We start from the raw sequence: 57,671 nt of genomic DNA on the forward strand, positions 1-57,671 counted from the left end.
TTACCATTCCGAACAGGGAAGTTAAGCCCGTCTGCGCCGATGGTACTGCCACACCAGGTGGGAGAGTAGGCCGCCGCCTTCCTTGAAGCCCCCCGCAGCAATGCGGGGGGCTTTTTTTATGCCATCGTACCCTAAGGCATTGGGACGGCATGATCCTTTTTTGGTATTTTGAAGAAAAATTGAAATCAAGGTGGCGAGCTGTCTTCCATAATCCGGGAAAATGGTTGGAAGCTAATTCACTATTAGGAAGATGGGAATGACGAGCTCTATCATCTAAAATTAGATGATGGTGAGCGGTATAAATGATTTAAGGAAAATCCCGTTATTTCAGGACAAATGCGAACTAAGTTATTGGATGGGTTAGCAGATGTTGGTGCAAACATGCCAAGCCTGGATATTGAATATGATAGCATTCTTGCCAAAGAAACACATCAAATAATAGTCAATGAAAAATGGCCGAGCTTAGAACAAGCTAGAAAAGAAATGTTGTTGCCGTATTTTTCACCTGACGAAGATTGGTGGGGCAACGCTATTATCGATGACTGATGTTTACCATGGACTTTTAAAATTTCCAATTGTCCCTCCACCTAACGTAGAGGGACTTTCTTTAAATCTTTTTATTTATTATTCCACTGAAGTAACCCTAAACTTATAGGGCGAATTCCAATGCTCAGGTAGGTCTTGGTCATCATTTACAACGGTTGGCCTATTGCCACCAATATTAATTCTAATTATGTAAGTTCCTTCCTCGAGAGTTGAATCTGTTAGTGTATTATAAATCGAACCATTACTTGAAATCTCACCTGATATTTCTTCGTAGGAAGCAACAATTGCAGATTCATCTTGCTTTGCCAATTGTACGCTAACATTGATACTTGAAGGCACTTCGAGCATCTCAACTTTAATTCTACCAGGTTCCCTAAGCTGTACTTTATAAAAATCATAACTCTGCGGGTCTCCATAAATAACACTATTATTTATATAACCAGTGATTGCATAGGCTTCTATAATCTCGTTCTTGGGAATTGCCTTTGCTTCTGAAAATTCGTCGTTAGGCTCATAACAATCTACTATATCTGTATAGCTCCAAATAATTTCATAGGGAGTAGGGCTGGTGCCTGCGGGTACATGAGATGAGTAATGTGCTGCAATATCATAACTTACCCCTGGATAGACTAAAAAACTAGTTGTTCTGGTATTTTCGTCGCTCGTAGCCGCCGCCGTACTATTGGAGATAGCACCCGTGGTATCGTTAGATGATGTAACTTTTAGGCCTGGTACAACACCACTGTCATTAGTAAGGACAACTGTATAGTATCCACCACCAGGACTGGTTACCGCAGGTAAAAGACCTGTATATAAATCTGTTTCATTTATGGCATCCCAGAATTCGTTAATCGTATTCCCATCATTCATAGGTTCATATGGCATACAATCATTGAATTCTGCAAAATCGCGTACCCATTTTTGAATGTTGCCAGCTCCAGCTGCTGCAACCGAAATACGAAGCGTATCGTCGGTTCCAATTTCCATTTGAGCATTATAGTAGTTGTAGTCACTACCCAATTCAGAATAATCATAATTCTCTTCATCCCTGGATAGGATATCCTTCCACTTGATGTCATCTTTGTCAAAACCTGAGTCTTGTGCTAGGATTATGACTCCTTGTTCTTCAATCACTCTTACAAGCATTCCGTTATTTGATGGATTATTACCTGCAACCCTAAACCAGTCTCCTTGCAAGGCTTCAACATTATTGGTGGGTGTTTCAGGCTTGGGATTTTCATTTTTTGGATTTTCGGTATTCTGTTGCTCTTTTGGGATTTCAGGGGCATCCTCAGTAGTGCAAGCCATTGTAAATAATAATACGAATAGTGTTTTTACAATTGTTTTCATATGGAATGATTTTAATTAGTTATTGAAAATTTGTAAAATAATTTTTTCTCATCCGCTGCGGGCACCTCAGAAACTAGAATATAATTCCCCGGGGTAAGGTCTACTTCAAAATACCCGGTGGTGCCACCTGGCAGGTTGTTCATGCCTCCCAAAAAAGTAAATCCATTTGGGGCCGGGCTTCTCAATCCCATAGGGTTCATCCAGTTCAACCATTCCAATAAATCGGGTAATTCGGCAGAATCGTCATAGCGTACTAGATTGATGTCGTGTCCCAAAAAGTGTTCATATACAGTCTGGTCCTCAAACTGCACTTGAAAGATTTGCTTTCCAGAAGAAATGCTATCCTTCAGTGCGATGCCTTTTGTGCTTGAAATGTTGACATGGACAGTTGCTTTTGGAGGTTGTAATAATGTTTTGTTTTCGGTTACCATAATTTGCTTGTACATACCATGGCTGGTATGCCAAGTGCCGTCTATCATCTTCACATAACATTCCATTATATAGAGTCCAGGTTCAAGAAAGACGGTGCTTTTCGCGGTGTTTTTAGGAGAAATAAGCCCTGTACCACCCATGTACCTTACCTTTTGAAACCATTCTGGTAACTTGCCAAAAGCCAATACGGCATTGTCCATATCACCGTCCAGGATATTTTTCATGCCTTCCTCGAAAGGGGGAAGAATATCGTTTTTGGTATCCAATGCAGTTTTACCAGTTGGATATAGATCCAGTAATATAAAATGGACTTCTTTCGACTCATTTGAATAGGTCAACGTGTTCCAGCCAGAATTAAGCGTGTCTTTGGAGATAAACTCCATACCACGGGTTAGTATGTTGACCATGCCGGAAGTTTTATCAATGGTCCCCGATTCAAGTTTTGACTTTTCACTTTTAGGGTTTTCCTTGCACCCTAATAATCCCAGAAATAAACCGCTCCAAATGAACAGTTGTTTGAATTTAGCTTTCATTCGATGGATTTTATTTTTTATAAATGTTGAATGTTTTTATCACTTTATTGTTCTCCAATATTTTCAACTTGTATGTTCCTTTTTCCATATGATCAATAGGAACATAGATGCTACATCTATCTGTTTTGAACAATTTTAAATACATGTTTAAATTTTAGAACAGGGTAAATGTAGTATAGGAATTTGTATAGGGATTGTAGATATGTTCCAAAGGCTAAAACATATGTTACACCAAACGTAACTAGCTTATAAACAGATTGTTAAATCTTAAATGCTGTAGGGGTTTTACCAAAATGTTCTTTAAAACAGCGATTAAAGTATGACGGGGTGGAAAAACCTACTTGATAGGCAACCTCAGAAACAGATGCATCTGTATTGAGCAATAAATCACTTGCCAGTTTTAATCTTTGTGAACGTATGAATTCTGTGGTAGACATTCCTACGATAGCCGTAAGCTTACGGTGTAACTGTGTCCTGCTCATACCCATTTGCCTGCAAAAAAATTCGCTATTGAAATCTGGGTCCGAAATATGGGTATCCAAAACCTTTTTAAGTTGACTAAGGAACCTACTTTCTGTTGAAGTAATTGCAATATCTGGTGTGATGCTCAAATATTGACTGAAATGCTTTTGTAATTTGAGGCGTAGATCTATTAGTTTTTGAACAGTAATCACCAATTTTTCACGATTAAAGGGTTTGTTGATGTATGCATCGGCCCCGGTTCTTAGACCTTCAATCTCATGTTGCTCCCCGCTTTTGGCAGTTAAGAGAATAATGGGGATATGGCTGGTTCTAGTGTCAAATTTTAAAGTATTGCACATTTTGATACCATCCATAACCGGCATCATAACATCACTGATAATCAAATCAGGATTTAATTCAAATGATTTTTGTAAACCCTCTTCTCCATTTGTGGCTTCTTCAATCCTGTAATTGGTTTTAAATATGGATTTGATGTATTGTCTAATATCTGGGTCGTCTTCTACCAGTAAGAGCAATGGCTTTTGGCTGCTTCGCTCTAATTCAGTAGAATTATTCAATGCATAATCCACATTTGAATCAATCTTTTTTACCTCTTTTGACCTAGAAATTTCATTTGTTGCGAAGTATGAGGCTTCTGTAGGTATGTTAACGGTAAACTGCACTCTATTTGCATGGTCTAATTGGGCTATTACACTTCCGTGTAAACGAGTCGTTAACTCCTTAACCAGAGACAAACCTATTCCCGCTCCATTATTATTTTTATCTGTTTGATAAAACCTATCAAATATTCTGGAGAGGTCTTCTTGTGCAAGCGAATGCGAATCATTTATGACACTTACGATCAAGTGATGCTCTTGTTGTTGTGCATTAAATGTTATTTTTCCTTTGGACGAAGTGTATTTAATGGCATTGGAAAGTAAATTTGAAATTATTTTTTCTAAAGCATCGCGATCAAACCAGGCTAATTTTTGGACTTTAATCTGCTGCTCAAAATCAAGCCCTTTTACTTTTGCTTGAAATTCAAAGGAACTCAAAACTTCATTAAGAAATATTTTTAGATTATCCTCACTTACATTCAATTCCAACTTTCCAGATTCCAATTTGGAAAGGTCAAGCATTTGATTGACAAGGTTCAACAACCGGTCTGCACTTCTTTTGACTAAATTCAGTTCTTTTTTGTCCTGCTCATGAAGCCCTTTTTTTGCAAGTTGGTTTTCTACAGGTCCGGAAATAAGTGTCAACGGAGTCCTGATTTCGTGCGAAATATTAGTATAGAGGCGGTTTTTTAATTCATCCAGTTTTTGCAGACGCTCTTTTTCATCGTGCTCTTGGGCAAGTTCCATTTTCATTTGCCAACGCCATCTTAAATAATGATAGATGCCAAATAATATGAACAACAATGCCAATACATACCCAGCTTTGGCCAAATTGGTCCAATACCAAGGTTTTAAGATGGTAAATGAATATTTGGTAGGTTCTTTGTTCCAAATACCGTCGTAATTGCTAGAAAGTACCTGAAATTCGTATTTGTTCGGGGGCAGGTTGGTATAGTGTGCCACATTGTTATTGCCGGCACTGATCCATTCGGCATCGTTGTTTACCAGTCGGTATTTATATTGGTTCAATTCTGGTTGTGCAAATTGTAGGGAAGAAAAAGTGAACGATAGGGTATTTTCAGTGTGCCCAAGTTGTAATTCATTTGAAAAAGGAATTTCTTTATTGAATACTTCCAGTTTGGTCAATGCGGTTTTTGGAGGGACAGGATTTGTTTTGAGGTCCTTTGGGTTAAACCAATTAAGCCCTTTTATTCCTCCAAAATATAAAATGCCACTAAGATTTTTATGAAAGGCCCCAGCATTAAATTCGTACGACTGTAACCCAAAGTAATTGCTGTAATTTTCTATATCTGAAATGGAATCATTTTCAATTTTGAGTTTAGTAATTCCTTTGTTGGAACTTAACCATAGATTTCTTGAAGCGTCAGGTAAAATGCCATAAATAATATCATTGGGCAGACCTTCTTTTCTGGTGTAGGTTTTTATAGTATTTTCTTTAATGTTGTATGATTTTAAACCATTACCGTTTGTGCCAATCCAAAGCACGGAATTGTCATAGTGCAACGAATAAATCCTATCAGATATACCTTCAACTGGCAAAAATTTGTTCTCCAGTATGTCAAGACGGTATAGTCCGTCAAATTCCGTTCCTACCCAAAGGGTGTTTGTATCACCTTGCGCAATAGTATTAATATCCTGTTCAACGGTACTTATATAGTAGTTTGAAGCCAAGCTTGAATTTTCCGAAGTAAATTGTTTCGTTACACCTTGGTCTTCATCAAATTGCAAGAGACCATGGTTAGTACAAAGCCACATATTCCCCTTAACATCCTTAAAAATTTTTAAAACAGTAAATGGTGCTGTTTTTTTATAGGAAGTCATTTTACCATTGGCATCCAACTTTTGAAGTCCATTGTTCAAATGCCCAATCCATAAACTGCCTTCATCATAAAACAAGCTAACAATTCTATTTCCCAAAAGATCTGAATTCGCAGACGAATAAGTGATATAATTTTGGGCAACTAAATCTATCTTGGTCAATCCTTGGTCTTTAGTGCCAACCCATATGGTTTTGTCGTCACTGGTGGTAATGGCTCTTATACCATCTATATTAACATTTTGAGATACCTGATCATCTGTCAGTACATTGAATTTTTTTAAGTAAGCATCATAGTAACATACCCCGTTTCCTTGTGTTCCTATCCAAATGACGCCTGCATTGTCTTCAAGCATAAAAAACAAAGAATTGGAACTAAGCGCATACGGGTCGTTCTTGTCATAAATAAAGTTTTGAATGGTTTTTAAATTGAAATCCACCAAAAAGACACCAAGCCTTTCAGTGGTAATCCAAAGCCGATCTTGTTTGTCGACCAAAAGGTCTTTAACAATTAAATTTCCGGGAAGGGGATCGTTGTCAAATCCTGTAAATGATTTGAAGCCAGGATCGTTTTTAGACTTTAAGTAGAGTCCTTTCTCATAGCTCCCTAGAAATATGGTGCCTGTCTTGGATTTTGCGAACCGACTGAATATGGTTTCAGGAGCAAGCTCAATAAACTGGTAGTCATCATCTTTGATCTCAATGATGCCATCATCTGTAGTTGCAAGAATGGTCTTGTCATCTGTCTCCAAAAAACTGCATACTGCAAAATGTCTATCTTTTGGTTTTAGGATTTGAAGCGTATCCTTGGTTTGATGGTCTATTTTGAAAAGCCCTTCCCCATAAGTGCCAATGTAATAATTTTGGTTGGTATCTTGAGCGATTGTGATTACCTGTTCAAATTTAGGTACTTCATGAAAACTATCAGTTTCATGTTGGTATCGATTTAATTTTCCTGAATTGGCCACGACCCATAATATCCCAGCTCTATCAACAAATAATTCTCCGGATATATACTTTACTTCTCGTTTTGTCTCACCGGAGGTGACATTGTAGTGTGTAAATTCCCTACCATCGTATTTATTGAGGCCATCTTCGGTATTAAACCATATAAAACCGATTGTGTCTTGAGCAATACTTAAAACACTATTTTGAGAGAGTCCTTCGTTTACTGTTAAATTACTGAAGGAAAATTGCTTTTGTATTGAGGATTCTTTTTGACTATGTAAAATAGGACAACTGACCAAAAAAGATATGGTCAATATTAAAAAGTTTAATGTGAATGAACAATTGTTGAAAGGGAGCTTTTTTTTTCTAGAAATAGTTTGCAGCATCTCACAACATTTTAAACAAAGGCAGGGTGGGACATTAAATTAATTTTACATCCCAAAAGATAAGCATTTATTAAATGTCACAACATAAAAACAATTTTATACCCTAGGCAAATCACCTTCACCTTTCAATGGCAGTTGTGATTCCCCCATGAGGTACGTATCTACATGAAAAGCCGCTTGTCTGCCTTCCGCTATAGCCCAAACAATTAAAGATTGGCCCCTTCTCTGATCTCCTGCAACAAAGACACCGGGTACATTGGTCATATAATCATTCTCAGAGGCCTTAATGTTTGTTCTTGGATCGGCTTCCAAGGCCAATTGTTCGGCAATGGTCATTTCAGAACCTGTAAACCCAAGAGCCAAGAGCGCTAATTCACATTTCCATTCTTTTTCAGTGCCCGCTACTTCTTTGAGCATCGGCCGCTTGCCCGGTTCCTTGATCCATTCAACCTCAGTGGTTATTAATCCTTTAAGATTACCTTCTTTATCCCCGATAAATTTTTTGGTAGAAATACTGAAAAAACGTTCGGCCCCTTCTTTATGGGATGAGCTAGTTCGAAGCCGCATTGGCCAAAATGGCCATGGTTGATCTTCCGGTCGCTCTGTTGTGCCCATCGGCATAATTTCAAAGTTGGAAACCGACTTCGCACCATGTCTTATGGAAGTACCGATACAATCCGATCCCGTATCACCTCCACCAATAACGATGACATTTTTGCCAGTGGCCAGAATTTCCTCCCCTAAATCCCTGATCCCATCGACCCGTCGATTATTTTGGCCTAGAAAATCCATTGCCTGAACCACACCCTTAAGATCCGCTCCTTCTATGGGAAGGTTTCTTCTAACCGTTGCTCCCCCACATAATACCAAGGCATCAAAATCATTCTTTAGTTGGTCCGCTTTGATATCAACACCGATATGAACCCCACATTTGAATTCAATGCCTTCTTCTTTCAACACCTCCAACCTTCTATCGATGACTTTTTTTTCCATTTTAAAATCTGGAATACCGTAGCGAAGAAGTCCTCCTGGTTTTTCATCCCTTTCATAAACAGTAACCAAATGCCCCGCTCTATTCAATTGTTGTGCTGAGGCCAAACCTGAAGGTCCGGAACCTATAATCGCTATTTTCTTTCCTGTACGTTTTTTTGGGGGTTTGGGTTTTATCCATCCATTGCTGAAAGCAGTCTCAACGATATTTTTTTCAATGTTTTCAATGGTTACGGGATCTTCATTAATCCCAAGCACACAGGCTTCCTCACATGGGGCTGGACATAATCTACCCGTAAATTCCGGGAAATTATTGGTGGCATGCAGAATTTCAGCCGCCTTTTCCCATTTACCTTTATACACGGCATCGTTAAAATCTGGAATTAGGTTGCCCAAGGGACAACCACTATGGCAAAAAGGAATACCACAATCCATACAGCGGGCTCCTTGTTCTTTCAATTGTGATTCCTTCAGCGGAATTGTAAACTCCTTGTAGTTTTTTACGCGTTTGTCTACCGGAGCGTATTCCTCTATTTTTCTATCGAATTCCAAAAAACCTGTTATCTTTCCCATGCTTCGATTTATATTGTTTGTAATTTTTCCTTTTCTAACCGAATCAACGCTTGTTTGTATTCCTCAGGAAATACTTTAACGAAATCGGGAAGACATTTCTCCCAATGCTCTAAAATACGTTGTGCTAATGGACTCATCGTATAATTGTAGTGACTTTCAATAAGCTCCCTAAGCTCGTTTATATCCTGATCTTCCTCGACAGGTAATAGGTTTAAGGCCTCTATATTACAATTTTTTTCAAACGTCTTGTTTTTATCGTAGACATAGGCGATGCCACCACTCATTCCAGCTCCAAAATTACGCCCTACTTCTCCAAGAATAACAGCTACGCCCCCGGTCATATATTCACAACCATGGTCACCGATACCTTCAACTACGGTTTTTGCCCCTGAGTTACGAACACAAAAACGCTCTCCTGCCTTACCATTGATATAAGCTCTTCCTGCAGTAGCTCCATAAAGGGTTACATTCCCGGTAATGACATTTTCCTCAGGAATAAGGGTCGACCCTTCGGGCACCTTGATCACCAATTTTGCTCCGGAAAGTCCTTTGCCCAAATAATCATTGGTGTTGCCATTGACGGTCATGGTAAGTCCCCTGGTTGCAAAAGCTCCAAAACTTTGTCCTGCAGAGCCAGTGAAATTCAATTTAATGGTATTTATAGGTAGACCTTGTGCCCCATAAACCTTGGAAATTTCATTACTGATAATTGCTCCAATGGCCCTATCGGTATTTTTTATTGGAAAATCCAAAGAGATCTTTTCTTTTCTAAATAAAGCTGGATGTGCTTTTTCCAGGATTTCAAATTCTATTGATTTATGTACATCATGTACTTGTTTTTGTGTATTGTAGAATTTGGTGCCCTTAGGAACATCTATTTCATGAAGAATTGGCGTTAGATCTATTCCATTTGCCTTATAATGATCAATAGCTTTTTTTCGGTCTAATTTTTGGACTTGTCCCACCATTTCGTTTACGGTCCTAAACCCTAGTTGCGCCATGATTTCGCGAAGTTCTTGTGCAACGAAATACATATAATTGACTACATGTTCGGGCTTACCTTTGAATTTTTTACGTAATTCCGGGTTTTGGGTCGCAATACCCACAGGGCATGTATTAAGGTGGCATACGCGCATCATTATACACCCGGATGCTACTAAGGGTGCCGTTGCGAATCCGAATTCCTCTGCGCCCAAAAGACATGCTATAGCAACATCGCGGCCTGTTTTCAATTGTCCATCACATTCAAGGACAATTCTATTTCGCAGATCGTTCAGGACCAAGGTTTGTTGTGCTTCCGCGATTCCCAATTCCCAAGGAAGCCCCGCGTGTTTTAAAGAGGTCAAGGGGGAGGCCCCTGTACCGCCATCAAATCCAGAAATAAGAATCACATCCGCCTTTGCTTTGGAAACCCCTGCGGCAACAGTTCCAACACCGACTTCGGAAACCAATTTAACGTTGATACGTGCCTTCCGATTCGCCGATTTTAAATCAAAAATCAACTGGGATAAGTCTTCTATTGAATAAATATCATGATGTGGTGGTGGGGATATCAACCCCACATAAGGTGTTGAATTTCTAGTTTTCGCAATGGCCGGATTGACTTTAGGGCCAGGTAATTGTCCCCCTTCTCCGGGTTTTGCCCCCTGTGCCATTTTAATTTGGATTTCCTGGGCGTTCGTTAAATAGTTGGAAGTTACCCCAAACCTGCCGGATGCTACTTGTTTAATGGCACTGTTGCGCCAGTCGCCTGTCTGGTTTTTATAAAAGCGATCCGCATCCTCACCACCTTCGCCAGAATTACTCTTACCACCAATACGATTCATGGCAATGGCCAGGTTTTCATGCGCTTCTTTGCTTATCGATCCATAGGACATGGCCCCGGTCTTGAAGCGTTTTACAATTTGTGTCCATGGTTCAACCTCTTCCAATGGAATAGGATCGTAGTTGGAAAATTCGAACAATCCTCGAATGGTCATCAAGTTTTTTGATTGCTCATTCACCATCGCAGCAAACTCTTTATATGTTTCGGGTTCATTACCACGAACGGCTTTCTGGAGTTTGGCAACCGATAGGGGGTTGAACATATGCTTTTCGCCGTTTCTTCTCCATCGATATTCCCCACCGATTTCTAAATCAAGATTGGCCGCGACTTCTTTTTTGGCATAAGCCCTATGATGTCTTTTTGCGATTTCCTTCTCTATTTCATAAAGCCCTACACCTTGGATTCGGGTTGGCGTATTGGGGAAATACTTGTTTACTACTTTGGTATTGATCCCTATGCACTCGAACAGTTGGGAACCTCGATAGGAGTTCAAGGTGGAAATCCCGATTTTGTTCATGACCTTAAGAATGCCTTTTCCAATGGCCTTATTGTAATTATTTATCGCCTCTTCAAACGTGAAGTCAGTAATGTCGTTTTCTTCAATCTGTTCTGCAATGATTTCATTGACCAGGTACGGGTTTATGGCACTGGCACCGAAGCCGAACAATAAGGCGAAATGATGAACTTCGCGTGGCTCCGCAGATTCAATAATGATACTTAGCTTTGAACGATTCCCATTTTTTCGAAGACCACTATTTACATACGAACAGGCCAATAAGGCAGGGATAGGAGCCATTTCCTCATTAGTATTCCTATCTGAGAGTATTATTATATTTGTGTCCTCATCGATTGCTCTTGAGGCTTGCTGTAAAATGGATTCAAGCGCATCTTCCAAGCCATTGAGACCTTTTACTATCTCGTACAGCATTGGAATTGAGACTACCTTATAGTCCGGGCTGGCATCGTAATTCTTTATTTTGTCCAAATCTTCCTTAGAAATGACCGGATTTTGGATTTTTAATTTTCTACAATGCTTTTCGGTAATTTCAAAAAGGTTATAGTCACTTCCCAAGGTAAGACTAATATCGGTAATCAATTCCTCGCGAATCCCATCCAAAGGTGGGTTAGTGACCTGTGCGAACAATTGCTTAAAATAATTATAAATATGTTGTGGACGTTCGGACAGCACAGCAATTGGGGTGTCAGAACCCATGGATCCAATGGGCTCCTTGGCTGTTTTGCCCATGGGAAGGATTATGGTATTTATATCCTCCAGGGTATAACCAAAAACAGCCTTACGTTTTTCCAAGGAGGCTTCCCCAAGAAAAAGTGGACAATCATTATAAGGAATATCCCTTAAGTGCACTAAGTTATCATCCAACCATTTTTTATAGGGATGGCGCTTTGCAATCTCTTCCTTTATTTCTTCATCATTAATGATTCTACCTTCCTCCATGTTCACTAGGAACATTTTACCAGGCTCCAATCTTCCGTGAAATTCAACATTTTCCGGTTTAATTTCAATAACCCCGGTTTCAGAGGACATGATGACATATCCATTTTTGGTCACAGTATATCTGGAAGGTCGTAGCCCATTTCTATCTAAAAGTGCACCGATATAGTTCCCATCGGTAAAGGGTATTGAAGCGGGTCCGTCCCAAGGTTCCATGGTGCAGGAGTTGTACTCGTAGAAAGCACGTTTTGCCTCGGACATTTCGGTATTTTTTTCCCAGGCTTCAGGCACGAGCATCATCATCGCCTCCGGCAGTGAGCGGCCGGTCATTAGCAGCAGTTCAACGACCATATCCATGGTGGCGGAATCTGATTTTCCAGGTAGGATAATGGGCAGTATATTTTTAATGTCATCACCAAACCAATCACTTTCAAATAACTCTTCGCGCGATTTCATTCGCGATACATTCCCTCTTAAAGTGTTTATCTCCCCATTATGGCACATGTACCGGAAAGGTTGGGCAAGGTCCCAGGTGGGGAAGGTATTGGTAGAAAAGCGTTGATGTACCAAGGATAGTCTGGTAACAACCCTTGAGTCCATTAAATCTGTGTAATAAAGGCTAATATCCTTCGGCATTAATAGCCCCTTGAAAATGATGATCTTAGTAGAAAGGCTAGGGACGTAAAAGAACTTGCTTTCCGATAACTTGGAATTTAATATGGCATGTTCGGTCACTTTTCTTGCGATGAACAATTTCAAGTTAAACTGAAAATCATCCTGCTCCGGATTCCCTTTGGAAATAAAAACTTGTTTTACAAAAGGTTCGGTTTCCATGGCAATACGACCGGGTATCGACCGGTTTACTGGCACGTTACGCCAACCAAGTAATTGTAGGCCTTGGGATTTAATATTCTTTTCGAATTCTTCAATACAGAAAGCTCTTTGATTCTCCTTTTGTGGAAGAAAGACGTTCGCAACGGCATAAGCCCCTGCCGCCGGCAGTTCAAAATCGCAAACATCGGTAAAGAAATCATGGGGTATATCTATAAGTATTCCGGCCCCATCACCGGTTTTGCCATCAGCACTTACCGCACCACGGTGCTCAAGTTTATCCAAAATCTCCAACGCCTTATGGATAATGTCGTTCGACTTTATTCCTTTTAGGCTACATATAAAACCGGCGCCACAATTATCGTGTTCAAATTCCGGCAGGTATAACCCTTGTTTTATCAACTTCATAAATTATGGTATTTGTACAAAAATATTATATAATATGAATTATGTTCATCATTGGGCCGTTTTGTAACAAAAAAAATCAACGTTTTTAAATAAACACCTAAATAACCTAAATATCGGATTTTTAGGCAGGATTTATTGTGAAATCCGTAAATGGTAATGGTAAGTTAAACGGTGTTTTCGACTGAAGTTACAATAAATTAAATCTCGACAAAAGAACATTAACACCTTGCGACTTCACGTTCATTCAAATGAATCATCGCAAAGGCCATAAAAACAATCCAATGAGTTATTGCATCGCGTTTACTTCTAATTCCGTGTGATACTTCGTGAAATTACGATTTTCTGGATTTCTGAAGTGCCCTCATAAATCTGGGTAATCTTGGCATCACGCATTAAGCGCTCTACATGATAATCTTTGACAAAACCGTTACCCCCATGAATTTGGACGGCTTCTATTGCAGTGTCCATAGCCACTTGGGAAGCGTAAAGTTTGGCCATGGCACTGGACAGGTCATAGTTATTGCCTTGGTCTTTGTCCCACGCCGACTTATAGACCAAATATCTTGCAGCTTCGATTTGCGTGTGCATATCGGCCAACTTAAAGGCTATGGCTTGGTGGTTTGCTATTTCGGTGCCGAATGCTTTTCGTTCTTTGGAATACTTCAACGCCAATTCATAGGCGCCGGCAGCGATACCCAAAGCTTGGGCTGCGATACCAATTCTACCGCCAGACAAGGTTTTCATGGCAAATTTAAAACCAAAGCCGTCTTCGCCTATTCTATTTTCCTTTGGGATTTTTACATCATTGAAGTTCAAAGAATGGGTGTCACTACCACGTATTCCCAGTTTATTCTCCTTAGGGCCAATTTGAAAACCCTCCATACCTTTTTCTACAATCAAGGCGTTGATTCCCTTATGCCCTTTGTCCCTATCTGTCTGTGCAATTACCAAATAAATTTCTGCAGTACCACCATTGGTAATCCAGTTCTTTGTTCCATTTAAAATGTAATGGTCCCCTTTATCGATTGCCGTTGTCTTTTGTGAAGTGGCATCGCTTCCTGCCTCTGGTTCTGAAAGACAAAAAGCTCCTATTATTTCCCCTGTGGCTAAACGTGTGAGGTATTTTTGTTTTTGTTCTTCGTTGCCAAAAGCTTCCAACCCCCAGCATACCAATGAATTGTTCACTGATACCACAACCGATGAGGAAGCATCTATTTTTGACAATTCTTCCATAACCAGGGCATAGGAAACCGTGTCGAGACCACTACCTCCATATTTCGGGTCCACCATCATTCCAAGAAAACCCAATTCGCCCATTTTCTTTACTTGTTCAGTAGGAAATTTTTGGGCTTCATCACGTTCAATAACCCCAGGTAACAGCTCATTTTGAGCAAAATCACGGGCGGCTTCCTGAATCATTCGTTGTTCTTCGGATAAGGTGAAATCCATAGTCTTAGATATTGGTTATTCTAACAAATATACAGTAATGTTATAAATTTTCTTTGGCTTTGGGAAGTTGTTTTAAAGCGTAAAAATTTTGAGTTTAAAAGGTAGAAAGGCCTTTTTTTAATTTCTGTATTTTATATTTGTTCGATCGAATTCTTCAAATTGATATAAACCTAAGATTATCAGACATCACTATCCTAAAAAGGGGAAGAGGTGAAAGATTTTTTTGAGTATGGGGAGGAAATCAAAGTCAGGTCATCAGAACAATAATTCATGAAGAAACTTCTTCAAGCTTACGAGAATAAACCACCAGAAATAGTCTTTAACTGGAAAGATCCGGAGACTGAGGCCGAAGGATGGACAGTTATCAATTCACTTCGGGGTGGTGCAGCTGGTGGCGGTACTCGAATGCGGGAAGGCTTGGACCTAAACGAAGTGCTTTCCCTGGCCAAGACCATGGAAATAAAGTTTACTGTTTCTGGGCCTCCAATTGGTGGTGCCAAATCAGGAATCAACTTCAATCCCCATGATCCAAGGAAGAAAGGGGTTTTAGAAAGGTGGTACCATGCGGTAGCCCCATTATTGAAAAGTTATTACGGTACGGGTGGTGATTTAAACGTGGATGAAACGAAGGAAGTAATCCCTATTACGGAAGATGCAGGGGTATGGCATCCGCAAGAAGGGGTTTTCAATGGTCATTTTAAACCCACAGAGGCTGATAAGATAAATAGGATCGGTCAATTACGGTTAGGGGTTATAAAACCTCTAGAGACGACGAAATACTCACCTGATGTTCCTAGAAAATATACCGTGGCCGATATGATAACAGGTTATGGTGTAGCGGAAGCTGTTCGGCATTATTACGATATTTTTGGTGGCAATGTTATGGGCAAGCGAGCGGTTATTCAAGGTTTTGGGAATGTTGGTGGCGCTGCCGCTTTTTATCTGGCCCAAATGGGGGCCAAGATTGTCGGTGTTTTGGATAGAACCGGGGGAGTTATCAAAGAAGACGGATTTTCGTTTGAGGATATAAAAGAATTCTATTTAAATAAACAGGGCAATAATTTAATGGCCAGTGCGGATCAAATGATTCCCTTTGAGGAAATCAATGAAAGAATCTGGACGCTACGGACTGAGATATTCGCACCTTGTGCAGCTTCAAGACTTATTACGAAAGATCAGATTTCACAAATGATCGATACAGGTCTCGAAGTCATCTCATGTGGGGCCAACGTGCCTTTTGCAGACAAGGAAATTTTCTTTGGTCCTATTATGGAATATACCGATGGCAAGGTGAGCCTAATACCCGATTTTGTCTCAAATTGTGGCATGGCCAGGGTTTTTGCCTATTTTATGGAGAAAAGAGTGGGTATGGATGATGATTTAATATTTAAAGATACCTCGAATACCATTAGAAAAGCAATTTTGAATATCTTTAAACAAAATCATTCAAAATTGAATTTAAGTGCAACCGGATTTGAAATTGCGTTAAAGCAATTAGTTTAAATTAAACCAATAGTATATATGGAAACCATTATTATCATCGTTTTTTTAGCAGGTTATCTTGCTATTACCCTCGAGCACAATCTTAAAATCGACAAACTGATCCCTGCCCTTGCCATGATGGCCTTATTGTGGGCGATTATCGCATTGACACATATGGATGTTTTTGAGGTGAATGCGGAACTTAGGGAACTGGAACCTACACATCTGGATGAGATATTGCTCCATCATTTGGGAAAAACGGCAGAGATATTGTTTTTCTTGCTAGGTGCGATGACCATAGTTGAGATTATAGATTATTTCGACGGGTTTGCGACGATAAAGGGTTTTATTAAAACCAAGAGCAAAAGAAAATTACTTTGGTTGTTCTCCATATTGGCGTTTATTCTATCCGCGATAATCGATAACTTGACAGCGACAATTGTATTGGTCACCATCTTACAAAAGGTCATTAACGATAGAAATACCCGACTATGGTTCGCCGGTATGATTATCATTGCAGCCAATGCCGGAGGGGCGTGGTCGCCTATAGGTGATGTTACAACGACTATGTTATGGATAGCGAACAAAGTTACTGCCTTGCAATTGATAGAACATGTTTTGATTCCTTCAATCGTTTGTATGGTGGTACCTGTTCTCTTCGCCATTCAAAATAAGGCTTTTAAGGGAGAAATTGACGGCGATCTGGATGAGGAACCTCCAAAGTCTAAGTTTGGCTCCACGATGCTATACTTAGGATTGGGTTCCATCGTTTTTGTTCCTATATTCAAAACCGTGACCCATTTACCCCCATACGTTGGTATGATGCTTTCTTTAGCGGTAGTTGCAACATTCGCAGAAATATATAGTAGTTCAAAATTCAGTATATCAAATGTAGAGGGGGAAGATCATGATACTACAGGTCATCATAGCCCGGTACACGCCTCGTTATCTAAAATTGAATTACCAAGTATATTGTTCTTTTTGGGAATCTTATTAGCGGTGGCGGCATTGGAATCCCTCGGTATTTTATTCCATGCTGCAGCAAGCTTGAATGAGGCTATACCTAACACCGATATTGTGGTCATGCTCTTCGGTGTGGGTTCCGCTATCATAGACAATGTGCCCTTGGTTGCGGCCAGTATGGGTATGTTCTCTGAAAGCATAGACAACCCATTATGGCATTTTATCGCTTACTCCGCCGGAACCGGGGGCAGTATGTTGATAATTGGGTCAGCGGCCGGTGTAGTGGCCATGGGTATGGAGAAAATAGATTTCTTCTGGTACTTGAAGAAAATAGCATGGTTGGCATTGGTCGGTTTTCTGGCTGGTGCGGTAGCTTTTGTTTTAATGCGAGATTTTGTGTTAAACGCATAATTTAATCGATAAAACACCGTTATTAAGGCAAATTAAAGAAGAGAAACTATATGTCAATGTTACAAGATCTTGCACAAGACCCTGCAGTGGGTGAAATTCTATCCGAAGAAAAGACACTCTCGGTCATAGATTTGATTTTTAGTGGTGGTACGGGTAGTATCGTTATTATTTCCGTACTGTTTTTAATGCTTTTTGTTGCGCTGTACATTTACTTCGAGCGCATCTTTGCCATCAAGGCGGCTTCGACTATAGATAAGGATTTTATGAACCAGATTCGGGACCATGTCACTAATGGTAAATTGGAGGCCGCAAAATTATTATGTGCCCAAACCGATTCTCCAGTGGCCCGATTAACCGAAAAAGGGGTATCCCGTATTGGCAAACCTTTGGATGATATCAATACGGCCATAGAAAATGCAGGTACACTGGAAGTCTATAAATTGGAGCGGAATGTAAGTGTTTTGGCCACCGTTGCCGGTGCAGCTCCCATGATTGGTTTCTTAGGAACCGTTATTGGGATGATTTTGGCATTCCACGAAATGGCCTCCAGTGGGGGACAGGCTGAAATGGGCTCTTTGGCTTCCGGTATCTACACGGCCATGACCACTACGGTAGCCGGTTTGATTGTAGGGATTATTGCCTATATAGGGTATAACCATTTGGTAAATAGAACGGATAAGGTAGTACACAAAATGGAAGCCAATGCAGTTGAGTTCTTGGATCTTTTGAACGAACCACTTTAGGCCCGTAACATGAAATTAAAAGGAAGAAATAAAATAAGTCCAGACTTCAGTATGTCGTCTATGACAGATATTGTTTTTTTGTTGTTGATATTTTTTATGTTAACGGCAAATTCACCCAATGCCTTGGATTTGTTATTGCCTAAGGCTAAAGGGAAATCCACCAATACACAGAATGTTTCGGTCAGTATAAATTCGAACCTGGAGTATTTTGTGAACAATGAGAGAATTAACGGAGAATACATTGAAATTGAATTAAAAAAGGCACTGGAAGGACAAGAGAAACCCACAATTATCCTTAGGGCAGAAGAGAGCGTTGCCATTAGAGAAGCGGTAAACGTAATGGATATTGCCAATAGGAACAATTATAAGGTAATCTTGGCCGTGCGACCTAATTAATGCCTATTCAGCATTATAATAACGCATATCATTTGTTTCTTTTTCGCTCATATTTCTCCAAAAAAGATAACCGTAGCTCAGGCTATGCTGATATTTTTTGTATCATCTGAACAAAAAATAATTCAAATTAGTAATACGGTATTTTAAAAGTGAATTGGCATTATGTCGTTTTTAGATACGAGACACAAGAAAAAATCATTCACGCTCACAACCGCCTTGTTGAGTGTACTTGTACTATTGCTTTTTTATATTGGAATGACTTATTTGGATCCCCCCATCGAAAACGGGATTTCCGTGAATTTTGGTACCATGGATTTCGGTATGGGGGATAACCAACCCAAAGAAAAAATAAGGTCTGAACCATTGGACATTCCAGAGCCCCCTAACGTACAAGAAGAGCAAGTTCAAGAAGCCGTGCCCGAAGAGGTACAAGAAGAGGTGGTTGAGAAAGATCAGCCAACAGAAAAAGTGCTTACCCAAGAAAGTGAGGAGTCCATCAAAATAAAACAGCAACAAGAAGCGAAACGAAAAGCGGAGGATGCAGCTAAAAAAGCCAAGGCAGAAGCCGATAGGATCGCAAGGGAAAAGCGCGAAGCCGAAGAACAGAAAAGAAAAGAACAGGAAGCAAAAAAAGCGGAGTTGGACAAGCTTATGGGCGGACTCAATAAATCGGATGGTACGGCATCAGGTAGCGAAGGTGATGATAACAGACCCGGTGATAAGGGCCAACCCGACGGGGACCCTTATGCAACCAGCTATTATGGAGGACCAGGTTCTGGAAGTGAAGGTGTAGGTTATGGTTTAAGAGGCCGTGGAGCACCAACAAGAAAATTGTTTAAGCAAGATTGCAACGAATCTGGGACGGTTGTAGTTAGAATAGAAGTAGATAGAAATGGTATAGTAACAAAAGCAGAACCTGGAGTTAGGGGCACAATGAATAGTGCAGCTTGTTTATTAGAACCTGCAAAAAAAATTGCTTTATCACATAAATGGCCTCCAGATTCAAAAGCACCTCCAATACAAGTTGGATTTGTAGTCGTCAATTTTAAATTAGGGGAATAAGTGACCTATAAGGAAACCCTGGCTTGGATGTTCGCCAAACTTCCGGTCTATCAAGATAAAGGCAAATCTGCTTACAATGGGAAAATGGACAATATCCTATTGTTTTCTGCCTTTTTGAAACATCCCGAAACAAAATTCAAAAGTATACATGTGGCCGGTACCAATGGTAAAGGCTCCAGTAGTCATATGTTGGCTTCAATTTTACAGGAGGCCGGTTATAGGGTCGGACTATATACCTCACCACATTTAAAGGATTTTAGGGAGCGCATCAAAATCAATGGTAAGCCCATCGGTAAGAAGCAAGTTGTTGGTTTTATAAAGGAGAACAAGGGTTTTCTTGAGAAAAACCAATTGTCTTTTTTTGAAATGACCGTTGGGATGGCCTTTTATTATTTTGCAAAGAAAAAAGTTGATATTGCAATCGTCGAAGTAGGATTGGGAGGACGGTTGGATTCTACCAATATCATTACTCCCGAAGTAGCGTTGATCACCAATATAGGAATGGACCATGTGGATATGTTGGGAGATACCTTATCAAAGATCGCTATGGAAAAAGCCGGTATTATCAAGGAAAGTATTCCTGTTGTTATTGGCGAATATCAGGAAGAAGTGGTAGAAGTCTTTACATCTATCGCTAAGTCGAAAAATGCAAGGCTTGTTTTTGCCGATCAGACAATACATAAAATTTACAAAACATCCCTGCTGGGGAATTACCAGTCCAGGAATATTAAAGGTGTAATTGCCGTTTTGGAAGAACTTAAGGCATTTGCAGTTAAAAAAAAGCATATAAAAAGAGGGTTGAAAAAAGTGGTCAAGAATACCGGATTGTTGGGAAGGTGGCAGATTTTAGATAAAAACCCCATGACTGTTTGTGATACGGCCCATAACAAAGAAGGATTATCCTATGTGATCAGGCAATTGGAACAACAGGATTTCGAAAGATTGCACATCGTCCTTGGCTTTGTTAAGGAGAAGGATTTAGAGGGTATATTGCCCCTATTTCCCAAGTACGCACAGTACTATTTTTGCAGGCCAAATATCATGAGGGGTCTCGACGTTGCAATATTGGCGGAAAAAGCCCATGAGCAGGGCCTGAAAGGGGATTCCTATAGCTCAGTAGAGGAGGCTTTCCGGGCAGCCAGTAAGAGAGCGGAAAAGGATGATTTTATTTTTATCGGAGGTAGCACTTTTACCGTAGCCGAAGTGGTTTGATTTTTTTTGATCTTTTCTTTTGGGTGAAAGAAAACTATTCTATATTTGCACCCCGTTAGGGCTCTTAGCTCAGCTGGTTCAGAGCACCTGCCTTACAAGCAGGGGGTCACTGGTTCGAATCCAGTAGGGCCCACATCAATAAAGACAAGGCTTCCAAGAGATTGGGAGCTTTTTTGTTTTTAAAGGGGTGAAACAAGGGTGAAACATTCATTCTTTGCATATATCTTCTTATCTTCATAATGGGCTCTCATGCGATTATGAAATCTACCTTTAAAAATACAATTATTTTGCTTTTCCGGCGAATCGATAAAGCGGTTTTCGATGTGTATCGAACAGGCAGGGCATGGAAAACCAAGAAAGTGCCACATTGGGTCGTTTTGGTTTTGGCGCTCGGGTTATATTTTCTTATACTTTGGCAGGTATGGCCGTTCCTGTCCGCTTCTGAAACATTAGCCCTCAAATATTTTGGTTTTTTCTTGGTGCTGGTCTTTACGATTTTGTTCTTGGGATTGGCAAAAATCTACGTTTCCAAGCTTCTTGATTATACAAGCCCCTATCCCATTCAAAATGAAAAAACCGGCGTAAGAGTTGACAATAGGAGGTTTGAGACACCCTTTCGTTTCTCTCAAATAGCACATAGGATTGATTATGAAAAGGCCAATCTCTTCAGAGACTATCTAAGAACAAGCCGGGAGGACTACTTAAAACTGTTATCGGGGAAACAAGTTTCCGCAAAATTGACATGGATGCCTTTGACGGATAGAAAACTACCCAACTTCCGGCTTTTTTTCGAGTTTCTGAACCATATCTCCGAAGAGAATCTGGAAGGGTACTATGGGGAGAACCTGGTGCGCCTCTGTACTTATATCACCCTTAACTTTAAATCAAAGGAACACGAATGGACGGTAAAGCAACTTCAAAAGGCCCATTCGGGTTGGAAAAACTGCAATCCCAAACGGCGGATGGACCTGAAAATCGATATCGAAAACCACCTTGTATTTCTTGGTCAATCATAAAATGAAAAGGAAAGTAAAGGAAAACAGAAGAAGCCTCTCCTTTACTTGATTTGCTGTGTTAGCGTATGCAAATTGCTTTCAAATAGTTCTATGGGCTAATCATGGAAAACGAGTGAAAACTTAATTTAAAAGCATTATGAACAAGCAAAATTCTTCCCTGGTACAATTACTTCTCGAAAAAATAGACCATCTGGATGAAGCTGCCCTGGTCAAGAAAAAGGTCTTTAACGTTACGAACTTGCAAATGTATACGGGTTGGAGTCTTTCTAAAATCTATAAGTTAACATCGGCGAGGTTGATTCCCTTTTCAAAGCCAACCAATGGGTCTCTGTTTTTTGAACGTGAAAAAATAGAGGACTGGCTGCTTCAAAATCCTTCCTATACCGAAGAGGAACTCCAAGAAAAAGTAAATTCCCATTTGAAAAAACATTATAGAGGTAACTCATAAGAAAGCACTATGAAAGCCACCGATAGAAATTTTCAGGGTATTTGGATTCCCAAACTGATCTATTTGAATACCGAGGTTAATTGGTATGCCAAGATTCTATTTCTGGAAATCCACAGCTTTACAGAGCACGGAAAAGAATGTTATATGTCCAACAAATACATTTCCTCATTTCTGAAAATCTCCGAAAGACAGGTCTCCCGATACATATCAGAACTAAAGGCATTGGGATGGATCGAGGAAGCGTCTTTTGATGGGAGAAAGAGATACCTAAGAAGTATGCTCCAATTCAGTTTCCGAACGGTCGATTCAGACTTGACAATTCTGTCTAGGCAGCATCGAAAGTTTTATCGTAACAGCATTGACAAAAATGACCACCATAATAAACCAATTACAAAACAACATAAAAAATCAATTACTTCTTTAAAAGAAAATATTGAAAATAGAAGTCCAATTTTAGAATAGGAAGCATGAAAAAGGAAATATCAAGGCTGTTGAAAAAAGAAAAAGAAATGAAAGGGCCGCTATGCGAACCGGGTATTTTTAAAAAGCTTTTTTTCAAAATGGCACAAGAGTTTTATGCGAAAAGTAACACGGACTTTGAAGTGGATATTGGAAATAAGAATTTTCTAGGGCACTTCTGCAAATATTGGAACCGGGATATGGCCTTTGAAGTTTTGGAAAACATCTCCCTGAGAAAAGGGCTATTGGTGTTTGGTTCGTACGGGACTGGGAAAACGTCAAGTTTTCAAATCATCCAAAATTTAGCAAAACACTATCAAGTTCGGGAACTGTGGTTTCCATCAATATCGACCCAGCAGGTAGTCGCCAAATTCAACCTGGAAAAGAATAAAGAGAACGTAATTCAATATTATTCCAGAGGGGTTTTTCTATTTGATGATCTGGGAGCTGAAATAGCCGGAAATAATATCTATCAGTATGGAAAGGAAGAAGTGTTCGTACGCATTCTGCTAAACCGCTATCGGGATTTTGAAAGCCTGGGTACAAAGACGCATATCACAACTAATTTAAGCCTAGGTGAGATTGAACAACGGTATGGCAAGCAACTGGCCGACCGATTTATTAAAATGTTCAACTTGCTGAAGTTAGACGGACCAAGTAGGAGGAAGTGACAAGGAAATGGAATACAGAATTAGCTTTAAATTTTACACTTTTCCTATAAAATGGAACAAGGTATTCCTGCAAGAAGTAAAACGAAGAAAAGGAATAGCAAGAGGGTAACGGGCTAAAGCCACGTTACGATACATAAATAATTGATTTTCAATGAATTGAAAATGATTTGGACTTCGCTCATCCGCTAAACTTGCGTCAAATAGGCTGGAAAGCCCTGAAAACACTGTAATAATTTACAGTATTCAGTTTTTATAGAAACAAGATAAGATTACTTAGAATATTGAAATTCAATAGGTTGAGAATAATTGTGAATTGGATAGGGATTTTCAATTGTGGCAAATTCAATAGAAAAGTCTCCTAAAGACCTATAAACGTTATAAAAAATTACTGTAATGGAAACAGATAACAAAAGGAAGAGCACATTTTCGGCCATAAGTATTAATCGAATAACCGCAGAGCGATTTCGGGCATACTCCAAGAGTGTTTCCAGATCACATTCGGAAACCATGGATATTATGATCGACTTTTTCGAGAAAACGAAAATCACGCCGAGGAATGAAGTCATGATTTCATTTATCAGGTTCCAGAACTATATGATAGGGCGGTTCGATTATTTGGAAGAACTGTTACGAACAATGGAGCGGGAACAAATAAGGCCGACCCATGATATGCTCAAAAGCCTATTCGAAGGAACGGCACTAAAGAAAAAAGAGCAACCCTTGCTTATGGACAAAAAGAACGTTAGAATGACCAAGGAGGAATGGGATATGGAAGAGGGAAAAATTTCGTTCGAAAAATACCTTGGCGCTATAAAGGCCAGGGGCAGGGACAGACGCGTTTTTTCGAAAGTTCTAGACAGTATCACCAAAGTTGAACCCACCTTTAGCAAACCTTATTTTAAATTGGAAATGGATGAAACAAAATTGGATGGTATCCGACAAGAGCTAAATGGGAAATAAGGAAACAAACCTAGTTTTGCACAAGCAAGATGCGCCCTATTTCGATTTCACTTTACGCTTACCTATCTGGACACTATAAAATCGAAATAGGATCCATGCGCAAAGTTTAGGGGTAAGTATTTGGGAAGGAAAGTAGTCATAATCATTGGTAACAGGTAATTTTCCCTAATACCCTTCCTGCTACCTAACGGTCTAAAAAACGATTGTTTTACTAGACTATCCTATATTTATTTTTGAATACTAATACACTCTATTTGCCCATTTTTGAATAACCCGGACGTTTTCATCCATTAAAAAACTCGGCGTTAATTTAGCCTAGATAGGATCCTAAATCCTTTGAACAATCTTACCTTAATTGGGAGCTCTTTTTAGTTAAAAGTTAAAAATCCCTTAAAATATTTTGGAGGATATTAAATATTATCCTAATATTGCATTATGTAATACATAATACATTATACACAACTAATTCAACCTAAAGACATTTAGTATGAGAAAAAAGAAGTTTAATATCAATTATCTGGTATTGATTTTGTTCTTAAGTGTGTCCTTAATAAGTTATGGACAAGAGCAGACAATCACAGGAACTGTAGTTTCAGCGGCTGACAATGTCCCTTTGCCTGGGGCCAGCATCATTATAAAAGGAACTACCACGGGTACCCAAACCGATTTTGACGGAAACTACACCATCAATGCCAATAATGGCGATGTTCTGGTGTTTAGCTATTTGGGATATAATTCAGAGGAAGTTACTGTTTCTAATGAAACTACCCTCAATATAGCGCTTGCCGAAAACGCTGCTATGTTGGATGAAGTTGTTGTTACAGGTTATGGTAGCCAAACAAGGGGTACTTTGACCACATCGGTTTCTAAATTGGATACTGAAATACTCCAGACTTCAACCAGGTCGAATGCGGCAACCGCGTTACAAGGGACAATTGCAGGTTTAAGGGTTACGAATTCTACGGGGCAACCCGGTGCTACACCCCAAATTGTTCTACGGGGGGGCACCAATTTTGATGGCACGGGTTCTCCCTTAATATTGATCGATGGTATACCAGGTTCATTTTTTGCTTTGAATTCTGACGATATCGAATCAATTGAAGTACTAAAAGATGCGGCTGCAACAGCCATTTATGGAGCAAGATCTGCCAATGGTGTTATTTTGGTAACCACTAAAACAGGTAAGGTTGGCAAAGCCTCCATTAATTACAGGTATAAGTACAGTATGAATAAGGAGCGGGATGATCAAAAATATCTTACCGCCGCGGATTTTTTGAATTATAATAGGCAAGGTCATGCTTATTCAGAACAGACTCGTGGTAACCCAAATTTTATTCGTCAATTTATTAATGGGGACAATTCTTTTGGAATAGGTGGCAACACTACGAATTCTCCCTTTACCACACAACTGCTAACCGCTGATAATCAATATCTTTTAAATCAACCGGGATGGAGTTCTATTCCTGATATTTTGGATCCTAGTCGGCAGATTCTGTTTTATGACAATAAAAACGTCGGTGACCGTATATATCAAGATAGTGAAACAAAAGATCATTATTTATCCTTTGATGGTGGTAACGAAAAAGGCACTTATTATCTAGGTCTTGGACTTTTGGATAATGATGGTCTGATCTTGGGGTCGGGTTTTAAAAGATACTCAGGTAAATTCACGGGGTCTTATAGGATTTCTGACAAATTAAAAGTAAACTCCAATATCTTATACTCACATTCCAACTTGAGTTTAAGTCCTTTAGGAAGTGACGATACAGTGTTCAGAAGATTTCAGGGACAAGCACCTACTTCAAGGGATTATGACAACAATCCTGATGGCACTTTCTCCGATATATATGCCGTAGGTCAAAACCAAGGTTTTGGTAACCCCTTGTATTATCAGGACAAGTTTGTTCGTAAAAATCTGGAACAGCGTTTATCCGCTTCGGTGGGAATTGACTGGAATATTTTGGAAAACCTAATCTTCTCGGTAGACGGAAGCCATTTTACCATCAATAACCATAACGAGAGCTTTAATAGGGCTTATAGGGTAGGAAGCACAACAGGTCCTTTACGTACAGGTCGTGAGGCATCGGTAAGCTTAGAAAGAACATTACGAAATCAGTTAACTGGGACTTTGAACTATACCAAAAAAATCGGGAACCATAATTTTAACGCCTTGATCGGCGCAGAGTATTTTAAGGATAATTTCTTTACCACTTCAGCGGGAACAAGAAATTCACCAACAGATCTAATCGAAACCTTGAATGCAGGAGCCGAAGCCGATGGTATTCCTTTTAGTTTTGAAACAGAATATGTTATTGCCTCTGCCTTTGGTAGGTTACTGTATGATTATGATAATAGATATTTATTGAGTTTCACCTTTAGAAATGATGGTTCGTCTCGGTTAGGGAACAATAAAACTGACTTTTTCCCAGGGGTATCAGCAGGTTGGAATGTTCATAATGAAGACTTTTTCAGTGATTCATCATTAAGTAAAGTTGTCAGTAGATTAAAACCAAGATTAAGTTACGGGGTTAATGGTAATCAGGACGTATTGAGCAATTATGGTGTTTTTGGAGCATACGGCAGTCAGGGTGTTTATAACGGACAAACAGGTTATGCCAACTCCCTTTTGCCCACATTGGATCTTCAATGGGAAAAGTCAACCACCTTTAATGTTGGTTTGGATATCTCGTTTTTTAATGAACGGCTTACGTTTATAACCGATGTTTATTCAAGGGATATCAAAGATAAACTCGCGGATCTTACCTTGCCTTTCTATACGGGATTCAGTAGTATATTAACGAATAACGGAACCATTAGAAACAAAGGTTTTGAGCTACAGGTCAATGGGGATATCATTAGAAATGAAGATCTGACCTGGAATGTGGGTGCCACATTTACCACCAATAAGAATTATGTAATAGATCTTCCAGAAAATGATAATGATTTGAATAGACAAGGGGGGGAATTAATATGGAACCCTAACAAGGGTGAAGAAGAATGGGTAGGTGGTTTTCAGGAAGGACAGCGATCGGGCAATGATCTTGTCGTAGCTTTTGAACAAGAACGTATTTATGCCAATCAAGCCGAGGCTGATGCGGATAACTCAATAACCGATGAATTTATGCCTGCAGCGAGTATCAATCAACGTTGGGCCGGTGATGCGAAATGGGTGGACCAAAATAGCGATGGAGTTATTAATGGACTTGATAGGAAAGTGATAGGACGAACCACGCCAAACTTCATTGGAGGTTTAACGACGAGCTTAAACTATAAAAACTTCAGTTTATTTGTCAAGACCGATTTTGCCACCGGGCATTTGGTTTGGAACCATATTAGGGCCAAAGGGTATGGGCAGACACAGGGTAATCTGAATCAACCCATAGAAGTATTGGAGTCCTGGACACCTACTAATACAGATACCGATTGGCCACGTATGGTTTTTGTGAATGATGCAAAAAATGTGTGGAGAGGAAATGAATCTGAAAGTAGTTTGCAAAATTTTGGAAATGAACAATTCTGGGAAAAAGGTGATTATTTAGCGTTACGGGAAGTAACCTTAAATTACAATGTACCAACGGAATATTTTAATGATGCCATTAAAGGCCTCAGTATTTATGTAACAGGATCTAATCTGCATTATTTTAAAAGTATGAGCGGTGATACCCCAGAAATTGGTGGCGTGCAATATGGAGCATTTCCTGTTCCAAAAACAATTACCATTGGACTAAACCTAACATTTTAAATTTTATAAAAATGAAGAAATATATATATATACTATTAGCTACGTTTGCTTTGAGTGCTTGCGAGAGCGAGCTCGAACTAGAAAGCCCCAGCGAATTGACTACGGCAGGTTTCTGGGATACGGAAGAAGGGGCAAGAACAGCACATACGGGATTGTATGCGAACTTAAGATCATCCGCCCAAGACTTTTGGTTATTGGGTGAGATGCGAAGTGATATTTGGGGAGGACGAACTTATGAGTCTGCCTTTAACACCAACCTGATAGAATCCAATTTCACGGAAGCCACCGCACCTTTTGGCGGATGGGCTGGTTTATATACCAGAATACATAGAATTAATGACTTCTTGGCAAATGCACCAAATGTATCTTTTGTCAATGAAGACGATAAGAACCATTTAATTGGACAAGCGTACGGCTTAAGAGCACTATATTACTATACACTTTTAAAAACATGGGGTGCTGTCCCTATTATTTTAGAACCTGTAGGCGCTATTGATCCTTCTGACTTAAGCAAGCCACGATCACCCCAGGCAGAAGTGATGAGCTTGATAAAGTCGGATATTGGAGCCTCTTTAATCGCTTTTGGATCAGACGATAGTTTTTGGGAAGATAGCAGGAATTTCTGGTCCAAGGCGGCCACATTGGCCTTGAAAGGTGATGTTTATATCTGGTCTGCTAATTTGTTGGGCGGCGGGAACGCGGATCTCAACGAGGCAAAAATAGCCTTGCAACAAGTTGCATCATTCGGGGTAAGTTTGGAAGCCGATATTTCCAGTTTATGGGGTGTAGAAAATGAAGGAAATAGCGAGTTCATTTTTGCCCTGCAATATAAGCGGGACGAAGCTTCCAATATATATAATAGTTTAACGGGCAGAAGTACGGAAATCAACCCTCAGTTTAATGATAAGGGAAGTTCTATGATCGATTTTGTAATTGCCGGCGCTAACAGATACGGGCAATCTGAAAAGACGATATTGTTGTTGGATGATAATGATGACAGCCGCAAAGATGCAACATTTATTAGGCTATATGTAGATGACAACGGAGGGGCTGGTTACCCAACGTATAATGAGCCTGCTTATTTTGGTTCTGTTTTCAACAAGTTTTTGGGACGGGTTGATGGTACCGAACGCATCTTTGAAAATGATGTGCCAATATATAGATATGCCGACATCCTTTTATTATTGGCAGAGGCAAAAAATTTGTTGGGGGAGGATCCATCCGGAGAGATGAACCAAATTCGTCAAAGGGCGTATGGTGCAAATTATGTAGAGGCCATTCATGGTTATACCAACGGTTCACAGACAGATAATGCCAATGCCATACTTGATGAGCGTTATAAGGAATTCATTGGAGAAGGTAAAAGATGGTGGGATTTGAGAAGGGCAGGAAGCAGTTTTGTTTTTGACAATATTAGTTTTCTTAGTCCTGGCGAAGAGTTTAAATTACTATTGCCCATCACAACAGATATGATCGGTAGAAACCCTGCTTTGGAACAAACCCCTGGATATTAAGTAAAATAGTTTTTGAGTTAGTTTTGAGTTAGTTTGAGTTGAGTTGTGTATTTAAGAAAAGATGCACAGTTTTGTGAAAGAGAGTTGTTCCCGGTTATTTCAACTCTCTTTTACTTTTAACCAACTTCTTTTAATACGATTAATACTTATTTATGAGTTTAAGAAATCTGATTGCCGCAACTTATGCACCAATGCATAAAGACACTTCGTTGAATTTGGAAGTAATTGAAGTTTATGGTAAATTTCTAAAACGGAACAAAGTAGCTGGTGCCTTTATTAATGGTTCTACTGGAGACTTTGCATCATTGTCCAGTACTGAGAGAAAGTTGATTGTAGAGGCATGGTCTGCAAAAAGACCTGATGATTTCTACATTATTAATCATGTAGGGCATACAAGTCTTAAGGAAGCCATGGAACTTACCTTACATTCGGCGGATAAAGTCGATGCCATCGCGACATTGGCGCCGTTTTATTTTAGACTGAATACGGTTGAGAAGTTAGTGGAATATTGTAAGAACATAGCCGCTTGTGCACCAAACCTACCGTTCTATTATTACCATATTCCAGATTTGTCCGGTGCACATCTTAAAATGATCGATTTTTTAAAAATCGCATCGAACGAAATACCAAACTTTGCGGGCTTAAAGTTTACCAAAAACGATTTGATAGATTTTAAATATTGCCTTGATTTTAAGGACAATGCCTACGATATACTTTTCGGGGTTGATGAGATATTCATCTCTAGCCTGCCACTAGGGGCAAAAGGATGGGTAGGTAGTACCTACAATCATTTGGCACCCCTATATTATAAAATTAAAGAAGCTTTTGAGCGTAATGACCATAAAACAGCAGCCGATTTACAGACCAAGGCCATGATGTTCGTTGATATTCTGAACGGTAAAGGAGGTTTTAACGGTGTGGCTAAAGGCTACTTGAAAACCTTGGGTGTTGATTGTGGTCCCAGCAGGTTTCCACACACTACTTTAGATGTTGAAGCTTACCTTGAAATTAAAAGTGAGCTTGATGTCATTGGGTTGCTCCCTTATATGAGCAAATAAATAAGCTCAATTTTCTAAAATTCATAAACAACATCAATGCAATGCTTTTTGCAAGTTGTTTTTTATTGCAGACCAACTTAAGATGATAATTGACAAAATCGAAAACGCCGGTCTTTATACGGGGATAAGCGAACGTATTAAAACCGCCTTGGATTATATTCAGAATACCGATTTCAGTATAATGGGAAATGGTAATTATGAAATTGAAGGGGATACAATTTTTGCCCTGATAAATGAATATAAAACCAAAAATGCAAATGAAAGCTTTTTAGAAGGACATCGTGACTATATTGATGTGCAATATATTGTAGAAGGGTTTGAGCAGGTTGGCGTTGTGATGCTTGATGGTCAAAAAGCAATTAAAGAATACGATGCCAATGATGATTTTGTATTGTTCACTGAAAAACATTCTTTGGTTTCACTTAAGAAAGATATGTTTGTCATTTTCTTCCCTGATGACCTTCATATGCCTGGTTTAAAAATCGGAAAACCCGCTTTGGTAAAAAAAGTAGTTGTGAAGGTTAAGATTTGAAGCTAGTAAGCACCCTTTCAAAATGTGGTTCTAAATGCTGCCTCATTGCAACTCTAAATGATTCCGGAGTTCCTTCGATCAATTCGTTCAACAAATCTCTGTGCGAAATGAATTTCCCTCCAGAATACCTGAATTTGCTGGCGTCTGGTAACATGTGGTCATGAACATATTGAAAAACAGGCAACAAAAGATCCTGAAAGCGCTGTAAGGTGCTATTATTTGATATTTGATACAACTTTCCGTGAAAGGCGACCTCATACTCCAAACTAAAAATAGTGGAATCTAGCCCGTTATCATCTTCATGAGAAACGATCCTGGAAAGTTCCTCTATATCTTTTTCTGTTTTTCTGGCAAACAACAGATCTGCCATTCCCATTTCAAGGATCAATCGTAATTCAAAAATATCCTTAAGTGTTTTGTCGCCTAATAAATTGGATTCCAGGACTTTTTCAAAATTTTGAATAATGTCCGGTTGGGAAAGTACCATGCCCTTGCGCTTTTTAGACTCGATCATGCCAATGGTCCTTAACCTTAAAAGGGCTTCCCGGATTACTGTTCTACTAACGCCTAATGCCTCGGCAAACTCTAATTCTTTGGGAATCTGATCCCCGATTTTTAGATTATTCTCCTTGAAATATTCTGTTAGACGAATTTCAACTTTATCAACTAAGGAAAGATTTGATAGGGGTTCTAGCTTGGTGAGCTTTGCCATTTAATTAACTTTTGGTAAAACAATTAAAAATTGAAAATGTCAGCATAAATCAATATATTTGTATTATGTATGACATAATGATAATATCTACAAGATATTACAAATTTATGATATGTGCTAATTTAATGTTTCCATTAATTATTTTTAAGGATGAAGTACTCAAAATTATATAGAGAGACATTACTTAATGATATTGTTCCCTTCTGGACAAACAACTCTTTGGATCAAACGAATGGGGGATACTATACTTGCCTGGATACCAAGGGAAAAGTCTATGACACGGATAAATTCATTTGGTTGCAAGGTCGCCAAGCCTGGACTTTTTCGATGCTTTACAATAAGGTGGAAGAAAATAAAAAATGGTTGGATATTGCAAAATCAGGGATTGATTTTCTTGTGAACCACGGAATGGACAAAAATGGGGATTTCTATTTCTCAACCACAAAAGAGGGCAAGCCATTAGTTCAACCCTATAATATTTTCTCAGATTGCTTTGCTGCCATGGCTTTCAGTCAGTACGCCATAGCCTCTGGTGATGAAGAAATAAAGGAATTGGCGAAGCAAACCTACTACAATATCCTTAAAAGAAAGGATAACCCAAAAGGTATTTATACCAAGAATACGGGGACTAGACCTTTAAAAGGTTTTTCGTTACCAATGATACTATCCAATTTGGTTTTGGAGCTTGAAGACATCCTAGATCCCGAAGAAGTGGATAGAACAATTGACTTTAGCATCAACGAAGTAATGAATGTATTCCTTGATAAGGATTCCGGTCTTATTTATGAAAACGTTCTGCCCGATGGCAGTCACGATGATAGTTTTGAAGGCCGACTTCTAAATCCCGGACACGGCATTGAGGCTATGTGGTTTATGATCGATATTGGCGCGAGAAGAAAGGATCGAAATTTAATACAAAAAGCTACCGAAACCATACGCAACATTTTAGAACACAGTTGGGATAACCAATACGGAGGTATTTATTACTTCTTGGATGCCAAAGGCCATCCCCCCCAACAATTGGAATGGGACCAAAAACTTTGGTGGGTGCATTTAGAGTCCTTAGTAGCTTTGGCCAAGGCCTATGAGCATACCAAGGATGAAAGAATCTATAGTTGGTATAAAAAAGTCCATATATATTCTTGGACACATTTTTCAGACCCTGAAAACGGTGAATGGCATGGCTACCTAAATAGACAAGGTGAGGTTTTGCTCAATCTCAAAGGAGGGAAATGGAAAGGGTGTTTCCATGTGCCAAGGGCTATGTATCAGTGTTGGAAATCATTTGAAAAAATCGAATCTAAATAAATTAATAAAGACATGAGAAATAGTATTGTAGCATTCATTATTCTTTTAATCATAACATCATGTTCCGCCCAAAACAAAGCATATCAAATTTCCGATGGGATGATCCAAATTCATGATCTGTTCAATGCTAGTACGAATGATAGCGTAGCTTGTTACCGGATACCAGCGATTGTGACTGCACCAAACGGGGATCTGATTGCGACCATTGACGAACGAGTACCTTCTTGTGGCGATTTAAAGTGGAGCAAGGATATTAATATTGTAATGCGAAGAAGTGAAGATAATGGCAAAACATGGTCTGTTATTGAATCTATTGTCGATTTTCCCTTTGGAAAATCAGCTTCCGACCCGTCCATGATCGTTGACCAAATCACTAAAGAAATCTTCTTGTTTTATAATTATATGAATCTGGATACCGAAAAGGATATTTATTATTTACACGTTATGAAAAGTGCAGACAACGGAAAGACCTGGAGCGAACCAAAGGATATAACCTCGCAAATTGCGAAACCTGAATGGCATGGAGACTTTAAGTTCATTACCTCTGGCAGGGGAATACAGACAAGTAACGGGAAACTCTTGCATTGTATGGTGAACTTAAATAGTGGCATGCATTTATTTGGCAGTGATGACCATGGCGAAACATGGTTTTTAATCGATACACCCATAGCCCCGGCAGATGAATCCAAAGTAGTTGAGTTGGTAGATGGAAGTTGGATGGTAAATGCGAGGGGCAATGATAAAAAAGGCGTTAGATATATACATACGTCTTCTGATGAAGGCAAAACATGGACGACAAAAGCAGAACCCCAATTAACTGACCCAGGCTGCAATGCAAGCATTGTGCGATATACAGCCATTAAAGATGGGTACACTAATAACCGACTCCTGTTTGCCAATGCCAATTCTGAAAAAGGACGTAAGAATATGACGGTTCGTGTGAGCTATGATGAGGGTAAAACATGGTCTGACGGCAAAACAATTTATAAAGGACCCTCAGCCTATTCTTCATTGACCGTCCTAAAGAATGGTGATATCGGTTTATTCTTTGAAAAAGATGAATATACAGCGAATGTGTTTACGAGCTTTTCCTTAGAATGGTTAACAGACGGTAAGGATAGGTACGAAGAACCTAAGAAAAAATAGAATTACTATTGCTGGGAATACCAAATCATTGAAACAAGGAGTATGACAATTAATTCGAAGCCACGCCGTATTATCTGGTTTCTAATACCTTTTATTCTTTTATCATTAGGGTGTACGAAGAATTTGGGTAATGCGGATATTGCTGCAAGATTTCCAATTATCCCAACACCAAAGGAAATGGTCTATGGGCAAAAGGAACTTTCATTTACTTCAGTTTCAATGGATACTTTAGCTTTCCGCAAAGCTTCAAGGGACTTGAACTCTTTTTTTCTTAGGCAGGGTTTTGTTGTAAATGACGATGGCCTGAAAATTACTTTTATAAAAGACGATACCGACGATAAACTGGATAACGAAGGTTATAGTTTACATATCGATAGTAATGTATTGATCAAAGCCTCTACCGAAAAGGGTGCGTTTTATGGCGTGCAAACCCTAAAACAGATTTTTAGAAAATCAAAGGATACCGGCAACTTTCCTGTATTGGACATACGCGATTGGCCAACGTTTAAAATTCGGGGTTTTATGCACGATACGGGAAGAAATTTTCAATCCATTGCACAGTTAAAAGAGCAGATTGAGGTTTTGTCCCAATATAAGTTCAACGTTTTTCATTGGCATTTGACTGACGATCCGGGTTGGCGTTTGGAAAGTAAAATATATCCTGAATTACAATCGAATGGAGCTTTTTCCCGACAACAAGGCAAGTTTTACACCCAAGAAGATTTTAAGGATATTCTTGCATTCTGTAAAGAACGAAATATCACGGTTATTCCGGAATTTGATATACCTGGGCATACGGCCGCCTTTAGAAAGGCCTTTGGTATTGACACCATGAAAGATGCGAAAGTATTACCCATTCTTTTGGATCTGTTCGATGAACTCTGCGGGCTGGCAGATGAAATCGAAATGCCCTATATCCATATGGGTACCGATGAAGTCAGGAATAAAGAGGAATATGTTTCCAACGATTTCATTTTGAAGATAATGGATCGAATTAAATCACATAAAAGGGAAGTCATCGTTTGGAAAGAGGGTATAAACCTTGCCGCCGATTCATTGTCTATCAACCAACTATGGGCGCAGCACCCACCAAAAGAAGACCATCGTTTTATAGACTCACGCGCCAACTATATCAACCATTTAGACCCTTTTGCGGGCATGTCGCGCCTCTATTTTCAACAGCCTTGTCGGCAGCCTAAGGGCGATTCATTGGCTTTAGGAGGGATACTCTGCGCATGGCCAGACAACAGAATTGAAAATGAAAGGGATGTCCTTACGCAAAATCCCATTTACCCTTCCATAGTTTTTTATTCCGATGCCATTTGGAACGGAAGAGAAGAAGATTATAAGGAATATTGGGCCAAACTGCCCCCAATGGTTACGCCTGAATTTAAGGCGTTTAAAACATTCGAGGACAAAGTATTGGCACATAGGGATGCATTTTTTGAAGGAAAGGAATTCCCTTATGTAAGGCAATCGGATATTCAATGGAAAGTTATTGGGCCATTTGAACATAAAGGCGATTTGTCAAGAACTTTTCCTGTGGAAAATGAATTAAAAGATAGTTACAAAATAGATGGCCGAACCTATGAATGGAAAGATTCAATTGTCGGAGGAACAATTCACTTGAAACATTTTTTTGGATTCCCTGCTTTGACCGAAACAAAAAGTGGCACCTATTACGCTTATACAGCTATTTATTCTCCTGATGCTAGAGTTCAGGATTTTTGGATTGGTTTTCAAGGTTGGTCACGTTCGGGAGGGCGACGAGGAGGGCCATTTCCAGAAATTGGGCAATGGCATACCACAAATCCTAAAATTTGGATAAACAAAAAGGAAATAGAACCGCCTAAATGGAAACAGCCTAGTTTAGGGGTGAAAACAGATGAAATACCCTTTATAGACGAGGATTATTTTTATCGTGAACCTACAAAGATTAACCTAGATAAAGGCTGGAACAGGGTTTTGTTGAAAATACCGCACGGAGGCAATTCGTGGAAATGGATGTTTACCTGTGTGCCAGTGGATCTTACTGAAAAAGGTGTTCGCGAAGCGACCGGACTTAGATTCAAAACCAAGTTTAACGTTGATGAAAATGATTAGTAAAAAAATTATTACCGTAGTAGCATTACTTTTTATCTGTGTTAATGTAGGTCTAGGTCAGGAAATTCCTAAACTTAAGATTACCGAATTACCCAGTTTGCCGGCCCAGGAAGAAGGAATGGCTTCCCTAGGGTATGCGGGTATGATGGGTGGGGTACATGACGAGGTTATTATAGCAGTTGGTGGCGCGAACTTCCCCGAAGGATTACCTTGGAAAGGTGGTAAAAAAGTCTATAGCGATAAGATTTACCTACTCAAAGATAATCAATGGCAGTTGTCTGGGCAGACGTTGCATTCGCCACTCGCTTATGGAGCTTCGGTGTCCATTCCTCAAGGTATTTTAATTATCGGTGGTGAAGACGGAACTACAACTAGTGATCAGGTAGTTCTAATAACGTATGATCCTACATCCAAAGATATCGGTATTGCCGACTACCCTTCCTTACCCGAAGCCTTGGCGTATTCAGCAGCAGTGGTCGAAGAAGATTTTGTTTATGTGGTAGGAGGTAAGAATGATAAGGAAAGTGTCAACTCATTCTATCGAATGAATTTGAAAGGGAAGAATAATTGGGAAAAACTGCCCGATTTTCCGGGTTCTCCGAGGGCGCTGCATGCAATCGCCGTACAAGAAACTAAAGATTCAAGAAAACTCTTCGTCATCGGCGGACGCAATCAAATCACCGGAAAGAAGTCAGAGGCTTTGACCGATTACCTTTCCTACGATCTAAAGGACGGTGTCTGGAAGAACGAAGGTGCCCTTTTGATTGATGGTGCCCCAAGAGTATTGATGGGAGCCTCAGCGGAAACCATGGGTTCCATGCACCTGATGGTCTATGGCGGTTCCGACGAGGTATTGTTCAATGAACTGGAAAATTTGGCCTTGCAATTGGGCCAGGAGCAGAACGATTCCCTAGTTGCAAAGTTAACAGGTAAAAGAGATGAAATCCTAAATACCCATCCCGGCTTTTCGAAAGAAATTTTGGGCTACAATTCCATAACAAATAAATGGTTCGTGTACGATGATTTGCCCAACCAAATTCCCGTGACCGCACTTTCATTTAAAAAGGACGATGAATTTATTATCATCTCCGGAGAAGTATCCCCCGGAATACGAACACCCAAAGTCCTGAAATACAAAATAGCAGAGGCCGTTGAACCGTTCGGTATCATCAACTATTCGGTTTTAGCACTCTATCTTTTGATTTCGCTTGGTATCGGGATTTATTTTATGCGCAAACAAAAATCCACGGAAGATTACTTTGTAGGTGGTGGTCGTATTCCATGGTGGGCCTCAGGTCTAAGTGTCTTTGGAACCTTATTGAGCGCCATAACGTTTATGGCAATCCCTGCCAAGGCTTTTATTACGGATTGGTCTTTCTTTTTTCTAAATATTACAGCTATTTTGATAACCCCGGTAATCGCATTTATTTTTATTCCATTTTTTAATAAACTCAAAATACGTACTGCTTATGAGTATTTGGAAGACCGTTTCAATTATTTGGCACGTGCCTTTGGTAGCCTGTCCTTTATTTTGTTCCAATTGGGACGTATAGGCATTGTATTGTTGTTACCATCTCTTGCCATTTCAATAGTCACTGGAATTCCCGTAACAACCAGTATTTTGATAATGGGTGTACTCTGCATTCTATATACCACCTTTGGAGGTATTGAAGCGGTGATTTGGACAGATGTCTTACAGGTCATAGTGCTTTTGGGAGGAAGTGTTTTGGCCGTAGTTTGGATTATGTTGCATACCGAAACTTCTTTTGGCGATATGATTACCTATGCTTCCGAACGCGATAAATTCAATATTGCAAATCTGGAATTTGATTTTACCGAATCGACCTTTTGGGTGGTCTTTATCGGTGGTTTGGCTTCTGCCATGGTTACCCAAGGTACGGATCAGACCATTGTGCAGCGTTTCCTGACTAGTTCCGATATTAAGAATTCCCAAAAAACATTATACACAAATGCGGTGTTGACCCTACCGGCCACTGTTATCTTTTTTGGCTTGGGAACCTTGTTGTTCATTTTCTATTCGGAGATGCCTAATGCGTTGTCCCCGGCTATTTCAAATAACGATTCCATCTTTCCATGGTATATTGTCCGGGAGCTACCCATTGGGGTTTCAGGTTTATTGGTAGCCGGAATTTTCTCGGCCGCCATGTCGAGTATCAGTAGCAGTCTCAATTCAGTGTCAACGGCCTATTGTAATGATTTCCACGCGCATTTTAGACCGGAAGTAAAAGACAAGAAGTTATTGCGAATCGCTAGAATTGCAACTGTTGTCACAGGGGTCTTGGGCGTGTTATTGGCCCTTTGGATGGCGAGCTCCAATATCAAATCACTTTGGGATCAATTTTATCGATACCTAGGTCTTTTCACTGGAGGTCTGGGAGGTATGTTCCTATTAGGGATGTTGACCAAAAAAGCCAATGCAACAGGAACGTTGTTGGGTCTGGTGGTAAGTGCCCTTTTAATTTGGTATATAAGTGTTTTCACCGAAATCAACTTTTTAATGTATGCTTTTTTCGGGGTAGCTTCCTGTTTTATTTTTGGATATATTTTTAGTTTGATTTTTAAGGATAAAACCTAAGGAAATGAGACTTGCTTTATTGGTCTTTCTGGTCTTTAGTACAAGTATCACTTCAGTCGGTGCCCAATTAAACGTATCGGAAATTTTTACCGATAACATGGTTCTACAGCGAAATAAGCCCATACACCTATGGGGAAAAGGAACGCCAGAAGCTATGGTAAAGGTGAAATTAGCAGACGAAAGTTATAAAACCAGAGTTAGGCAAGACTCCACTTGGAATATATTTTTTGAAAAGCAAATAGCGAATTCAAGCCCACAATCAATCATAATAGAAAGTGAATCACAAAAGATACTTCTGAAGAATATACTAATCGGGGATGTATGGCTTTGTATTGGTCAATCTAATATGGAATGGCCTATGGCCAAAGAAATGTATTTTGAAGAAGAAAAAGAATTTGCTGATCAACCGCTACTTCGATATTACAATCCGACCTATGCCGGTAAAGGCATTTTCAACAAATCTTTTACAGATTCGGTATTAAAACTACTTAGAAAGAGAGACTTTTACAAGGGCAATTGGGTGGAAAGTGATGTTAATTCCATCAAACAGATGAGTGCGGTTGGATACTACTTTGGGAAGGAATTACTTGAGAGCGAACGTATTCCCATTGGGCTGATTAATATGTCTATCGGTGGAGCCCCCATAGAAACCTTTATTGGCCACGATGCCATGGCTAGTAATCCTCGGTTCTCTGAAAAATTGAAAGGAAATTGGTTACACAATAATGCTTTGCCCGTATGGATTCGAGAAAGGGGTCAACAAAATGTTGGTAAGATCAAAGTGATACATAAGGATGAACTTGGTCCAAACCATGCGTTTAAACCTGGATTCGCTTATTCAGCTGGGCTTGAACCGCTATTCAAGATGCCAATAAAAGGAATTATATGGTACCAAGGGGAAAGTAACGCTCAAGAGTTGGAAAGGGTAAAGGAGTATACAGAATTACAAAAACTGATGATTAAGGATTATCGTAAACAGTGGAAGCAGCCCAAAATGCCTTTTTATTGGGTGCAGCTTTCTTCCATTGATTTAACGCACTATAATTCAAAATATTGGCCGGTATTCAGAAATGAGCAAAGAATAATGATCAACGAAATAGCGCATGGAGGAATGGCTGTTTCAAGTGATATCGGCGCTAAGAACGATGTGCACCCCACGAATAAAAGGGATGTAGGGCAGCGATTGGCACGATGGGCGTTGCATATGCCTTATGGTAAAAAAGTCGTGCCATCCGGACCATTGCCCAAAGAAGCTACCTATAAAAATGGTAAAGTCCTTATAGCTTTTAATTATACTGCCAATGGTTTAAAGACTTCTGATAATAAGGTAGTCAGGGGCTTTTCTATGGACGGGAAACATGAAGTGCCAACTACTTTAAAAGGGAATACGGTTGAGATACGTTCACGAAACAAGCCCGAATATGTATATTATGGTTGGCAACCCTTTACCGATGCTAATCTGGTCAATTCCGAAAATTTACCAGCATCCACCTTTAGGTTAGAAGTCAATTAAAACAGCGTAAAATGCTTCCATCATTTCGATTTTCAATACTACTCTTTTATTTTCTAGTTGTTTCAAACACCTATGGCCAAAAGGAAGGTTTAAAATGGTATTCATCGGATGATTTTCAGGTAATGGGCAAATCACAAAATCCCGAAAAGCTTCCTTTTCAACGTTTTCCAAAAGCTATGGAATCGGTGGTTCGGGAAAGAGTATGGGAACTCTCTAAGAACTCTTCTGGGCTCTATGTAGATTTCGTAACCAATAGTTCAATCATTGAAGTGCAATATCAGGTGGAAGGTGAAATGGCATTTCCGCATATGCCCGCGACCGGGGTAAGTGGCGTGGACATGTATGTTTTGGATGACAAAGCGGAATGGCATTGGGTACGAGGAAATTACGATTTTAGAGATTCAATTTTGTATTCATTCAGTGGACTGAAGGCCAATGTTTCGAAAAAGACAAGAATGTTCAGGCTATATTTCCCCTTATACAACACCGTTAAATGGCTTAGAATTGGAATTGATAAGTCCGGGAATTTTAGACAAATCAATACGATGACAACAAAGAAACCGATCATTGTGTATGGCACCTCCATCGTACAGGGCGCATGTGCCAGTCGCTCGGGAATGGCTTGGCCCAGTATTCTGGGTAGAGCAGCACAAATCCCGGTCATTAATTTAGGGTTTTCGGGAAATGGGCGACTCGAATCAGAAATCATTGATTATATAGCCCAGACGGAGGCATCGCTCTATATTTTGGATTGCATGGCCAATTTTACCTCTGGACAAGGGTTAGACCCGAAGTCCGCAAGGAAAAGATTAAAAAAAGCAGTTTTGGATATTAGAAAGAGACAACCCAAAACACCAATTTTGATTGTTGAACATGCTGGGTATTCCGATGGAGAGATCCAGCCGGGAAGATTAAGAATATATACTGATCTTAATAGGGCAACGAAAGAGGTTTATCAGGAATTGTTAAAAGAACAAATACCTGAAATTTATTTACTAAAGAAAGAAGAAATAGGTCTTGGATTGGATAGTTTTGTAGATGGGACCCACCCTAATGATTATGGGATGATGCAATATGCCAAGGCTTGTTTGGCAACAATCCGTGACATCCAGAATTAAGTCATGCAACGGTACATGATTGAGTGTATTTTGAGTGGAATAAACCGATCATTTAGGTAAACAATCCGACATGAAAAAGCCTGTAATTATAAGTTATTAAACACCACTTCTTTGAACTAATTTTAGCTACACTTAAATTTAAAAAATGATTAAACCAAAAGAAACTTTTAGCTTATTAGCACCATTTTTTTTACTAGCTATATCGCTTTACGGCCAACAGAAAAATCCTATTACAGATTACAAATACTTTATCGAAAATGAACAGGTCATTGGCGAGAATAAATTACCTGCACATGCATCGTTTACATCATTCTCAACTATTGAAGAACGGGAAACGGATAGTCCGGGATATTATAAATCCATAAATGGTACCTGGAAGTTTAATTGGGTCAGGAACCCTAAAGATCGTCCTTCTGCTTTTATGAATCCTGAATATGATGTTTCAAAATGGGATGACATCAAAGTTCCTTCCAATTGGGAGGTTGAAGGGTTTGGAATACCCATTTACGTAAACCATCAATATGAGTTTGCGGATTATAAAGCTCCCGTCGCCGACGATATGGAACTCGTAGGCAGAATTCCTAAAAATCCTGGGGATTTACCTAATGATTACAATCCCGTAGGCTCTTATGTAAAGGAATTCACATTGGATAAGGCCTGGGAAAGCAAAGAAATATTCTTGCATATAGGCGCAATGAAATCTGGTGGATTTGTATGGATAAATGGGGAATATGTTGGATATTCCCAAGGTAGTAAATTACCTGCCGAATTCAATATTACCAAAGCAATTAAGACCGGGAAGAATAGCATTGCATTACAAATCTTCCGCTGGACGGATGGTTCCTATTTAGAGTGTCAGGATTTTTGGCGCATCAGCGGTATAGAGCGCGACGTTTTTATGTATGCCCAACCGAAAGTTAGAATTCAAGATTTTGAAGTGACTTCAGTCTTGGATGATACATATAAGAATGGCAAGTTAACACTTGAATTAGAAGTGGAAAATCATCTTGTGAAAGATAGGACTGTCGTAATCTCCTATCAAGTGTTGGACAAAACAAATATTAGTGTAGCATCCAAGACAAAAACATTCAAAGTAGAAAAATCACAAAAGGCTTCGGTTGATTTTCAAATGACAATTCCAAATATTGAACCATGGAGCGCAGAACATCCGAATCTCTATACATTGGTATTAGAAACAAAAGATAATGAAGGTAAGTTACTCGAAACAACCGCAACCAAAATTGGCTTTCGCTCTATTGAGATCAAGAACGGATTACTGTTGGTAAACGGTCAGCGCATTACATTAAAAGGTGTAAATGCACAAGAGACCGATCCAGAGACAGGTCATGTGATGTCTGACGAATTGATAATGAAAGATATACGTCTTTGGAAAGAAAACAATATAAATGCTGTGCGTTTAAGCCATTATCCAAGAGGTAAACGGTTTTATGAGTTATGTGACATATACGGAATTTATGTAGTTGATGAAGCGAACATAGAATCCCATGGTATGTATTATGGTGAACATTCATTGGCCAGAAAAACAAATTGGGAAAAAGCGCATGTTGATAGGATGGTCCGTATGGTAAAACGGGACAGAAACCACCCATCGGTTATTATATGGTCCATGGGTAATGAAGCCGGAAACGGCATCAACTTTTTTAAAGGCTATGATGCGATTAAAACTAACGATAATAGTAAACGACCTGTACAGTATGAGCGCTCTTATAAGGATTATGACGCTAGTTTGTACGATATGGACACTAACACTGATATTATTGTTCCACAATACCCAAGTCCTGCCCGTTTTGAAGAAATAGGTAGATCTAGAACAGACAGGCCATTTATTCCCAGTGAGTATGCCCATGCCATGGGTAACAGTACAGGGAACTTTCAGGATTATTGGGATATTATTGAACAATATGATAATCTTCAAGGTGGTTTTATTTGGGACTGGGTAGATCAGTCAATATGGAAAACAAATGATAAAGGTGAGCGCTACTATGCTTACGGCGGTGATTATGGGGAAAATATGCCATCCGATTATAGTTTCCTTAATAATGGCATTGTATTTCCAGATCGTACGCCCCAACCAGCACTCTTTGAAGTGAAGAAAGCCCATGAATTCATCAACTTTAAGCATAAGGGTATAAACAAGCACAATGAATTAAGGATTCTTGTAGAAAATTTATATGATTTCACCAATCTTGATCAATTTGATTTTACCGCCAAGATCAAGGCAGATGGGAAAGTGTTAAAGACCATTTTACTTCAAAACATCGAGGTTGAAACACATACCGGAAAACTTGTTCGGGTTCCGTTAAAAGAAATCGATTTCAAAGAAAACACTGAATATTTTGTGGAAATATCGGCAAGAACAAAAGGGGCTTGGGGGCTTTTGCCTGTAGGATTTGAAGTCGCGCATGAACAAATACCCTTGCCAACCAAGTTCAAAAAGGCAAAAGCAAATCTTACATCCAAATCGACATTGTACGTCAATAACGTTGGAGGAATTGTTTCTGTTTATAACGATATTGTTAAGGTTGTTTTCAGTAAGAAAGAGGGTAGAATTACCTCCTATACCTACAAGGACAAAGAATTAATCAGGGATGGCAATGGTCCAAAACCAAATTTCTGGAGAGCGGTGACCGACAACGATTTTGGTAACCAAATGGAGGAGAAAAGCATTGGATGGAAAATCGCTTCAAATAACAGTACGGTCAACGATATAGTTATTTCTGAATTAAAAAATGGCAGTGTTTTGATGACGGTTTTTTATGGACTACCCGCAGTCGAAACAACATTTACTTCTAACTATACAATTCATGGTGATGGTGTTATTCAAATCAAAAACACATTGAACACCACTAGCTATGAAGGAGATATCCCTAGAATTGGGATGCGCTTACAATTACCAAAGACCTTTGATAACCTAAGTTATTTTGGAAGAGGTCCTTGGGAAAATTACCAAGACCGAAAAGCCTCAGCCTTTATTGATGTCTACAAGTCGAAAGTGACTGACCAATATGTGCCCTATATTCGTCCGCAAGATAATGGCTATAAAACTGATACAAGATGGTTGGCCCTTTCAGATGAAAATGTCACGGGTATATTATTTGTCTCTGAAACTGAAAAAGGAGTGGGGTTCAGTGCACTTCATATGATGAATGAAGATTTTGATACCACTGCTGGGATTGATTATAAATCGTCAAATAATAGTAAACATACGATTGATATAACGAAGAAGAATTTGGTACAACTCAATATTGATTTAGGGCAGCGGGGTGTTGGAGGGGACGATAGTTGGTATTCAAAACCACAGGAGCAATATTTATATAAGGGAAGTGAAAGGCATTCATACAGTTTTTATATGATTCCTTTTGAAAATGGGACTTTGGATAGGTTTATCGAGTTAGGTAAACAATACAGAACTCCAAACGATAATTAAAGCAAAGGCTCATATGAAGACATATATTACACTAAAAGCATATTTCCAGAGTTTGTTTTTACTGGTTTTATTTCCTGTAGTCTGGAAGTCAGAAAGGAATAAGCCAGCACCGTACTGCCCATTAGTCCACATTCCAATTAGGTTCATATGTTTGGAGGATTATTTGTTTGGTTTTCGCGACAGAGACCGTATCTTCAACAGAAGTAATCAGGCATGGTAAGGCCGGCGACAAATCCTAGAGATTGGAGAGGGCCATTGGATAAAGAGTATTAATACGCGCAATATTTTGATAAAGGGTAAAATAGAAATACACGACAAATTTTCGGTCATCATTGATGTAACTTACGATACGATTTCAAAAAAAAAGAAATCAAAATATACCACACTTACGTATCTGTTTCTCCCCGATAGTTTGAACATCAATGGCAAAACATATACCGGCGCTAAATTTTATAATGATGTACGACTTTTTTTAAAGTATGATACGCCGAATTATTCGTTGGAAGAGATAAGTAGTGGGGAACGGTTTTTACTAAATAACCTAGCAAAGAATACTAAAATATGTATTAAAAATAGCTCTAAAGAGAATCTATCCCGTTTTAAGAATCAGGTAAAAATGTTCGCAGCTACTTTTAGTAGTTTGCTTAGGGATGAAACTGATTCTTTTATAAAACGAAAGGAAATATCCAATGATGAGACCATCGCTTTTTTAGAAAAAATAAAACTGATTTTATCTGAATTCAGGGACATAGTCGTTTTACTGAAAAATACATCCCTAAAAGATGCTCACAAGAACGTTATGTTCTATGCGGATGAGCATATGAGCAACGTTGTGGAGTTAGAGCTCATGAAACTTTTCAATAGTTTTAAAAACAGAAAAATAGGGACAAATTCACTCGAATTGATTGTAGCCCTTATTGAATCTGAGCAAAAATATAAAAAGCAGAAAAATTACGTTTCACCCAAAGATAAAAATGTAAACCCCGAGGACCTCCTTTATAAAAGAAACAGGTTAAAAAAATACATTGAAAGCGTTTTCTTTTTGTATCAGGATATACGAAAAGACGGGGCCCTGTTCGAACAAACCGTATTGGCCCTTGCCGCAGGGCTTGCCATGGTCTTTTCAACCGCTGTTGCTTTTTATTATCAACAGCTTTATGGCAATTTCACTATGCCTTTTTTTATCGCCTTGGTAGTGGGTTATATGCTCAAAGACCGTATAAAAGGTTCGGTAAGTCAACTGTTCGTGAGTAAATCCCATAGTTTATTTTACGATTATAAAATAAAGGTCACCAATGCCTTCGATAATAAAATTGGTATCATAAAGGAAAAGTTTTCATTTGTACCCCTAAAAAAATTGGGCGCAAAGGTTAAAAAGCATCGACAAAAAGATATGGTCATAGGTATTTCCGAAAGATCCTTGAATGAGCAAATAATAGAATATAAAAAGAAAGTCACCATCTACCCGAAAAAGTTTGGCAACGACCTTACCGATGAAAATATTATCGGCCTAACCGATATTACCCGCCTTAATTTTCACAGATTCATACAGTATATGGATGATCCAAAAAAGGATTATATCTTAGTAAAGAAGGGCGAGGTGTATATGAAAGCTGCCAATAAGGTCTACAATATCAATATTATTCAAAAATACTATGCCGAGGAGGGTATTGAATTTAGTCGTTACCGCGTGATCATGAATAGAAATGGGATTAAACGAATAGAGAAGGTGGTGCTGGATTAAGGAACCCTATTCACTATGTATCTAATGTCTAGCGAGTTATTGTAAGTTCTGAAACGTTCCATAGAGTTTTGCTCCTTGGAACTTCAAAGACCTTTTGAAAGATAAAAACATTGGATAAGCTGTAAAGTTGGGCGTCCTTACCAGAATCAAACTGCAGTATTGCAATAACTTAAAAACAAAGTAAAATGAAAAAATCTATTACCTTCATTTGATGACATGTTTTTAAAAGTTATTATACATCTTTTTATAAGTTGTAGATTGAAGATGTACAGCTATGGATGGTACAATGCTTTTAAATTAGTGGGTAGTTCAAAAACCTCTAATTCAAAATAAGGCAGTGCGGCTAATAGATGATCAAAAACATCGGCCATGATGTATTCATAGTTTACCCATCGTTTGTCCGCACTAAAGGCATAAATCTCCAAAGGCAAACCCTGGGAGGTAGGGGCTAACTGGCGTACCATCAAGGTCATATCTTTGTTGACGGCTGGATGGTTTTCCAAATAAGAGCTCACATATTTTCTGAATACCCCGATGTTGGTCAAGTTTCTACCGTTTATTGCCAATGTTTTATCAACCACATTTTCAAGGTTGTACGAATTTATCTTTTCACTTCTAGTAATAAGATACGGTTTGATGAGTTGGATTTTTTTTAGGGATTCTATATATTCATCGGTCAAGAACCGGATACTTTTTTGACTGATGATCAGTGATCTTTTAACGCGCCTTCCACCAGAGTCTTGCATGCCGCGCCAGTTTTTGAACGAATCGGAAACAAGGGCATAGGTGGGGATTGTGGTAATGGTCTTGTCGAAGTTCTGCACCTTGACCGTGGCTAGGGTAATCCCGATTACATCGCCATCGGCACCATATTTATCAAAGGTGATCCAGTCCCCGATACGTACCATATCGTTGATGCTTACCTGTATGCTTGCAACAAGGCCCAAAATGGAATCTTTGAAGATCAAAATAACAACGGCAGAACCAGCACCTAGGGCGGTGAAATATTTCCAAACGGTAATTTCGGTTAGGATCGCGAATACAGTAAAGATGCCAACGATCCATGCGAAGATCATAAGGACCTGAACATAGCTATCCATCGGCTTGTCCTTGAATCTCGGAATTGTTTTTAAGTAGTCGTTGATGCTCTTAAAAAAGCTCTTGACCACAAAAAGAGTGAGTACCACAAATAGAATTTGAAGTATTTTCAAGGCTATCATTCCCCCGTAATCAAAACCAATAAACGCGAACGGGATAAACTCGAACAAAACCAACAATGGGATAATATGGGCCATATAGCGCGGCACCCTATTGACGACCAGGAAATTATCAAAATTGGTCCTGGATTTCCTGGCTAAGTTTACCGTAATTTTCCGTAGTATTTTCCAGATGATAAAATCGAGCAGCCAAGCTAAAATAAACGCGGCTACCAGTAAGGCTAGAAGGTTGAGGTAGGAGGCAAGACTTTCAGTAATTCCTATCTTTAACAGATAATCATATAAAATTCGGTTTAATCCGTTGTCCATTAGGTATGATGATTAATCGCTATATGCGAATAGCTTTTCTATGTTACTCTATTCTTTTCCCCTGTGTTGTAAAAGACAGGCCTTTTGAGCCATAGGTAGAAATCATGACGCCTTCAAATAACGGTTCAGTCGATGTCATTTTTATTTTCCAATCGAAAATAAAGTTGGCCCCAGCGACGCCTGTTTGGCCAACATCGTCGATAACGATTTCAACGGTTTCCAAGGGAGCAACATATATAGGTTTATCAAAATAAGTGTGTATCGGTTTAGCGTGGGTGTCATAATATTCTGCCTTTGTAATATACACGGTATCCTTTAAACCGATATTTCGAATGCTCGCCGTAACGGTTAGGTTATGTGTTTTATGTTCAGAAAGGCTATAAATCTGTGAATACACCGAAAGATATGTTTTACCCGATTCAAGCGAGTCCAATAGTGTGGAATGTACGGTTCTTTTTTCAAAATTTTCATGATGTGGTTCATTTGTTCCATAATGTTCTTCGCAGGAGCAAAACAAAACCAATAGAAAAAAAAGAATGATATTAGTCTTCATTAACATGACTTAAATGGGTTATTTTTAAATATGAGGATTCTTATCCGTGCAAAGCCAATACGGGTACATCCTTAAAATAGCCCAACTTACCCAAGGTGGGCTTACCGAAGCCCAATCTTTCCAAAAATGATGGTTTCTTGTCGATATAACTAATCATATTACTATGCCTGATCTCTACGAAAGAGCTCAATGCATCGGCCATCTTCAAATTGTGAAGTACGTTGAAACTAAGGTCAACATCCTTAAAATACTTTCGTAACCGTATCTTGTTATTTTTTTGTTGCAGGTTCAGGGAGCCATTATCCGTCAAACTAAGCACTTGTATGCTGGCACCTGTCATTATCGCGATCTCGGCCAGGTATTTGATTTCGGAAGTTTTGAAATCGGTGTTGAAATTCGTAGCCAGAACAATTTCTTCCGGCCGGTCGAAGGTTACATTTTTGGGCACTACCAGAACAGGACACTTTCGTACGTTCTCAATAACTGCCAAGGTATTCTTTCCATATCTACCTTCCCTTTCATTGGTCATACCCTTAGCACCCATGATGATCATATCGATCTGCATGTCCGCAACGAGATCTTTGACCGTATCTAAAAACAAAGTTGAGCGGGAGACGATATGAAACCGATGCTTCGGGTTATCGTTCTCAAAGGTCAACCTAACCATAATATCCCCCAGACTTTGCATGGAGCGCTTTTCCGAAAGCTTGTTAAATGCCTCGTCGGGATCCAATAAGGGAACACTGTCAAGACCATAAACATCTTTCGAATAGGTGTTCAGGATATAAAAATCACATTTATGATTCTCATAGAGTTTGATGCCATATTGAATAGCGTTCCACGAATTTTTAGAAAAATCGGTAGGCAATAATAGTTTTTTCCTCATGACTTTAAGGTTTTGATTTTAGCGTTTGGCTTCTAATAAAATGTTGGATAGCACTTTTAATTTTACATACCTAAATTTTTTTTTATGTGCTAGGTACAGATTGCGGTTTCTTTCATGCTTGCTCAGATAGAATGCATCACATTCGACCGTATCGCATTCGATCGCAACTTTAATAACACCTTCATATCGATACAATGTTCTTAAGTTTAAGACGTTCTCCCTTCGCAGGGTCTGTAGCTCTTGATACAAAACGGCATTGTTCAACATTCTATCCTCGATATCCAACAGATACTCCAATTCTTCGTTGATATATTCGAGATCGTCGGTCCAATTGCTGACCTCTGCCTTGTCTTTTTTTATCATAATACTACTGTCGGACTCATGGTTGTAAAATAATTTTGTTGCGTTCATAATATCATATTTGCATTAATGTATTTATTCTCTTGGTCCACTTTTTCAATAATCAATTTTTGTTCGCCTGATGGGAATTCCCATGTTATCGAATCTCCCTCGGCGTAGCCAATAACCGCTGCCCCCATAGGGGTTAGAATCGATACTTTGTTGTTTTTGACATCGCTGACGTTGGGCATGACCAATTTGAATTTTCTGTTCCATCCATTTTTCGAGGCGATGGTAATCGTCGAATTAAAGCGGATGACATCGTTGGGCATATCCGCTTCGTCGTATATTTTGGCGGCCTCCAGTTCGCCCACCAGTTTCTTGACCGATGTGCGCAAGGTGTCGTCCCTATAATATCCTGTTAGGTTCATGAACCGTTTAAGGAGAACATACTCCTTTTTTTCTATGACTAAACTTCCGTATTTCATGTTTGTTGATTTTTAAGGGAAAATTCCCCGTTGCACATATGCCTTCTCAAGACGCTCAATGGCGATAATGAATGCGGCGGTCCGCATATCCACTTTTCTGCTTTTTGCAGTTTCCATAACTTTGGAAAACGATTCTTTCAGTTTCTTCTCCAGTTTGGCCATGACCTCATCCAATTGCCAGATTTCGCCGTTACGGTTCTGTAGCCATTCGAAATAACTACCGATAACGCCACCGGAATTGCAAAGGATATCGGGAATGATTTCAATGCCTTTATTTAATAGAATTTTCTCCGCCTCCACATCGGTAGGCCCATTGGCCCCTTCGGCAATCAGATAGGCTTTTATGCGTTGTGCGTTTTCTGCGGTAATCTGATTACCCAACGCGGCTGGGACGATGATATCGCAATCCAAACCGAAAAATTCCGAACTTTCTATGGGTCGGGCATCGGCAAAACCGCCGATACTTCGGTTATTCGACTCTGAAAAGGCTAGAAGACCTTCCGCCGAAATACCGTTTTCATTGAGAATGGTTCCCGAGGCATCTTGAACGGCGGTCAAAACTGCACCTTCTTTTTCCAGGAAATGGGAAGTCCAGTACCCCACATTTCCAAAGCCTTGTACGATGAACTTTTTATCCTTTAGTTCAACATTCTTTCGTTCCGCCCAAAACTTGATGGTTAGAAATACCCCATAGCCCGTGGCCCGATCTCGTCCTTCCGAACCGCCTGCACCAATGGGTTTACCGGTAACCACGTGCATATTCGTAGAGCGTTCGGCAGGTGGTTTAGTGGACATATAGGTGTCCAATATCCACGCCATGGTTTGCGGATTGGTGTTCACATCTGGCGCGGGAATATCCAATTCAGGCCCGATGTTATCGCCCAAGGCATATGTAAATCGACGGGTTATCCTTTCCAGTTCGGTATCGGAATATTTTTTTGGATCCAACTGTATTCCCCCTTTTGCTCCGCCATAGGGCAAGCCAGCCAACGAAGTTTTCCAGGTCATCCACATGGCCAATGCCCTTGCGGCATCGATATCGACAGTCTCGTGATAACGTAGCCCTCCTTTATAGGGACCCAATGCATTGTTATGTTGAACGCGGTAGCCCGTAAAGACCTCTACTTCACCATTATCCATACGGACCGGAAAATGTACGACCAGTTCATTGTTGGTCACTTCCAATATTTTACGGATATTAGGATTGAGGGTGATGATATCGGCAGCATTATCGAACTGTCGCATTACGTTGTCCAACATCCCCTGTTTGGGCTGTTTTTTTGGTGAAGCTAATTTTGTTGTCATTTTATTTTATTAAAAGTTCTTTATTTTTATTTGCCTGCCTGCCGTAGGCAAGGTGGTCACTTGCCGTTTCTACTGAGACCATAACCATTGGTTCGTTATCCTTATCCAAGTGATGTACATATTCGCTACACGAGCTTATACTGCTCATATCCGTTGTCAACGAGCAATGAGGGGCATGCCTGCACGTTGAACATATACTCCGTTTATAATTTTTCATTTTTTTTAATTTATTTAACGTGGTCAAAAACTTTATTTAGCGTACTGCATGCATTGTTTTTACAGGATAGAAAATCAAGAACAATATGGCCACTCCTATAATGATCATAAAAGCGACTTCAAGTTTTGAGAGTAGAATGTTCATGCCCAGCGACTTGTTGGAAAGTTCCGTCAGTTGCTCGCTTTCCGAAAGTTGTATTTTGGCAAGGGCATCTAAATTTCGTTGCATCTCGTCCAGCGTTTTAAGGGCAACGATGCCCAAATCCGCTTCGATTTCATTGGAAGGTTGTACAATTTTGTCTTCTAGCTCTTGTAGTTTGGAAAATTGTCTGTTCAATTCGTTGAGAAGACTTGATTCTTTTTGGGTCAGTTTGGTTATTCCAAAATCGATGAGTAATAGTTGTGCTTTTTCATTTTCGGATGTAATGGTATTATCGTTATAGTTTTTAATCAACTTGAGTTTTTTGTTATGGAATATTGTGCTTAACTGGTAGATATAATCCTGAACCACCACACGATCTTTATATACAGAATTGACGGTAGTCTGAATCGTCGAAAAATGTCTTGAGTCCAATCGATTAGATCCCAAGACCAGAAGAAAAGCTATGGTCATTATTAAACCTATTTGTATACGTTGTGCTACTGAAAATTTTGTAAACATGTTTTCTGTTTTTCTCGATTATTTTTCTAATTGTTATTAGATGGGGCTATAATCCGTGGAAAAAAATCCACCCGGTCCTGGTCTTTTATTTATTTGAGCAAATCAAGATCTAATGAACCGGATGGATTGCAACAACCAATCAAAAAGTTATTTTTCGGCCTGTAATTCGCCAGACTGTATGGCTTGGTCAAAATCGGCCCCTATCACGGTATGGCTGCCAAAGAAACGCCCGCCGTCTTTGCGCTTGATCTTAACCTGTGTAGTACCGTCCTTCTTTTCCTTAATGGACGTTATCACAACCCTGTTGCCTTCCACAAGTTTGTAATTCGCTCGACCACCTCGTTTGATGATAAAATTTGGTCTGGGAAAATTTATGTGTTTGTACGTGTTCGTTTCAGGCTTTCCTATCTCGAAAACGTCGCCGACTTCGACATCGTTAGATACTGATTTTGCATTATCTTGTGCATTGAGCACACTTATTGAAAGTAAAAGGGCAAATACATACTTGAGCATAATTATATATTTAAGGTTAAAGAATTATTATATTTTTATGGTAAAATCTTTTTGAATGTCTATTCTGAAATATTCAATTCGATCTGTGTTCTAGATTGGACCACTTTTTCAATCTTCAACAACAGAACATTACCTGTGAGACCATACCTTATTGTGTCACCTTCTGAAAGTCCAACAACAGATGCGCCCAATGTGCTTATGACCGAGATTTTGTCATTTTTGATATTTTCCTCATAGGGCGGTACCAACTGTAAGGTTTCATGCCATCCACATGTACTGGACAATGTTACAGTGGAGTAAATTTGCACGATATCAGTAGGTATGTCATCCCGATCGACTATCAGCGCCTCGGACATATTATCTGTAAGGATATCCAAGGTGTTCTTATGAACATAATTCTCAAGCATCCCATTCATTTCTTGATAGTACTTTATCATCACAAAATTTTCCTTTTTAAATATTAGACTGCCGTATTTCATCTTCTCTTTCCTTTAATTTTTTATATTATTATCCCTTTTCTCTGTGTTCGTAGACAAAGCTCTATTCTATATTTTGGGAAGCATCTCATTCAAAACATCCTCAGATATATATTCCTTTATTTGGCCGTGGCTCTGCTCTACCTTTTCGATTAGCAATGGAATGGAACCTATGGGCGTTCCATAGTTAAACGTTTCGCCCTCTGAAAGACCGATAACGGATGCTCCCAAAGCACTCTGTACCGAAAGCCGATTCCTTTTAATATCCATTTCGTAAGGCAATACCATAAGAAAGGTTTGGCGCCATTCCGATGCGGAGGCTACTGTAACCCACGAATACAGACGAACGATATCTTCGGGCATATCCTCAAAATCCAAAAACGAAGCATCTTCCATTTTCTCTTCCAAAGTCTCCAACGCATCCTTATGGGAATAATCTTCGATCAAATGGTTCATATGCCGATGCTTAAGAATCATCTCATAGTCTTTTTTTGCCAAAACAAGACTATCATATTTCGTTGTCCTTTGTTTTATTAATTCGTTCATTTCTAGTTTTATTCCTGTCCTTTTTACCTCCAATATTTCCCAGACCATCCTTCTTTCTCAGATGGTTCTTGGCACTTTGGATCGAAGGAAAAAATAACAGCATTTTTTGATTTCTTAAGTTCCATTCATACAAGGCAAATGACATGCCCAAAAGAGTGGCTGACATGCCAAATATTTACAACTAATTGATATTCAATTAGTAATAAACGATTTAAAAAAGATGTGATAAAAACAAACTGGGGAGAATTTCCCCGGTCGGGGAGTTTTGAACCAGTTGATCAGTTCAGTTTATCGCGTAAGGTCTTACGGTCGATTTGGAGGATTTCGGCGGCTTTGGTCTTGTTGCCACCAACATTTGCAAGTACACGTTTTACATATTCTTTTTCCATTTCCCGAAGGGGAATAAAACCCGTAGCGGGAAAATCTATTTTATATTTTAAATTTTCCGGAAGGTCTTTAACATTGATGGTGCCATCGCACATGATGACCGCCCGTTGGATAATATTTTCCAATTCCCGAATATTTCCCGGCCAATGGTAGCGTTGTAAAACCTGTAGGGCATCGGGGGAAATCCTCATAAGGCGGTCTTTATATTCCACTCCATATTTTTGCACGAATTTATCGACCAATAGAGGAATATCCGATTTACGTTCCCGAAGTGGGGGCACATTGATTTCCACTACGGTCAGGCGATAGTAAAGATCTTCGCGGAAATCCTTTTTCTTAATATCTTCCAATAGGCTGCTATTTGTAGCGGCAATAATACGGATATCCACTTTTTCAGCCTTTCGGGAACCCACTTTTGTAATCTCCTTTTCTTGAAGGGCGCGGAGAAGCTTCATCTGAACGGAAAGGGGTGCCGTACCTATTTCGTCCAAAAAGAGGGTACCGCCTTGAGCAGCCTGAAAGAATCCGCTTCTGTTTTCGTTGGCACCGGTAAAGGCTCCTTTGGTATAACCAAAAAGTTCGGCCTCCAATAAATTTTCAGGAATGGCACCGCAGTGTACGGCTACAAATGGGGCACGTGAAAATTTGCCGGAATAATGGATGGCCCGCGCCACCAATTCCTTGCCCGTACCACTTTCACCCTGGATCAATACCGTAGCCTTGTTGTTCTTTACCCTATCGATGATGTCCATGATTTTTTGAAAAGCTTCCGATGCGCCGATCATATCGGCATAGCTATTGCTCGTAGTACTATCAATTATAGGTTGCCGTTTTTTTCTTTTTGAATCGCTCACTAAGGACTTTTGAACGGCTAGTTTCAGTTCGTCCTTGGTAAAGGGTTTGGTCAAGTAGTCCGTCGCACCTGATTTGATGACCTCTAAAGCACCATCCACCGAGGGATAACCGGTAATTACCAGCTTGGGCATTTCAGGGTAATGTTCATCGGCAAACTTTACTAACTGCAGTCCATCAACTTCGGGCATTTGAATATCGGTAATCAACAAGTCGATATAAGTGTCCTTTAAAATATATAAAGCTTCCTTGACCGAAACGGCCTTATAAGTATGATAGTCCATTGACTGTAGGTGGCGCTGCAACAATTCCAGAATATCGATATCGTCATCGACCAATAGTATATTTTCTTTTCGAAGTCCCATATCTACAATTTAGGTAAATCTATGGTAAAAATTGTTCCTTTCGGGGTATTTGAACTGTGCGAAATTGTTCCCTTATGGCTATTGATTATACCGTGCACAACGCTTAGACCGAGTCCGGAACCATCTCCCAAAGGTTTTGTTGTAAAAAAGGGTTCAAAAACCTTATCCTCATTTTCAGGGTCGATACCCGGGCCTTCATCGGCAATTCGAATCTGTATACTTTTACCATTACTATCAACTGCAACATGAATCTTTCCCGCTTTAGGGGAAAAATAGATGGCGTTCATAATCAGGTTGAAAAGAACTTGGGTCAATTGTACGGTATCTGCTCGGAGTTCGATTTTTTGTTCATTAAAAGACTTGATCAGTTTGATGTTTTTAGTCCGTAAAGAAGGACCAAGTAGCTTCAATACATTTTCAACCACTGGAATCAATGCTACAGACTTCATTTGCTGTGGCATTTCACAGGCGAAGAACATCAATTTTTTGACCACCTCACGACTGAAAATCGCATTATCCACAATTTTATCCAAATCCCTACTGGCTTTCGGGTCTGTTACCCTTTCTTTCAAAAGTTCGGTAAAACCCAAAATATTGGCTAATGGAGTATTGAGTTCATGTGCAATGCCTGCGGTGATCTCCCCTAATATATGTAAACGGTCTGCACGCTCCACTTGACGTTTAATGGCCGCTTCACTATCATGTACCTGCTTTCTTTCCAACAAGTTTCCAACAGCCAATGCTACGTTCTCCAATAACTTTTCCTCTTCCTCCAAAAAGTCGGCTTGTTCATATTTTTTCTTTGGATATCCTACTTTAATAAATCCTTCAAGTTTGTTGAAAACCTTAATATCGGATTTTATATAAATCATGTCAGCCTTGAATTCTTCGGTCTTGATGTCATAATCGCCACTTTTTAATGCCACCTCGGTATCATGCTCAAATTGCCATGCTTTTTTCAGACAATAGGCAATGGCTTCAAGGGAAGTTCCTAAAAGATCGTAATCGGAATTTACAATAATTGACGTGACCTCGTAAAGACAGGTAAGTTCTTTAATTCGTTCTTTTAATTTTGCTTCTGTGCTGACCATTTCAATCTTCTCATTGAATAAGTGAAGTTCTTAAAAATATGTTTGGAACGGAAATTTACTTTTGAAAATATTACTGCGTTTTACCTAACTCCTGCGGTAGTCGGGCAATCCATTCCCTACAATCCTCACACAGCGACCCTACATTGACCATTAATCAGAGATATTCGCGTTAAAGCTTTTTAGCCAAGGTACAATAGTCCTATTTTCATCTTTTTTAAAAGTTTTGTTAATTAACCTTTTATGGAACTCGGTTTAGCTAATTCTAAGTGTTCAGTTAGTTTCTAGGCAATACCGGAAGCACTTATCTTTTCTTTCATTCCGCAGGCTACATTCCCTGAAAAATAAGAGCTTTCGATTCCTCGCCATACAGGGTGTGATTGATCAACCAATTGTTTTGAATTAAATATTATCGATCACAACCAGTATTGGTTGCCAACTCTTTATCCCAGATTTAGTTCAACCATCACTAA

General features: G+C 39.4%; 45 protein-coding genes, 1 tRNA gene and 1 rRNA gene. 26 read left to right on the forward strand and 21 right to left on the reverse strand.

Annotated elements, in window-relative coordinates:
* Window positions 1-82: ribosomal RNA gene (rrf, locus tag HPE63_RS18670) — 5S ribosomal RNA — on the forward strand; the annotation flags it as partial.
* Between the two features lie 254 nt (window positions 83-336).
* Complete coding sequence (locus tag HPE63_RS15925; protein ID WP_188315301.1) at window positions 337-546, forward strand: hypothetical protein; 210 nt, start codon at window positions 337-339, stop codon at window positions 544-546.
* Window positions 547-624: 78 nt separating this feature from the next.
* On the opposite strand, the gene HPE63_RS15930 is transcribed toward HPE63_RS15925, so the two are convergent.
* From HPE63_RS15930 to HPE63_RS15955, 6 genes are all read right to left on the reverse strand, one after another.
* Window positions 625-1,896, reverse strand: coding sequence for a hypothetical protein (locus HPE63_RS15930; RefSeq protein ID WP_188315302.1), 1,272 nt, complete (start codon window positions 1,894-1,896; stop codon window positions 625-627).
* Between the two features lie 11 nt (window positions 1,897-1,907).
* The gene (locus tag HPE63_RS15935) at window positions 1,908-2,861 is read right to left on the reverse strand and encodes a hypothetical protein (protein ID WP_188315303.1); all 954 of its coding nucleotides are present in this window, start codon (window positions 2,859-2,861) and stop codon (window positions 1,908-1,910) included.
* 260 nt (window positions 2,862-3,121) lie between these two features.
* A complete protein-coding gene (locus tag HPE63_RS15940; protein ID WP_188315304.1) occupies window positions 3,122-7,039 on the reverse strand; it encodes a hybrid sensor histidine kinase/response regulator transcription factor in 3,918 nt (1,305 codons plus the stop codon).
* Between the two features lie 168 nt (window positions 7,040-7,207).
* A complete protein-coding gene (locus HPE63_RS15945; RefSeq protein WP_188315305.1) occupies window positions 7,208-8,674 on the reverse strand; it encodes a glutamate synthase subunit beta in 1,467 nt (488 codons plus the stop codon).
* 8 nt (window positions 8,675-8,682) lie between these two features.
* The gene (gene gltB, locus HPE63_RS15950) at window positions 8,683-13,191 is read right to left on the reverse strand and encodes a glutamate synthase large subunit (RefSeq protein WP_188315306.1); all 4,509 of its coding nucleotides are present in this window, start codon (window positions 13,189-13,191) and stop codon (window positions 8,683-8,685) included.
* A gap of 306 nt (window positions 13,192-13,497) precedes the next feature.
* Entirely contained in the window at window positions 13,498-14,640 is a 1,143-nt protein-coding gene (locus HPE63_RS15955; protein ID WP_188315307.1) for an acyl-CoA dehydrogenase family protein, read from the reverse strand.
* Window positions 14,641-14,910: 270 nt separating this feature from the next.
* On the opposite strand from HPE63_RS15955, the gene HPE63_RS15960 reads away from it, so the two are divergent.
* The 16 genes from HPE63_RS15960 (at window position 14,911) to HPE63_RS16035 (ending at window position 31,309) form a co-directional block, all read left to right on the forward strand.
* Entirely contained in the window at window positions 14,911-16,143 is a 1,233-nt protein-coding gene (locus HPE63_RS15960; RefSeq protein WP_188315308.1) for a Glu/Leu/Phe/Val dehydrogenase, read from the forward strand.
* A gap of 18 nt (window positions 16,144-16,161) precedes the next feature.
* Window positions 16,162-17,496 (forward strand): sodium:proton antiporter NhaD, encoded by a 1,335-nt coding sequence (gene nhaD / locus HPE63_RS15965; RefSeq protein ID WP_188315309.1) that lies wholly within the window; start codon window positions 16,162-16,164, stop codon window positions 17,494-17,496.
* A gap of 50 nt (window positions 17,497-17,546) precedes the next feature.
* Complete coding sequence (locus HPE63_RS15970; protein ID WP_188315310.1) at window positions 17,547-18,239, forward strand: MotA/TolQ/ExbB proton channel family protein; 693 nt, start codon at window positions 17,547-17,549, stop codon at window positions 18,237-18,239.
* A 9-nt stretch (window positions 18,240-18,248) separates the two neighbouring features.
* Window positions 18,249-18,635, forward strand: coding sequence for an ExbD/TolR family protein (locus HPE63_RS15975; RefSeq protein WP_188315311.1), 387 nt, complete (start codon window positions 18,249-18,251; stop codon window positions 18,633-18,635).
* Between the two features lie 162 nt (window positions 18,636-18,797).
* Window positions 18,798-19,697, forward strand: coding sequence for an energy transducer TonB (locus HPE63_RS15980; RefSeq protein ID WP_188315312.1), 900 nt, complete (start codon window positions 18,798-18,800; stop codon window positions 19,695-19,697).
* Window positions 19,698-20,909 (forward strand): bifunctional folylpolyglutamate synthase/dihydrofolate synthase, encoded by a 1,212-nt coding sequence (locus tag HPE63_RS15985; protein WP_188315313.1) that lies wholly within the window; start codon window positions 19,698-19,700, stop codon window positions 20,907-20,909.
* Window positions 20,910-20,967: 58 nt separating this feature from the next.
* A tRNA-Val gene (locus HPE63_RS15990) sits at window positions 20,968-21,042 on the forward strand.
* Between the two features lie 154 nt (window positions 21,043-21,196).
* On the forward strand, window positions 21,197-21,925 hold the full coding sequence (locus HPE63_RS15995) for a hypothetical protein (RefSeq protein WP_188315314.1): 729 nt from the start codon (window positions 21,197-21,199) through the stop codon (window positions 21,923-21,925).
* 136 nt (window positions 21,926-22,061) lie between these two features.
* Window positions 22,062-22,373 (forward strand): DNA-binding protein, encoded by a 312-nt coding sequence (locus HPE63_RS16000; RefSeq protein ID WP_188315315.1) that lies wholly within the window; start codon window positions 22,062-22,064, stop codon window positions 22,371-22,373.
* A gap of 9 nt (window positions 22,374-22,382) precedes the next feature.
* Complete coding sequence (locus HPE63_RS16005; protein ID WP_188315316.1) at window positions 22,383-22,835, forward strand: helix-turn-helix domain-containing protein; 453 nt, start codon at window positions 22,383-22,385, stop codon at window positions 22,833-22,835.
* Between the two features lie 5 nt (window positions 22,836-22,840).
* Window positions 22,841-23,503, forward strand: a complete 663-nt coding sequence (locus HPE63_RS16010; RefSeq protein WP_188315317.1) for a P-loop NTPase family protein — start codon at window positions 22,841-22,843, stop codon at window positions 23,501-23,503.
* A gap of 393 nt (window positions 23,504-23,896) precedes the next feature.
* Entirely contained in the window at window positions 23,897-24,463 is a 567-nt protein-coding gene (locus tag HPE63_RS16015) for a BfmA/BtgA family mobilization protein (protein ID WP_188315318.1), read from the forward strand.
* A gap of 487 nt (window positions 24,464-24,950) precedes the next feature.
* A complete protein-coding gene (locus tag HPE63_RS16020; RefSeq protein WP_188315319.1) occupies window positions 24,951-28,205 on the forward strand; it encodes a SusC/RagA family TonB-linked outer membrane protein in 3,255 nt (1,084 codons plus the stop codon).
* Between the two features lie 11 nt (window positions 28,206-28,216).
* On the forward strand, window positions 28,217-29,719 hold the full coding sequence (locus tag HPE63_RS16025; RefSeq protein WP_188315320.1) for a RagB/SusD family nutrient uptake outer membrane protein: 1,503 nt from the start codon (window positions 28,217-28,219) through the stop codon (window positions 29,717-29,719).
* Window positions 29,720-29,871: 152 nt separating this feature from the next.
* Complete coding sequence (locus HPE63_RS16030; RefSeq protein WP_188315321.1) at window positions 29,872-30,777, forward strand: dihydrodipicolinate synthase family protein; 906 nt, start codon at window positions 29,872-29,874, stop codon at window positions 30,775-30,777.
* A gap of 82 nt (window positions 30,778-30,859) precedes the next feature.
* Window positions 30,860-31,309: a YhcH/YjgK/YiaL family protein gene (locus HPE63_RS16035; protein ID WP_188315322.1), complete on the forward strand. Its 450-nt coding sequence runs from the start codon at window positions 30,860-30,862 to the stop codon at window positions 31,307-31,309.
* Here HPE63_RS16035 and HPE63_RS16040 read toward each other — a convergent pair.
* A complete protein-coding gene (locus HPE63_RS16040; protein ID WP_188315323.1) occupies window positions 31,299-32,021 on the reverse strand; it encodes a FadR/GntR family transcriptional regulator in 723 nt (240 codons plus the stop codon). The two genes, HPE63_RS16035 and HPE63_RS16040, sit on opposite strands and share 11 nt — an antisense overlap.
* 150 nt (window positions 32,022-32,171) lie before the next feature.
* On the opposite strand from HPE63_RS16040, the gene HPE63_RS16045 reads away from it, so the two are divergent.
* From HPE63_RS16045 to HPE63_RS16080, 8 genes are all read left to right on the forward strand, one after another.
* A complete protein-coding gene (locus tag HPE63_RS16045) occupies window positions 32,172-33,329 on the forward strand; it encodes an AGE family epimerase/isomerase (RefSeq protein WP_188315324.1) in 1,158 nt (385 codons plus the stop codon).
* Window positions 33,330-33,341: 12 nt separating this feature from the next.
* Complete coding sequence (locus HPE63_RS16050) at window positions 33,342-34,475, forward strand: sialidase family protein (RefSeq protein WP_188315325.1); 1,134 nt, start codon at window positions 33,342-33,344, stop codon at window positions 34,473-34,475.
* A 42-nt stretch (window positions 34,476-34,517) separates the two neighbouring features.
* A complete protein-coding gene (locus HPE63_RS16055) occupies window positions 34,518-36,578 on the forward strand; it encodes a family 20 glycosylhydrolase (RefSeq protein WP_188315326.1) in 2,061 nt (686 codons plus the stop codon).
* On the forward strand, window positions 36,571-39,174 hold the full coding sequence (locus tag HPE63_RS16060; protein WP_188315327.1) for a sodium:solute symporter family transporter: 2,604 nt from the start codon (window positions 36,571-36,573) through the stop codon (window positions 39,172-39,174). The genes HPE63_RS16055 and HPE63_RS16060 overlap by 8 nt, the downstream gene beginning before the upstream one ends.
* 4 nt (window positions 39,175-39,178) lie before the next feature.
* Window positions 39,179-40,687: a sialate O-acetylesterase gene (locus HPE63_RS16065; protein ID WP_188315328.1), complete on the forward strand. Its 1,509-nt coding sequence runs from the start codon at window positions 39,179-39,181 to the stop codon at window positions 40,685-40,687.
* An 11-nt stretch (window positions 40,688-40,698) separates the two neighbouring features.
* Window positions 40,699-41,805: an SGNH/GDSL hydrolase family protein gene (locus HPE63_RS16070; RefSeq protein WP_188315329.1), complete on the forward strand. Its 1,107-nt coding sequence runs from the start codon at window positions 40,699-40,701 to the stop codon at window positions 41,803-41,805.
* 145 nt (window positions 41,806-41,950) lie between these two features.
* Window positions 41,951-45,253: a glycoside hydrolase family 2 TIM barrel-domain containing protein gene (locus tag HPE63_RS16075; protein ID WP_188315330.1), complete on the forward strand. Its 3,303-nt coding sequence runs from the start codon at window positions 41,951-41,953 to the stop codon at window positions 45,251-45,253.
* 286 nt (window positions 45,254-45,539) lie between these two features.
* Entirely contained in the window at window positions 45,540-46,997 is a 1,458-nt protein-coding gene (locus HPE63_RS16080) for a hypothetical protein (RefSeq protein ID WP_188315331.1), read from the forward strand.
* A gap of 272 nt (window positions 46,998-47,269) precedes the next feature.
* Here HPE63_RS16080 and HPE63_RS16085 read toward each other — a convergent pair whose 3' ends face one another.
* From HPE63_RS16085 to HPE63_RS16150, 14 genes are all read right to left on the reverse strand, one after another.
* The gene (locus HPE63_RS16085; protein ID WP_188315332.1) at window positions 47,270-48,523 is read right to left on the reverse strand and encodes a mechanosensitive ion channel family protein; all 1,254 of its coding nucleotides are present in this window, start codon (window positions 48,521-48,523) and stop codon (window positions 47,270-47,272) included.
* Between the two features lie 43 nt (window positions 48,524-48,566).
* Window positions 48,567-49,076: a DUF3124 domain-containing protein gene (locus HPE63_RS16090; RefSeq protein WP_188315333.1), complete on the reverse strand. Its 510-nt coding sequence runs from the start codon at window positions 49,074-49,076 to the stop codon at window positions 48,567-48,569.
* A 40-nt stretch (window positions 49,077-49,116) separates the two neighbouring features.
* Window positions 49,117-49,962, reverse strand: coding sequence for a universal stress protein (locus tag HPE63_RS16095; protein WP_188315334.1), 846 nt, complete (start codon window positions 49,960-49,962; stop codon window positions 49,117-49,119).
* An 18-nt stretch (window positions 49,963-49,980) separates the two neighbouring features.
* On the reverse strand, window positions 49,981-50,373 hold the full coding sequence (locus tag HPE63_RS16100; RefSeq protein WP_188315335.1) for a hypothetical protein: 393 nt from the start codon (window positions 50,371-50,373) through the stop codon (window positions 49,981-49,983).
* On the reverse strand, window positions 50,370-50,789 hold the full coding sequence (locus HPE63_RS16105; protein WP_188315336.1) for a GreA/GreB family elongation factor: 420 nt from the start codon (window positions 50,787-50,789) through the stop codon (window positions 50,370-50,372). The genes HPE63_RS16100 and HPE63_RS16105 overlap by 4 nt, the downstream gene beginning before the upstream one ends.
* Window positions 50,790-50,801: 12 nt before the next feature.
* Entirely contained in the window at window positions 50,802-52,094 is a 1,293-nt protein-coding gene (locus HPE63_RS16110) for a Glu/Leu/Phe/Val family dehydrogenase (RefSeq protein WP_188315337.1), read from the reverse strand.
* A gap of 1 nt (window position 52,095) precedes the next feature.
* Window positions 52,096-52,311, reverse strand: a complete 216-nt coding sequence (locus HPE63_RS16115) for a hypothetical protein (RefSeq protein WP_188315338.1) — start codon at window positions 52,309-52,311, stop codon at window positions 52,096-52,098.
* A gap of 36 nt (window positions 52,312-52,347) precedes the next feature.
* The gene (locus HPE63_RS16120; protein ID WP_188315339.1) at window positions 52,348-52,971 is read right to left on the reverse strand and encodes an MCP four helix bundle domain-containing protein; all 624 of its coding nucleotides are present in this window, start codon (window positions 52,969-52,971) and stop codon (window positions 52,348-52,350) included.
* A 147-nt stretch (window positions 52,972-53,118) separates the two neighbouring features.
* A complete protein-coding gene (locus tag HPE63_RS16125) occupies window positions 53,119-53,484 on the reverse strand; it encodes a hypothetical protein (RefSeq protein ID WP_188315340.1) in 366 nt (121 codons plus the stop codon).
* A 59-nt stretch (window positions 53,485-53,543) separates the two neighbouring features.
* Window positions 53,544-53,963, reverse strand: coding sequence for a GreA/GreB family elongation factor (locus HPE63_RS16130; RefSeq protein ID WP_188315341.1), 420 nt, complete (start codon window positions 53,961-53,963; stop codon window positions 53,544-53,546).
* A 66-nt stretch (window positions 53,964-54,029) separates the two neighbouring features.
* On the reverse strand, window positions 54,030-54,506 hold the full coding sequence (locus tag HPE63_RS16135; RefSeq protein WP_188315342.1) for a GreA/GreB family elongation factor: 477 nt from the start codon (window positions 54,504-54,506) through the stop codon (window positions 54,030-54,032).
* The gene (locus tag HPE63_RS16140) at window positions 54,469-54,672 is read right to left on the reverse strand and encodes a hypothetical protein (protein WP_188315343.1); all 204 of its coding nucleotides are present in this window, start codon (window positions 54,670-54,672) and stop codon (window positions 54,469-54,471) included. The genes HPE63_RS16135 and HPE63_RS16140 overlap by 38 nt, the downstream gene beginning before the upstream one ends.
* Before the next feature lie 112 nt (window positions 54,673-54,784).
* A complete protein-coding gene (locus HPE63_RS16145) occupies window positions 54,785-56,110 on the reverse strand; it encodes a sigma-54-dependent transcriptional regulator (protein WP_188315344.1) in 1,326 nt (441 codons plus the stop codon).
* A gap of 2 nt (window positions 56,111-56,112) precedes the next feature.
* Complete coding sequence (locus tag HPE63_RS16150; RefSeq protein ID WP_188315345.1) at window positions 56,113-57,201, reverse strand: sensor histidine kinase; 1,089 nt, start codon at window positions 57,199-57,201, stop codon at window positions 56,113-56,115.
* Window positions 57,202-57,671: the final 470 nt, after the last annotated feature.

This window comes from Maribacter arenosus, from assembly GCF_014610845.1.
GTDB classification, from domain to species: Bacteria; Bacteroidota; Bacteroidia; order Flavobacteriales; family Flavobacteriaceae; genus Maribacter_A; species Maribacter_A arenosus.

Excerpts from the sequence above, each read along its gene's own strand:
- HPE63_RS15925 (WP_188315301.1), top strand. The coding sequence starts at position 337 with ATGCGAACTAAGTTATTGGATGGGTTAGCAGATGTTGGTGCAAACATG.
- HPE63_RS15930 (WP_188315302.1), bottom strand. The coding sequence starts at position 1,896 with ATGAAAACAATTGTAAAAACACTATTCGTATTATTATTTACAATGGCT.
- HPE63_RS15935 (WP_188315303.1), bottom strand. The coding sequence starts at position 2,861 with ATGAAAGCTAAATTCAAACAACTGTTCATTTGGAGCGGTTTATTTCTG.
- HPE63_RS15945 (WP_188315305.1), bottom strand. The coding sequence starts at position 8,674 with ATGGGAAAGATAACAGGTTTTTTGGAATTCGATAGAAAAATAGAGGAA.
- gltB (WP_188315306.1), bottom strand. The coding sequence starts at position 13,191 with ATGAAGTTGATAAAACAAGGGTTATACCTGCCGGAATTTGAACACGAT.
- HPE63_RS15955 (WP_188315307.1), bottom strand. The coding sequence starts at position 14,640 with ATGGATTTCACCTTATCCGAAGAACAACGAATGATTCAGGAAGCCGCC.
- HPE63_RS15960 (WP_188315308.1), top strand. The coding sequence starts at position 14,911 with ATGAAGAAACTTCTTCAAGCTTACGAGAATAAACCACCAGAAATAGTC.
- nhaD (WP_188315309.1), top strand. The coding sequence starts at position 16,162 with ATGGAAACCATTATTATCATCGTTTTTTTAGCAGGTTATCTTGCTATT.
- HPE63_RS15970 (WP_188315310.1), top strand. The coding sequence starts at position 17,547 with ATGTCAATGTTACAAGATCTTGCACAAGACCCTGCAGTGGGTGAAATT.
- HPE63_RS15975 (WP_188315311.1), top strand. The coding sequence starts at position 18,249 with ATGAAATTAAAAGGAAGAAATAAAATAAGTCCAGACTTCAGTATGTCG.
- HPE63_RS15980 (WP_188315312.1), top strand. The coding sequence starts at position 18,798 with ATGTCGTTTTTAGATACGAGACACAAGAAAAAATCATTCACGCTCACA.
- HPE63_RS16000 (WP_188315315.1), top strand. The coding sequence starts at position 22,062 with ATGAACAAGCAAAATTCTTCCCTGGTACAATTACTTCTCGAAAAAATA.
- HPE63_RS16005 (WP_188315316.1), top strand. The coding sequence starts at position 22,383 with ATGAAAGCCACCGATAGAAATTTTCAGGGTATTTGGATTCCCAAACTG.
- HPE63_RS16010 (WP_188315317.1), top strand. The coding sequence starts at position 22,841 with ATGAAAAAGGAAATATCAAGGCTGTTGAAAAAAGAAAAAGAAATGAAA.
- HPE63_RS16015 (WP_188315318.1), top strand. The coding sequence starts at position 23,897 with ATGGAAACAGATAACAAAAGGAAGAGCACATTTTCGGCCATAAGTATT.
- HPE63_RS16020 (WP_188315319.1), top strand. The coding sequence starts at position 24,951 with ATGAGAAAAAAGAAGTTTAATATCAATTATCTGGTATTGATTTTGTTC.
- HPE63_RS16025 (WP_188315320.1), top strand. The coding sequence starts at position 28,217 with ATGAAGAAATATATATATATACTATTAGCTACGTTTGCTTTGAGTGCT.
- HPE63_RS16030 (WP_188315321.1), top strand. The coding sequence starts at position 29,872 with ATGAGTTTAAGAAATCTGATTGCCGCAACTTATGCACCAATGCATAAA.
- HPE63_RS16035 (WP_188315322.1), top strand. The coding sequence starts at position 30,860 with ATGATAATTGACAAAATCGAAAACGCCGGTCTTTATACGGGGATAAGC.
- HPE63_RS16040 (WP_188315323.1), bottom strand. The coding sequence starts at position 32,021 with ATGGCAAAGCTCACCAAGCTAGAACCCCTATCAAATCTTTCCTTAGTT.
- HPE63_RS16045 (WP_188315324.1), top strand. The coding sequence starts at position 32,172 with ATGAAGTACTCAAAATTATATAGAGAGACATTACTTAATGATATTGTT.
- HPE63_RS16050 (WP_188315325.1), top strand. The coding sequence starts at position 33,342 with ATGAGAAATAGTATTGTAGCATTCATTATTCTTTTAATCATAACATCA.
- HPE63_RS16055 (WP_188315326.1), top strand. The coding sequence starts at position 34,518 with ATGACAATTAATTCGAAGCCACGCCGTATTATCTGGTTTCTAATACCT.
- HPE63_RS16060 (WP_188315327.1), top strand. The coding sequence starts at position 36,571 with ATGATTAGTAAAAAAATTATTACCGTAGTAGCATTACTTTTTATCTGT.
- HPE63_RS16065 (WP_188315328.1), top strand. The coding sequence starts at position 39,179 with ATGAGACTTGCTTTATTGGTCTTTCTGGTCTTTAGTACAAGTATCACT.
- HPE63_RS16070 (WP_188315329.1), top strand. The coding sequence starts at position 40,699 with ATGCTTCCATCATTTCGATTTTCAATACTACTCTTTTATTTTCTAGTT.
- HPE63_RS16075 (WP_188315330.1), top strand. The coding sequence starts at position 41,951 with ATGATTAAACCAAAAGAAACTTTTAGCTTATTAGCACCATTTTTTTTA.
- HPE63_RS16085 (WP_188315332.1), bottom strand. The coding sequence starts at position 48,523 with ATGGACAACGGATTAAACCGAATTTTATATGATTATCTGTTAAAGATA.
- HPE63_RS16090 (WP_188315333.1), bottom strand. The coding sequence starts at position 49,076 with ATGAAGACTAATATCATTCTTTTTTTTCTATTGGTTTTGTTTTGCTCC.
- HPE63_RS16095 (WP_188315334.1), bottom strand. The coding sequence starts at position 49,962 with ATGAGGAAAAAACTATTATTGCCTACCGATTTTTCTAAAAATTCGTGG.
- HPE63_RS16100 (WP_188315335.1), bottom strand. The coding sequence starts at position 50,373 with ATGAACGCAACAAAATTATTTTACAACCATGAGTCCGACAGTAGTATT.
- HPE63_RS16105 (WP_188315336.1), bottom strand. The coding sequence starts at position 50,789 with ATGAAATACGGAAGTTTAGTCATAGAAAAAAAGGAGTATGTTCTCCTT.
- HPE63_RS16110 (WP_188315337.1), bottom strand. The coding sequence starts at position 52,094 with ATGACAACAAAATTAGCTTCACCAAAAAAACAGCCCAAACAGGGGATG.
- HPE63_RS16115 (WP_188315338.1), bottom strand. The coding sequence starts at position 52,311 with ATGAAAAATTATAAACGGAGTATATGTTCAACGTGCAGGCATGCCCCT.
- HPE63_RS16120 (WP_188315339.1), bottom strand. The coding sequence starts at position 52,971 with ATGTTTACAAAATTTTCAGTAGCACAACGTATACAAATAGGTTTAATA.
- HPE63_RS16125 (WP_188315340.1), bottom strand. The coding sequence starts at position 53,484 with ATGCTCAAGTATGTATTTGCCCTTTTACTTTCAATAAGTGTGCTCAAT.
- HPE63_RS16130 (WP_188315341.1), bottom strand. The coding sequence starts at position 53,963 with ATGAAATACGGCAGTCTAATATTTAAAAAGGAAAATTTTGTGATGATA.
- HPE63_RS16135 (WP_188315342.1), bottom strand. The coding sequence starts at position 54,506 with ATGAACGAATTAATAAAACAAAGGACAACGAAATATGATAGTCTTGTT.
- HPE63_RS16140 (WP_188315343.1), bottom strand. The coding sequence starts at position 54,672 with ATGTCAGCCACTCTTTTGGGCATGTCATTTGCCTTGTATGAATGGAAC.
- HPE63_RS16145 (WP_188315344.1), bottom strand. The coding sequence starts at position 56,110 with ATGGGACTTCGAAAAGAAAATATACTATTGGTCGATGACGATATCGAT.
- HPE63_RS16150 (WP_188315345.1), bottom strand. The coding sequence starts at position 57,201 with ATGGTCAGCACAGAAGCAAAATTAAAAGAACGAATTAAAGAACTTACC.